Source organism: Halomonas profundus (assembly GCF_020865425.1).
Taxonomy (GTDB): Bacteria; Pseudomonadota; Gammaproteobacteria; order Pseudomonadales; family Halomonadaceae; genus Vreelandella; species Vreelandella titanicae.
This window is the reverse complement of record NZ_CP086344.1, coordinates 4,129,212-4,186,882: the sequence shown is the minus strand read 5'-3', so window position 1 is coordinate 4,186,882 and position 57,671 is coordinate 4,129,212. Positions and strand designations below refer to the sequence as shown.

Sequence of the window (57,671 nt, the reverse complement as noted above, 5' to 3'; positions counted from 1 at the left end):
GCGCGGTGCAGGTTGCGCTGCTCGTCCAGGGCTAAAAATAGCTGAAAATGACGCAACTTTAGTCGCACGTCTAAAAACCAGTTTTCGCCGAGAATGCCCATGGCATAAGCCTCGTGTTGTTATTGATACTTAGAAGTATATCGATAGTGAGGCATTTGTATATTGGTTGGTTATGCCAGACATGGCTACTGTAGTGTCTGTATCGGTCATGATGAACTGTGGTAACTCACTGAGTTTTCTGACCAAGCCTAACAACAATAATTTAGCAACAAAGTATGCCTCCAGGAGGAAGCTCATGCCTCTCATGTACAGCCAACGATTAAGAAATGGTTCACCTCTTCTGCTCGGTGCAATTGCCGCGGTGCTGTTGGCAAACACTGCACAAGCCCAGAGCAGTTCTGAAGCCAACGCGAGCAGCAGCGTCGGCAGTGGTATCCAAACGTCGGTGTTTGGTCATCTACCCGATGGTCGCCAGGTGGATGTCTATCAACTTACCAACGCCAATGGTATCGAGCTGCGGGTGACCAATTACGGTGGCATCATTCTGTCGCTGAAAACCCCTGATATGGACGGTAAGTTTGACGATATAGCGCTGGGCTTTGACTCTTTGGAAGCCTACCTCTCCGATGAGTACCGTCAGGCCAATCCTTACTTCGGTGCCATTATTGGTCGTTACGGCAACCGTATTGCGGGTGGGCAATTCTCCCTCGATGGAGAAACCTATTCATTGGCTACCAACGATGGCAGCAACCACCTGCATGGCGGCGACCAGGGATTCGATAAAGTGCTATGGCAGGCCGAACCATTCGAGAGTGACGCAGGCAATGGATTGGTACTGCGCTATACCAGTGAGGATGGCGAAGAGGGCTACCCCGGTAAGTTGGAGAGCGAAGTTACCTATACGCTGACCGATAATGACGAGCTGATGGTGGATTATCGGGCGGTAACCGATAAAGCCACCCCGATTAACCTAACCCAGCACAGCTACTTCAACCTAAAGGGTGAGGGTAGCGACACCATTCTCGATCATCAGCTGATGATCAATGCCCCTGAGTTTACCCCGGTCAATGACACCTTGATTCCAACCGGTGAGATCCGCTCGGTGGAGGGCACGCCATTTGACTTCACCCAGGCGACGCCCATTGGCGAACGGATCGAGCAGGAGAACGAGCAGCTTGCCTTTGGTGGCGGTTATGACCACAACTTTGTGCTTGCCCGCGATAACGCTGCATCAGATGAGCTGGTCTTGGCTGCCAAAGTATGGGAGCCCCAAAGCGGACGCCTGGTGGAAATCACCACCACCGAACCCGCGATCCAATTCTATTCCGGCAACTTCCTTAACGGCGACCTGACCGGCAAGCAGGGCCAGGCCTACGGGCACCGCTCCGGCTTTGCGCTGGAAACTCAGCACTACCCTGACTCTCCCAATCAAGAGGCGTTTCCCAGCACGATCCTAGAGCCGGGCGAGACTTATCGCTCACGCACGGTCTATCGCTTTTCCGCGCAGCAAGACCTGGGCTCGTAATCTCGATTCATCATTACTATTACCAACCGTCAGTGGTTAGTAATCAAAAATATCAATAAAAACAACTCTCAAAATAGCAGGAGTACAACAATGAAATTGACGACAACATTTACCCGTTTAGCACTTGGTAGCGCGATTATGCTGGCCTCACTAGGGTCAGTACAGGCCCAGGAAGACGAGGTGAAGATTGGCTTTATCGTTAAAAAGCCGGAGCAGGCGTGGTTCATTAACGAACAGGAGGCGGCTACTGAAGTAGGCGAAGAGCTCGGCTTCGAAGTGGTACGCCTTGGCGGCGAAGATGGCCAAGAGGTGCTTAGCGCTATTGATAACCTCTACTCCCAAGGCGCTGAAGGGTTCGTAATCTGCCCGCCAGACGTACGCTTGGGGCCAGCGATTATGAACCGTGCTAACCAGTACGGCATGAAAGTAGTCACTGTGGATGACCAGTTTGTTAACTCAAGCGGTGAGCCCATGGAGGGCGTGCCGCACCTGGGTATGTCGGGCACCAAAATTGGGCGTCAGGTGGGCGAAGCCATTAATGCCGAAATGGAAGCGCGCGGCTGGAACCCCGAAGAGGTAGCCGCGCTGCGGATCACCAACAATGAACTACCGACCGCCGTTGAGCGTACCGACGGCGCCACCGAGGCGCTGATAGCCGCGGGATTCCCAGAAGATAATATTTTCGACGCGCCTCAGCAGAGCACCGACACCAGTGGGGCTTTCTCTGCCGCCTCTCCGGTGCTTTCCCAGCGCGGCGATTATGAGCACTGGGTGATCTATGCCCTTAACGAAGAGAGCGTGCTGGGTGGTGTTAGGGCTACCGAGCAGTATGGCTTAGCGCCTGAAGATGTGATCGGCGTGGGTATCAATGGCTCCGGCGCCGCCTTTGCGGAATTCTCCCGGGATAACCCCACCGGTTTCCACGGTACGGTAGCGGTGAGCTCCACCATGCACGGCCGTCAGACTGCTGAAGATCTCTACCGCTGGATTAGCGAGGATCAAGAACCACCGGCCAATACCGAAACCTCCGGCACGCTAATGACGCGGGAAAACTGGCAGGAAGTGCGCGCCGCGCTTGGTCTGTAACGGTAAGTCTCTGCGGGAGTAATGAAGCATGTCTGATGCTTATCTACGGTTCGACGCGATTAGTGTCGTTTTCCCTGGCGTGCGCGCGCTGGATGGGGTGAGTTTCTCCGCCCACGCCGGTCAAGTGCATGCCTTAATGGGCGAGAACGGCGCGGGTAAATCCACCTTGCTCAAGGTGCTAAGCGGCGTTAACCGGGTGGCCGAAGGGGCACTGTGGATCGATGGCCAGCGCTATGTATTCAACAATGCCCGAGAGGCGCTGCGGGAAGGCATTGCGATTATTTACCAGGAGTTGACGCTCTCACCCAATATGTCGGTGGCCGAAAACCTGCTGCTGGGTCAACTGCCCACGCGGCAGGGGTTTGTTGACCGTCGCCGGTTGAAGGAAAAAGCGTTGGCGATACTGGCTGATCTTGGCGAGGGGGAGATCCACCCCTCGACCAAGGTGCGCGAGCTCTCCATCGGCCAGCAGCAGATGATCGAGATTGGCCGTGCGCTGCTGCGAGACGCCAAGGTTATCGCGTTCGATGAGCCCACCAGTAGTCTCTCTATTCAGGAGATTCGCCAGCTAAAACGTATCGTCCAACGACTGCGTGATGAAGGGCGGGTGGTGCTCTACGTGACGCATCGCATGGAGGAGGTGTTTGAGATGTGCGATGCGGTCACCATCTTCCGCGATGGCCAGCATATACGCACCCATGAGGATATGTCGGCGCTCAATCACGACCTGTTAGTGAGTGAAATGGTGGGCCGGGATATCGACGATGTTTATGGCTATCGACCCCGCGAGCATGGCGATTTGATCCTAAACGTCGAGAACATACAGGGGCGCGGTCTCAATGCGCCGGTGAGCTTTTCCGTCAAGCGCGGTGAAGTGTTCGGGTTGTTCGGCCTGGTGGGCGCCGGGCGTAGTGAACTACTGCGGCTGGTCTGTGGGGTCGAGTCTCCCAAGGCTGGCAGCGTGCAGTTCAACGGCGAATCGCGACGTTTCAAAAGCCCGCAAGATGCCATTCGCGCTGGTATCGCCATGTGCCCGGAGGATCGTAAGTCCCAGGGTATCTTTCCGGTGGCGAGTGTGGCCGACAACCTCAATATCAGCTGTCGGCGCTTTTTCAAACGCTGGGGTATGTTCCGCCACCCCGGTCGTGAACGGCGCAATGCCGAGTCGTATATCCAGCAACTCAGCGTCAAGACACCGGGCCCACGTACGCCGATCGGCAAACTTTCCGGCGGTAACCAGCAGAAGGTGATTCTGGCCCGCTGGCTCGCCGAGGAGATCGATCTATTTGTGATGGACGAGCCAACCCGCGGCATCGACGTCGGCGCGCGGCGGGATATTTACTCGCTGCTCTACGACCTGGCCGAACAGGGCAAAAGCGTGGTGGTGATCTCCAGTGACCTGGCGGAAGTCAGCTCGATTTGCGACCGCATCGCCGTGATGCGCGATGGTGAGCTGGTGGAAGTAGTGCCGCGGGAATCGGCTACGCCGGAACGTCTGTTGGGCTTGGCGCTACCCGCCTAAGTGTCAGCTTTTTTAAGGTTTCCAAGATATTTCGTTCTTAGAGAACAAATTCAGGACAAACATCATGACAACGAACAACGCAACCCAAGGTGAGACGACACCTGCCCGCCCAGCGGGGCGCCAGGGGCTGATCAAACCGCTGCGCACGCTGCTGGATACCTCGGGATTGATCGCGATTTTTCTGCTCCTGTTTATCGCTCTAGCGGTACTCATCCCTGATTTTCTGACCGGCCGCAACATGGTCGGGCTACTGCTTTCGATCACCCTGATCGGCAGTTTGGCCACCACCATGATGCTGGTGCTGGCCCTGGGGGAGGTGGATCTCTCGGTGGCCTCTACGGTGGCCTTTGCGGGTGTGGTCGCGGCGGTGGTGACTTCCAGTACCGGTAGCGTCTTTATCGGCGTCATCGGGGGCATTGTCGCCGGGGGCGCGGTGGGCGCCTTTAATGGCCTGGTGATTGCCAAGTTCGGTATTAACTCTTTGATAGCCACTCTGGCAGCGATGGAGTTTGTGCGTGGTCTGGCCTACATCACCTCCGGCGGCGACGCGGTGATGATCACCGTGCCGGGCTTCTTTGACCTGGGCAGCGCCTCGTTCCTCGGCCTAACCCTGCCGGTCTGGACCATGCTGGCCTGTTTCGTGATCTTTGGCGTGGTGCTCAACATGACCGCTTTCGGGCGCAATGTGCTGGCCACCGGGGGGAACTCGGAAGCCGCCGCGCTTGCCGGGGTTAATGTTCGCCGCCTCAAGATTATTGTTTTCGGCCTTCAGGGTGTAGTGGCAGGTGTCGTAGGTGTACTGCTAGCTTCACGCATGGGGCTGGGCGACCCCAATACCTCCATGGGCCTGGAACTGGCGGTGATTTCCGCCTGTGTGCTGGGCGGCGTGGCGCTATCCGGCGGCGTTGCCACCATTACCGGTGTGGTGGTCGGTGTGCTGATCATGGGCTGCGTCCAGAACGCCATGGGGCTGCTCAACGTTCCCACTTTTTACCAATACCTGGTGCGTGGCGCGATTCTGCTGCTGGCGGTGATGTTTGACCGCTGGAAACAGACCCGTCGTCAGCGGGCCTGACGCTTAAACCGTTACCCCTTTATTAGTTGGTCACTTTTTTCCGGTTTGTACGGAGGCTTTGTTATGTCTGATCGTCAGCGCCCATTACGCTCTGCCCAGTGGTTCGGCACCGCCGATAAAAACGGCTTTATGTACCGCAGTTGGATGAAAAACCAGGGCATTCCCGACCATGAGTTTCAGGGCAAGCCGATCATCGGTATCTGCAACACCTGGTCGGAGCTCACTCCTTGCAATGCGCACTTTCGTAAGTTGGCGGAGCACGTGAAGCAGGGCGTGCTGGAGGCGGGGGGCTACCCGGTGGAGTTCCCGGTGTTCTCCAACGGCGAATCCAACCTGCGCCCCACGGCGATGTTTACCCGCAACCTGGCCAGCATGGACGTGGAGGAAGCGATTCGCGGCAACCCCATCGATGCGGTGGTGCTGCTGGTGGGCTGCGACAAAACTACCCCGGCGCTACTGATGGGTGCGGCGAGCTGCGATATTCCCACCATCGTGGTCACCGGCGGACCAATGCTCAACGGCAAGCACAAGGGCAAGGACATTGGTTCCGGCACCGTGGTCTGGAAGCTCTCCGAGCAGGTCAAGGCGGGTGAGATTTCGCTGCACGACTTTATGGCCGCGGAAGCCGGCATGTCCCGCTCCGCCGGTACCTGCAACACCATGGGCACCGCCTCCACCATGGCCTGCATGGCCGAGTCGCTGGGCACCTCGCTGCCGCACAATGCAGCGATTCCGGCGGTGGACTCCCGCCGCTACGTGCTGGCGCACCTTTCGGGTAACCGGATTGTCGAGATGGTCAACGAAGACCTGCGGCTCTCCAAGATCCTTACCAAGGAAGCTTTCGACAACGCCATCCGTACCAACGCCGCCATTGGCGGCTCCACCAATGCGGTGATTCACCTCAAGGCGATTGCCGGACGGATTGGTGTGGATCTGACCCTGGACGACTGGAGCCGAGTGGGGCGCGGCACGCCCACGGTGGTCGATCTACAGCCCTCGGGGCGGTTCTTGATGGAGGAGTTCTACTACGCCGGTGGCCTGCCCGCGGTGCTTAGACGCCTGGGTGAGGCCGACCGGCTGCCCTTCAAAGACGCCTTGACCGTCAACGGCAAAACCCTGTGGGAAAACGTCCAGGACGCCCCGCTGTACAACGACGAAGTGATTCGCCCGCTGGATAATCCGCTCACCGCGGATGGCGGCATCTGCGTGGTGCGCGGCAACCTCGCCCCTAATGGCGCGGTGTTAAAGCCCTCGGCAGCCACGGCCGAACTCATGCAGCACCGAGGTCGTGCGGTGGTGTTCGAGGACTTCGACGACTACAAGGCGCGCATCAACGACCCGGACTTGGACGTGGAAGCCAACGACATACTGGTCATGAAGCACTGCGGCCCACGTGGTTATCACGGCATGGCGGAGGTGGGCAATATGGGCCTGCCGCCCAAGATCCTCGCCCAGGGCATTACCGACATGGTGCGCATCTCCGACGCCCGCATGAGCGGCACCGCCTACGGCACCGTGGTACTGCACGTAGCGCCCGAAGCCGCTGCCGGTGGCCCGCTAGCGGCGGTACGCAACGGTGACTGGATCGAGCTCGACTGCGCAAGCGGCCGGCTGCATCTGGAACTCAGCGATGAAGAACTGGCCTCGCGCCTGGCCGAAAGTGACCCCACTGCCGCCTCAACGCTGATTGCCAGCCAGGGCGGCTACCGCCAGCTGTATATCGAGCGGGTGCTCCAGGCGGACGAAGGCTGCGACTTCGACTTCCTGGTCGGCTGTCGGGGTTCTGATGTGCCGCGGCACTCGCATTGATGGTCATTCGAAGATCCTGAGGTAGCGCCAAAAGGGTCGCGAGCTAAAGCTACCTCCCTCGGGGGCAATTATCAGCCTGGCAGAGATAGCTCCACGCAGAGTGACGAAGAGCTTAAAAAAGAGGACGCGCAATGACCGCCAGGTTGACCGACAAGCATATTCTGGTAACCGGTGCTGCCACCGGCATCGGCCGCGCCATTGCCGAGGCCTGCGTCCGCGAGGGTGCCACGGTCGCCTTGCTGGATAGAGACGGTGATAACGTCGAGAGGCTGGCAGCGCAACTGCGCAGCGAAGGACACAATGCTCAGGCGTTGGTGGCAGATATTGCTGATTGCGCAATGGTGGACGCCGCCGTGGCGAAGGCACGGGAGATTAACGGGCCCTTGACCACCTTGGTTAATAACGCCGGAATGAATGTCTTCCATGATCCACTCGCCATGCCGGATGACGTCTGGCAACTTTGCCTAGCGGTCGATCTGGAAGGTGCCTGGTTCTGTAGCCGGGCGGTGTTGCCGGACATGTTGGCGCAGGGCGACGGTGCCATTATCAACATCGCCTCCACCCACAGCTTCTCGATTATTCCCAGTTGTTTTCCCTACTCGGTAGCCAAGCACGGCTTGATTGGCTTAACCCGATCGCTCGGCATTGAATACGCACCGCGGGGCGTGCGGGTCAATGCCATCGCGCCGGGCTATATTGCCACCTCGGCGGTAGAGGCGCATTGGCAGTCCTTCGATGACCCCGTCACGGCTAAGGCACGCATCGAAGCCTTGCTGCCACCAGGGCGGTTAGGGCAACCCGAGGAAGTCGCCATGACGGTGGTCTTCCTGGCTTCAGATGAGGCCCCCTTTATCAACGCCAGTTGCCTGACTATCGACGGAGGCCGCAGCGTGGTTTATCACGACTGACAGTTGTTATGGTCGTTGAGTGCTTGCAAGGAATATCTGGATATTAGTGGCGTGAATAGAGTTTAGGCTGTATCCACGGGTTTAAACGTTAGTGCTTAGTTTTCCTTCAGCGAGCTCAATCTCTTGAGTAGATTGTCTTGGAAGAAATATTCCTTTTATACAATCTGGATTAATGATGGCAAGTTGAATATGGTTTTCAGAAAAAACTTGGCTCCATCGTATAGTGGATCGCCTTCGATAAACGCGGCTCTAACAGAGTCAAAGGGTTCACCCTGTTCCTTGGCTAATGCACATGCATAACGGATTACAGCACAGTCAAGCTCACGGGTTTTAAAATCAAAATCTGTTTTTCCAAACGATCTATTCTCAGGCAGTGGTGTACCTTCTGCCTCTAAATCGTCTTTTAGCTGCTGATAAGCTTCTTTAAGAAAATCATTATATTTTTGGTCAAGCAAATCCAGACAGTTGCCGAGCTCAATTACTGCGCCCAGTACAAAGGGATCTTTAACATTAGAAGCAGCCCGCTGGCTATCTTGAAGGGCATACTGATGCGCTCTTTCAAGATTATTTTCCCAAAAGTAAACGCCATTGCCCAGCCAATCATACTTATTATTACTGTGTTTGAATTCAGATTTTTGGTTCAGGATACTGATGGCAATATCTTTATCTAACCCATGAAAACCATAGACAATTGTCGGTTTTGATGAATACATTAGGTCTTAACGTGTGCCGTATGGTTGCCTTTAGACTTAGATGGACTGAAAAAACGCTTATCAAGACGTCCTTGTGAATCAAGGATGTGCGCATCTTTAAGCAATTTCATTCTTTGCTCATGAGTGCGGTTCTGCCCAGCTGCCTTAACTTTTTGTGTCAATTGATGAATAGACATAAAATACTCCCTTGTACATTTTCATGCTAATCGACCTTTTGGCTACAGGCAAGTAGCTGATCCAGACTTAGCCTGGCTATCTAACAGCGTCTCGCCATCGGTGGCATTTAGCGCCATGGCGATGCCGCCCATACAGGTCATGTCGCGATCCCAGGCGCAGCTTTCGATGCGGGTGGTGCCCATCAGTTCGGCCACTAGGGCTTCGTCGATGGCACTATGCATAGCGGCCTGCATGGCGTCAAAGCCGCGTACGCCGGAACCGGTAATCAGCACTAAATCGGGGTTGAAAAGCGCCAGCACATTGGCGATACCAACCCCCAGTGCACGGCCTGCCTCTGCATAGATGCGCTGAGCCAAGGGGTCGCCTTGCAGCGCTAGTTGGGTTAGCGCCTGCATCTGCTGCTCGGAGGGGTGTGCGCTGTCGCCGGCGGGAAGTTCTAGATGCTCGGCGGCTGCGCGATAGAGCGCGTAATCGCTAGTGTAAGCTTCAATGCACCCCCGTCGCCCGCAGGCGCACAGTGCGCCATCGGGTTGGTATTTGCTGTGCCCAAACTCCGCCGCTGAGCCATTGGCTCCCAGAAAGGGCACGCCGTTAATCAATACCGACATGCCGATACCGTAGCCCAGCATAATCACCACCAAATTAGGGCAGTCTGCATAGGCGGGCTGTGCCGCCAGTACGCTGGCGATGCAGTTGGCATCGTTTTCCAGCAGCACGCTGCAGTGAAAACGCTCTGCTAATCGTGTCGATATCGGTGCGTTACGAAAGCTTAAAGCGGGGGACCAGATAATCGTACCGCTTTGCGACGAGACTACCCCCTGCACTGCCAAACAGATCCCCGCCAAGCGTTGAAATCCCTTTAGCTGTTGCGCGCAAACAGTGCTGATCTTCTCTTCCAGCAGCGCTTCCAGGTCGTCGGCACTCAACGTCAGGGTGGGCACCGCATGGTGCTCGCTATGGCGTACCTGACCCGAAAAATCGCCCACTACCAGCTGGATCTCATTGATCGATAGCTTGATGCACACCACGCAGGCGGCATTAGGGGCGAGCTCAATCAAGGTTTTTGGTCGACCACGACCGGTGGGACGGGGCGTTTCGGGCGGCCGTTCCGTGATCAACCCCTGCTGGAGTAGTTCGGCGCTGATCGAGGTGACGGTGGCAGAGCTAATGCCATTGAGTGCACCCAGGTCGATGCGTGCCACCGATCCTTGGTCACGCAGAGTGCGTATCACCGCCAGGGTGTTGTCGAGGCGGCTAGTGTCAGTCGACGGAAGGGCCATAGGGTCGCCGTTATAGTTCGTGTTGAAAAAAGCGCTACTGCACATTGCTAAGCGCTCTCATCGTGGGGTGTGAACGCAATTGCCAAAATACGACCTAAGTTGCATATGCAAATATTTATTTTAGAACCTAAAGTAAATCAAGCATCAATCTAAATCAATCGATGTTGATAAGCCCCCAACACAAAAACAACAGACTTCATCAGGTGGCCTCATGCTGTTATCAGCGCGCAAACTCTGCCGCTCGTTTGGCGAAAACCAAGTTTTATTCGACGTTGATCTTGATCTGCGGGCGGGCGAGGTGCACGCCCTGCTGGGTGAGAACGGCGCCGGTAAATCAACCCTGGTAAAAATCCTGGCCGGTTACCTTCGGCCCACCTCGGGTGAGGTGGTGGTGGACGGCAGCCAACGACACTACCGCTCCAGCGGTGAGGCAGAGGCCGATGGCGTGGTAATGATTCACCAGGAGTTGGCACTGGCGGAGCAGCTTAGCGTGGAGGAGAACATCTTCTTGGGCCGCGAACTGCGCCGCGGAGTGTTTCTGGATCGACGAGCCATGCGGGAACGCAGCCGGACGGCACTGTTGGAACTCGAAACCGACGTTGATCCACGCGCTCGAGTGAAAGACCTCAGCACCTCTGATCAGCAGATGGTGGAAATCGCCAAGGCGATCACCCGCGATGTGCGCGTGCTGATTATGGACGAACCCACCGCCACCCTGACGGAAAATGAAGTAAAGGTGTTATTCGCACTCATCGACCGTTTGCGCCAGCGGGGCGTGGCGATTCTGTACATCTCCCATAAGCTGCGTGAAATCGAGCAGATTGCCGACCGGGTGACGGTGCTGCGCGATGGTCATTTGGTGGACAGCGGCTCCATGGCCGGGCGCAGCAAAGAGGAATTGGCTCGGCTGATGGTGGGGCGTGAAATCACGGACATGTACCCACCGCGCACGCGGCTTCCTGACGATGCGCCGGTGGTGCTGGAAGCGCGGGATATGGTGGTGCCCGGCGCCGTTAAACAGGCCAGCTTTACCCTGCGCCGGGGGGAAGTGTTGGGGTTTGGGGGCATCGTGGGCGCTGGCCGGACCGCGCTGCTTGAAGCGGTGCTGGGTCTGCGCGGTAAAAGCGCTGGTCAGGTGCTGCGCAATGGCCAGCCAGTAGTGCTGCGCCACCTGCGCGATGCGGTGCACCAGCGTATTGCCTACCTCACCGAAGATCGCAAGGGCAAAGGCCTGGTGCTCAATATGGACTTGCGCTCCAACGTTACGCTGCTCAATTTACGCGCTCACTGCCACCCGCTTATCGACCGCCGCCGCGAAGAGCAGGCCTTTCAGCAGGCTATCCAGCGTTTTGATATCCGCCTGCGCACGGCGGCGCGCACCGCGGCCGAGCTCTCCGGCGGTAACCAGCAGAAGCTGCTGCTCGCCAAGGTGATGTCCATCGACCCTGAGATCGTAATTATCAACGAGCCGACCCGGGGCATCGACGTGGGCACCAAGCACCAGATTTATCACTTTATCCACGAATTAACCGAGGCGGGCTGCTCGGTGATATTGATCTCCTCAGAAATGGGCGAGCTGATCGGCCTCTCCCACCGGGTGGCAGTCATGTGCGCCGGTGTACTCACCGGGGTGCTGGAAGGCGAGCAAATTAACGAACACGAAATCATGCAGTACGCATCGGGCATCAAGGGAGTCGGGGTCGATGAGCAGCGTTATGGCTAATAATAAAACAACTGACAAAGCAGCTAACAAAATGACCAAGCAGAATGGCTTCGCCATAGACCTGAAAACCTGGGGACCTTTTGTGGCACTGGTGGCGCTGGCGCTATTGGGCGTGTTGATCAACCCGGCGTTTCTGGGGCTGGATAATCTATCGAACATGCTCACCCGCAGTGCCTTTATCGGCATTATCGCCATTGGCGCCACCTTCGTGATTACGGCGGGTGGGCTGGATCTTTCGGTAGGGTCGATGGCCGCCTTTATTGCCGGGGTGATGATCATTCTGATGAACAGCCTCGTCGAGCAGTTTGGCGCGGGGCTGACCACCATCTTGTTTGGCGTAGGCGCCTCGCTGCTGCTGGGGCTGTGCGCAGGCTTTATCAACGGCATGGTGACCACCAAAGGCAAGATCGAGGCGTTTATCGTCACCCTTGGCACCATGGGGATTTACCGCTCACTGGTAACGTACCTCGCCGATGGTGGCACCCTCACCCTGGACTGGGCGGTGCGCGATATCTACCGGCCGGTGTATTACGGCAGCTTCCTTGGCATCACCATTCCGGTCTGGGTGTTTCTGGCGGTCGCGATCGTTGGCTACATCCTGCTCAACTACACCCGATTCGGGCGCTACTGCTTTGCTATTGGCTCCAATGAAAGAGTCGCCGAATACAGCGCTATCCATGTCGACCGCGTCAAAACCATGACCTACATGCTGCAGGGCGTGTGCGTGGCCTTGGCGACGATTATCTATGTGCCCCGGCTGGGCTCGGCGTCTGGTGCTACCGGGGTGCTTTGGGAGCTGGAGGCGATTGCCGCGGTGATCATCGGCGGCACCATGCTCAAGGGTGGGCATGGGCGCATATGGGGCACGGTGGTGGGCGCCATCATGCTCACCATGATCGGCAATATTCTCAATTTGACCGATGCTATTTCCAACTATCTCAACGGTACGGTGCAGGGGATCATCATCATTGTAGCGGTCTACCTACAGCGTGCGTCGTGGAGAAAAGCAACGCCTTAAGGCACTGAAAAAATGTAAAAACCAGAAAAATGTTCGCAACATCAACCCTTAGCAGCTCGCAACACAGTAAGTAAAGACAGCAAGTACCAAAAGCAAAACAATTACAAACACGAAAGGAGCATCACTATGCGAACCATCAAGACAGCAGTGAAGGCCTGCGTCACTACTGCAGCACTCACTTCAGCAATAGGGCTCTCCGGCGCCGCAGTTGCCCAGGAGTACACCATCGGTGTCTCCATTCCCGCCGCCACCCATGGTTGGACGGGGGGCGTTAACTACCATGCCGAAGAGGCTAAAAAACGCCTTGAGGAGCTCTATCCTGACATTGAGATCACCATCTCGACGGCAGGCACGGCCGGCGAGCAGGCCAATGATCTAGAAGACCTGGTGTCGCTGCGCAATATCGACGCGCTGGTGGTGTTGCCGTTTGAATCTGGGCCACTGACCGATCCGGTGCGCCGGGTTAAAGAGTCCGGGGTGTTCGTGACCGTGGTAGATCGTGGTCTGACGGAAGAAGGGATTCAGGATCTCTATGTGGCGGGCAACAACCATGAGTTAGGCCGTGTTTCCGGCGAGTACATACGCGAGCGCCTTGATGGCGAAGGCGACATTGTGGTGCTACGCGGTATTCCCACGGTGATCGACGATGAGCGGGTGCAAGGCTTCCAAGAGGCGATCGAAGGCTCCGAGGTCAATATCCTCGATATGCAGCACGCCAACTGGAACCGCGACGATGGGTTTGAAGTGATGCAGGACTATCTATCGCGCTTCGACAATATCGACGCCGTCTGGGCTCAGGATGACGATATTGCGCTAGGGGTCATTGAAGCAGTGCGCCAAGCGGATCGTGAAGACGAGCTGTTTATCGTCGGCGGGGCGGGCATGAAGGACATTATCAAGCGGGTCATGGACGGTGACGAACTGGTGCCGGTAGACGTGTTGTACCCACCTGCCATGATCGCCACCGCCATGGATCTGACCGTACAGCACTTTGTCTCCAATGGGCCGGTATTGGGTGAGTACATTCTAGGCTCGCCGCTGATTACCCAGGAGAACGCCGAGCAGTACTACTTCCCCGATTCACCGTTCTGATCACGGATTGATTGCGTAGTGATTAATAGGCGCGGGTAACAAGTATCACTCCTTCCCGCGCCCACCCAAGCACCTAATCCAAATGATATTGAGAGAGTCCTATGAAAACAATCAAAGGGCCAGCGCTCTTTCTCGCCCAGTTCGCCGGTGACGAAGCCCCCTTTAATAGCCTCGACAGCATTGCTGCCTGGGCGGCGGGGTTGGGTTATCAGGGCGTACAGATTCCCAGTTGGGATGCCCGCCTGTTCGATTTAAAGCGCGCTGCCGAGAGCCCCACTTACTGTGATGAGGTTATAGGCACTCTGGCCCAGCACGGCTTAGCACTCACCGAACTCTCCACCCATTTGCAGGGCCAGTTGGTGGCGGTGCACCCGGCTTATGATGAGATGTTCGATGGTTTTGCAGTGCCGGAAGTACGTGGCAATCCCAAGGCGCGCCAGGCCTGGGCGGCTGATCAGCTCAAACTGGCCGCCAAGGCATCGCAAAACCTCGGCCTCACCGACCACGGTACCTTTTCCGGGTCGCTGGCGTGGCCGTTCATTTACCCCTGGCCCCAACGCCCGGCGGGCTTGGTCGAGACGGCGTTCGACGAGCTGGCGAATCGCTGGCGGCCGATTCTGGATGCCTTTGATGAAGCGGGCGTGAACCTCTGCTACGAGATTCATCCCGGCGAAGACCTGCACGACGGCATCACCTTTGAGATGTTCCTTGAGCGGGTCGGTAACCACCCGCGCTGCCATATCCTTTACGACCCTAGCCACCTGATCCTGCAGCAGCTCGACTACCGCGGCTTTCTGGACGTCTATCGCGACCATATTCAGATGTTTCACGTTAAAGACGCCGAGTTTAACCCCAGCCCCAAGCAGGGCGTTTACTCCGGCTATCAGTCGTGGACAGAGCGCGCGGGCCGCTTCCGCTCCCTGGGCGATGGCCAAATCGACTTCAAGTCGATCTTCTCCTGGATGGCGGCTAACGACTACCACGGCTGGGCGGTGCTGGAGTGGGAGTGCTGCATGAAGCACCCGGAAGTCGGTGCCCGTGAAGGCGCGAGCTTTATCCGCGACCACATTATCGAGGTGACAGAGCGCGCGTTTGACGACTTTGCTGACGGCGGCTCCGACGAGGCCGCCAATCGCCGCATTTTGGGTCTTAATTAACCAAAGGGGAGGGCAATACGACATGAGCACTCAACACGACACGCCGCGTCGGCTGCGCCTGGGCATGGTCGGCGGTGGCCTGGGGGCGTTTATCGGCGGGGTGCACCGCATCGCCGCACGATTGGATGACCACTACGAACTGGTTGCCGGGGCTTTTGCCTCTGACCCTGAGCGCAGCCGGGCCGCCGCCGCAGAGTTACACGTCGCCGCTGATCGCGCTTACCCCGACTACCAAACCATGGCCGAAGCGGAGCAGCAGCGGCCGGATGGTATCGATGTGGTCGCCATTGTGACCCCCAATCATGTGCACTTCGATGTGGCGCGCACCTTTTTAGAAGCGGGCTTTCACGTCATCTGCGATAAGCCGATGACGATTACCCTTGAGGAGGCGCAAACCCTCGCCGAACTGGTGGAACGCACGGGGCTGTTCTTCGGCTTGACCCATAACTACTCCGGCTACTCGCTGGTACGCCAGGCGCGAGAGATGGTCGCCAACGGCGAGCTGGGGGAGCTTCGCGTCGTCCAGGTGGAGTACCCGCAAGATTGGCTCTCCACCCGCTTGGAAGAGAGCGGTGTCAAGCAGGCTGAGTGGCGCACCGATCCCAAACGCAGCGGCCCGGCGGGTTGTTTGGGCGATATCGGCACTCACGCCTACCACCTGGCGCGTTATGTCACAGGGTTGCAATTGGAATCACTCGCCGCCGATATGCACACCTTTGTTGACGGCCGAGCGCTGGATGACAACGTACATATGATGCTGCGTTTCAAGGGCGGCGCACGGGGCATGCTGTGGTCAAGCCAGGTCGCGCCGGGCAACGAAAACGGTCTCCAGCTACGTGTTTATGGCAGCAAGGGTGGCCTTGCCTGGCGCCAGGAAACGCCCAATCAACTGGTGCATTCGCCACTGGGAGAGCCGCCACGGATATTGACCCGCAACGGCCCTGGCCTGGGCGCAGCCGCCATGGCGGCTGCACGAATCCCACCGGGGCATCCGGAAGGTTATCTCGAAGCCTTTGCCCAGCTCTATCGCGATTTCGCTGTGCAAATTCATGCCCATCAACGGGGTGAACCCGCTGAGTCGCTGGCGATGCAAACACCGGGGGTAGCCGACGGTGTCGATGGCTTGACCTTTATTACCCGCGCGCTGGCCTCGTCCGCTGCTGGTGGGCAGTGGATGGATATTTAAAACGCGGTTAAAGCACGCCTAAAAGAGAGAGGTGGGAAACAATATGAATCAGCACTCAGCGCGCTATACAAGCCTTGAGCAGCGTGTGGTCTTTATTACCGGCGGTGGCAGCGGCATTGGCGCCGCGCTCACCCGAGCCTTTCATCATCAGGGCGCGCGGGTGGTGTTTGTCGATATCAACGATGCTGCCAGCCAAGCGCTGGTCGATGAACTTCGCGCCGAGACTGGCGAGGCACCTCGTTATCACCACTGCGATATTCGTGATGTGGGCAGCCTACAGCAGGTCATCGCCGAGACCGGCCGGGAGATCGGGCCGATTCATACCCTGGTGAACAATGCCGCCAACGATGATCGCCATGCCTGGCGGGAGGTGGATGTGGCCTATTGGGATGAGCGTATGTCGCTCAATCTGCGGCCGATGTTTTTTGCCGCCCAGGCGGCGGCTGAACAGATGATTGAGGCGGGCGGGGGATCGATTATCAATTTTGGCTCTGTCAGCGTGCAGATGGCGCTAGGGGGACTGCCCGCTTATGTCACCGCCAAAGCGGCGGCCCACGGCCTGACGCGCAGCCTGGCTCGGGAGCTGGGTGAGCATAATATCCGCGTTAATACCCTGGTGCCCGGTTCGGTGATAACCGAGCGCCAGCTCGAAAAGTGGATTAGCCCTGAGGATGAAGTCGCCATTCAGCAGCGCCAGTGCCTCAAGATGCGCCTGGAAGCCGAACATATCGCCCCCGCCGTGCTTTTTTTAGCCAGTTCTGAAAGCCAAGCGATCACCGGCCAGGAGTTGGCGGTGGATGCCGGCTGGGCTTGAGTCCGCTAACGTTGAAGTAATATTAGGAGAACATTATGCAGGTAGCTAACAATGACAACGTGCCCTGTTCACGTCCGCGCCACTTAGTACTCGCCGTTGCGGTTGCTGCTGCCTTGGGTTCAGTCGCCGCGGCGGCTGACACCACGGTAACAGTATTAAGGATTGAGAGCAGCAGCGCTGAAAAGCGCTACTACGATGAAGTGGTCGCCGAGTTTGAGTCGCAACATCCCGATATTAACGTTGAGTTCGAATACCTTGCCAACGAGGCCTACAAAACGCGCCTGCCCACCATGCTGCAGTCCAGCCAGCGCCCGGATATCTATTATACCTGGGGCGGCGAAGGGCTACGTGACCAGGTGGATGCGGGGTTTGTACGCGACTTAACCGAGCCGATGCGCGATGGCTGGCAGGATATCTACCCAGCGTCAGCGGTACGCGCCTTCACCCTGGATGATCGTGTCTATGGTGCGCCGCTCTACGCCACAGTAGTGGGTATCTGGGCGAACACCGCGCTGACAGAGCAGGCAGGGGTCGATGTAGCAGCGATCAAGACCTGGGAGGATTTTGAAAACGCCGTGGTGGCGTTGCGGGAAGAGGGTATAACGCCGCTGGTGGTCGGTGGTCAGGATGGCTGGCCACTGCACTTCTATTGGGGTTCGTTAGTCACCCGCCTGGCCGGGGGGGAGGGCATTGAAGCGGCCAAAAATGGTGAAAACGGCGGCTTTGGAGGCGAATCCTTCGTACGCGCTGGCGAGATGCTGCAGTCCCTTGTTGAGCTTGACCCTTTTCAGTCCGGTTTTATGGCCACTTCCTACGAGCGTGCCAGCGGGATGTTTGGCGATGGCGAGGCAGCCTTCCACGTGATGGGCGACTGGGATTATCTGCCTTCCAAGCAGCGCTCAGTCAGTGGTGAGGGCGTCCCGGATGAGGACTTGCGGTTTGTTCCTTTCCCGACAGTGGCCGGGGGCGAGGGAAACGAACAGAGCTTCGGTGGCATGAATGGTTTTGCTGTCACCCGTGATGCGCCCGATGAAGCAGTCGACTTCCTGCGTTTTCTGCTCAATGCCGACAACCAGCGTAAAGCCGCCGCGACAGGCATCTTTGTGCCGGTTGCTGAGGGCTCAGCGGAAGCCCTTGAAACGCCCTATGCCCGCCGCGTCGCGAAGATACTTGAGCAATCTGATTTCCATCAAGTGTTCCTGGATCAAGCGCTGGGAACGTCCGTAGGCGCGACGATTAACGACATTAGCGGCGATTTGGCGCAAGGCGTTATTACTCCGGAAGAGGCCGCCGCGCAAGTCGAAGAAGCCTGGCAGTTTAGATGATCCGCCCGCTAAAAGAGCACGCGCGTGACCGCCCGTGCTCATCCACGCTCTGCCTCGGAGTTTGCCATGACCACGCTTGACCGAACCGCCGTGCCGCGGAGAGGGAATGCCGACCGGGTAAAGAAAGGCTTGGTAAGCGGTAAATTCACCGCGCTATTAATCCTGCTTCCACCGGCGTTAATCCTGTTTTCGCTCTTTGTCATTCTGCCGCTCGCGGATGCCGTTTATTACAGCGGCTTTTCCTGGAATGGCTATGGCGCGCCCAGTGACTTTGTCGGCGCGCAAAATTATCAGCGTCTGCTGGATCACTCGGTGTTTCATACTGCGCTGTGGAATACCGCCAAGCTTATTCTGGTCTCACTACTGATCCAGATGCCCCTGGCGCTGGGGCTGGCGCTCTTGGTGTACCGTAAAACGCCCACCAATACCCTGTTTAGACTGGTGTTTTTCCTGCCCTATATCCTGGCGGAAGTGGCTGCTGGGCTTATCTGGAGCTTTGTTTTTGACGGCGACTACGGCATTACCAGCTCGCTGCTGCATGCCATGGGCCAGGAGTCGGTGTATGTGCTGGCCGACCATCAGTGGGCGTTCCCCGCGATTATGACGGTGATCGTTTGGAAGTACTTTGGCTTCCATATGATGATCTATATTGCCGCCCTGCAGAGCGTGCCCAAGGATCTAGTCGAGGCCGCCAAGCTGGAAGGGGCCAAACCCAGGCAGGTTGCTCTCTTTGTGCAAATTCCGCTGATTAAGCACGCCCTCGTCGTCAGTGGTTTCTTTGCCATTATCGGCTCGCTTCAGATCTTCGACATTATTATCCCGATGACCAACGGCGGCCCCTCCAACTCGACCCATACCATCGTTACCTACCTGTATAGCTTCGGGCTCTCACGGCTCAATATTGGCTTTGGTAGCGCCACTGCGGTGGTGCTGTTTGTGCTCGCTATCGGGATTGCCTTCTTCTACCAACGCACCACGTCCAAGGGGAGTAAGGCATGAAAAGTATCACGACCCGTAACACCCTGCGCGTGATCATCCTGATTGTGGTGGCCAGCATTGTTATTGGCCCGCTACTGGCGGCATTTTTCGGTGGCTTTAAGGGCAATTCTGAGCTGCGCACCAATCCGCTGTGGCTGCCCGACAGTTGGGATGCGGGCAATTACATCGGCATCCTGCTGGATGGCAACTTCTGGCGCTATTTGGGCAACTCGTTTTTCATCTCGTTAATGACGGTGTTCTTAACCCTGGTGGTGGGGGCCGCCGCGGCTTATGTGTTTTCGCAGATCCGCTTCTTCGGCGCCAAGATGATCCTCTCCTACCTGCTGCTGGGGCTGATGTTTCCCTTCGCGGCGGCCATTTTGCCGCTGTTTATCAAGGTGCGCGATTTGGGCCTGCTGGATACCTATTGGGCGGTGATCCTGCCCCAGACGGCGTTTGGTCTGTCGCTGGCGATTCTGCTCTTCAAGGCCTTCTTCGACCAACTGCCTAAAGAGCTGTTTGAAGCGGCCTACGTCGATGGCTGCAGTTACTTGCGCTTCTTCTGGTCGTTCACGCTGCCGCTCTCGACACCCATTCTGGCCACCGTGGGCGTGTTCGTCTTTGTGCAGAGCTGGAACAACTTCCTGCTGCCGCTGGTGGTGCTCAACGACCGCTCTATCTACACCTGGCCGTTGGGCATGATGCAGTTCCAAGGGGAGTATCTGACTCAGTGGAACATGATTCTGGCCTTCGTGACCTTGACCATCATTCCGGCGGTTATCTTCTTTCTCGCCGCCCAGAAATACATCGTGGCTGGCCTGACTGGCGGCTCTGTTAAAGGATAAAGGAGGATCCCTAATGGACGATGTTATTCACAACCCGATTCTGGCCGGGTTTAACCCCGATCCCTCAATTTGCCGGGTAGGCGATGACTACTATCTCGCTACTTCGACCTTTGAGTGGTATCCCGGTGTTCAGGTTCATCACTCCCGCGATTTGGCTAACTGGACGCTGGCCACACGGCCCTTGAACCGTGCCAGCCAACTAGATATGCGCGGTAATCCAGACTCATGTGGCATCTGGGCGCCATGCTTGAGCTACGCCGACGGCCTGTTTTGGCTGGTATATACCGACATGAAACGTTATGAGGGGAACTTCAAGGATGGACATAATTACGTGGTGACAGCGCCGCGTATCGAGGGGCCCTGGAGCGATCCGATCTACCTGAATTCAAGTGGCTTTGACCCTTCACTGTTTCACGATACCGACGGCCGCAAGTGGTTGATCAACCTGCAGTGGGATTATCGTCAGCGCGAAGGGCGGGATCGTTTCGGCGGAATAGTGCTGCAAGAGTACGATCCTGAGCAACGCCGCTTGGTGGGCGACATCACCAATATTTTCGCCGGTACCGAACTGAAACTCACAGAGGGTTCGCATCTCTACCGGCGCGATGGTTGGTACCACCTCTTGGTGGCCGAGGGTGGCACCGGCTACCAGCATGCGGTGACCATGGCGCGTTCAAAAACGCTGACAGGCCCTTACGAGGTACATTCCAACAATCCACTTTTGACGAGTCAAGATGATCCTGAAAACCCGCTACAGAGGGCTGGCCATGCAGATCTGGTCGACACCCCTGAAGGTGATACTTACTTGGTGCATTTATGCAGCAGACCCCTGCCAGGCACCCGGCTATCACCGATGGGGCGCGAGACCGCTATTCAGCGCGTGGAGTGGGGCGAAGATGGCTGGCTACGGCTCGAAGATGGGGGCAATACCCCGGTGTTAAAGGTCGCCTTGAGCGGGGTAACGCAAAAGCCCCCTGCGCCGGAGGAGCACTACGATTTTGAAACAGACACGCTGCCTGCCGCCTTTCAGTGGCTGCGTACCCCTTATCCTGATCGGCTCTTTTCGCTTACCGAGCGGCCCGGCTACTTGCGCCTGTTTGGCCGTGAGTCGGTGGGTTCCTGGTTTGAGCAGGCACTAGTCGCCCGGCGCCAGGACAACATCCACTGTAGTGCCGAAACGACCCTTAAATTTGAACCTGAAGATATTCAGCAGTTTGCCGGGCTGATTGCCTACTACAACCGCTTCAAATTCCATTACCTGGCGGTGACCCTGAATGACACCGGCAGCAAGGTGCTCAGCGTTATCAGTTGCCTGGATGACTGGCCTAACGGGAATCTGGATATCGCTGATACGAGCGTGCACCTTGCCCCTGATGCCACAATTCGACTCGGGCTGGATATCCATGCCCGGGAACTGCGCTTTCGCTATGCCCAAGGGAACCAGCCCTGGCAACCGATTGGGCTCGCGTTAGATGCTGGGCTGCTTTCCGACGAAGGCAGCGGTCGCGCCCACGGCTACTTCACCGGCAACTTCTTAGGCATGGCCGCCCACGACATTAGCGGCCGCGGCACCCCCGCCGATTTCCAGGCGTTTTGCTATCGCCGCGCCCCTCTTTCAGAGACGAGATAAGCTCATGGCTGAAGTAACTCTACGCGACATCGAAAAGACGTTTCATGGTAAAACCACGGTAATCCCTGATTTAAATCTGCATATCGAAGATGGCTCTTTCACCGTGCTGGTTGGGCCTTCTGGCTGCGGAAAATCCACCTTACTGCGCATGATTGCGGGCTTGGAGACCGTGACCCAGGGCTCGATCACTATCGGCGGGGAAGACGTTACCACTGCTGAGCCGAGCGACCGGGATATTGCCATGGTCTTTCAGTCCTACGCGCTGTATCCGCACATGACGGTTGCGCGCAATATCGACTTCGGCATGCGGTTGGCAAAAGTGCCCAGCAAAGAACGGGAAGCCAAAGTGGCCGAGGCCGCGCGCTTGCTCAATCTTGAGGATCTGCTCGAGCGTAAACCTGCTGAGCTCTCCGGCGGGCAGCGCCAGCGAGTGGCCATTGGCCGTGCCATTGTGCGCAGCCCCGGCGTATTTCTGTTCGACGAGCCGCTCTCTAATCTGGACGCTTCGTTACGTAATCGCATGCGGGTCGAGTTGGCCGAACTGCATCAACGGCTCGATACCACCATGGTGTATGTCACCCATGATCAGGTCGAGGCGATGACCCTGGCCGACTGCATTGTGGTGATGAACGCCGGGAAGATTGAGCAAATGGGCAAGCCCATGGCGCTTTATCAACGCCCCGAAACGCTGTTTGTAGCTGGCTTTATTGGCTCGCCGAAAATGAATTTGATCGAAGGTGCTCTGGCGGCGGCTTACGGTGCCACCACGCTAGGCATACGGCCCGAGCATCTAGAGGTGAGCCGCGAGCAGGGCGAGTGGAAAGGTCGTGTGCGATTCATCGAGAAGCTGGGTGCTGACGCTTTCGCCTATATAGATAGCGAGCAGACCGGCCCGCTCACTGTCCGCCTCTCTGGCGATGTCGATCTTAGCCATGGCGATACGCTTTTTATCACTCCCCAACAGGCTCAGCTACACGCGTTTGATGCCGATGGAAAGCGGTTGCCTGATGGCGCATCGCAGCAGCCTTCAAGCAATCACGAGAGCACCCTATATCACTGACGATTTTCAATTTTTCCAACTACCAATACGCAAAACAACGCTCAATAACAAATCCAAGGAGCTAGATAATGACAACACAAAGAACGTTAAGCCGCTCATCGTATATCTTGGTGATCTGTTGTATTGCCGCCATCGGCGGTTTCCTGTTTGGTTTCGACAGTGGCGTGATCAACGGTACCGTCGATGGCCTGCAGACCACTTTTAACTCCGATAGCGCCGGCACGGGGTTCAATGTCGCCTCCATGCTGCTGGGCTGCGCGATTGGGGCCTTCTTTGCCGGTCGTCTGGCGGATCGCTTTGGCCGCCGCACGCTGCTGATCGTGGCCGCGGTGTTCTTTCTAGTTAGTGCCTGGGGGTCAGGTATTGCCGGTAGCTCGATGGAGTTTGTGGTGTACCGCATTCTCGGTGGCCTTGCCGTCGGCGCCGCCAGCGTGATGACCCCGGCTTATATTAGTGAGGTCGCGCCATCGGCCTATCGTGGGCGTTTGGCTACAATCCAGCAGATAGCGATCATCTCTGGTTTGTTTTTTGCCTTTCTGAGCAACTATGTCTTGGCTTATGTCTCGGGTTCTGCAACCACCGAGCTATGGTTTGGTTTTGCAACCTGGCGCTGGATGTTCTGGATTGAGCTGATACCGGCTGCCGTTTTCCTGGTGGCATTGCTGTTTATTCCTGAAAGCCCGCGCTACCTGATCAGCACCGGTAAGCAGGGCGAAGCCCGCCGTGTGCTTGGGTTAGTAATGCCTGAGCGTGATGTCAGCAGCAAAATTGATGAAATTAATACCACTCTGGATCAAGATCACAAGCCACGGTTGAAAGATGTGATCAACCGTTCCACGGGCAAGATACATGGCATCGTCTGGGTGGGTATTGGCTTGGCGGTTTTCCAGCAGTTGGTGGGCATTAACGTCGTTTTCTACTATGGCGCAGTGCTATGGCAGTCAGTGGGTTTCTCCGAAGGCGATGCGCTGCTGATCAACGTGATTTCGGGCGCTGTGAGTATTGGCGCTTGCCTACTGGCGATTGCGCTGATCGACAAAATTGGCCGCAAACCGCTGCTTTGGGGTGGTTCGGTTGGCATGGCGGGGACACTGGCGTGCCTCTCCTATGCGTTTTCTACAGCGACGATGGTGGATGGCAGCCTACAGTTATCGAGTGATATGGGCGTATTTGCGCTGCTGTGCGCCAACCTTTATGTGCTGTTTTTTAACGCCTCGTGGGGGCCGGTGATGTGGGTCATGCTGGGTGAAATGTTCCCCAATCAAATGCGCGGCTCGGGGCTGGCGATTGCCGGTCTTTTCCAATGGCTAGCCAACTTCGGTATCACCATGACCTTCCCTATCATGCTGGCGTCTATCGGGCTGTTTGGCGCTTATGGGTTTTATGCGATCAGTGCCGTTGCCTCTGTCTTCTTTGTTATCTACTTCGTCAAAGAGACGCGCGGGAAAGAGCTCGAAGAAATGGCTTACGAGTAAGTCACTTTCACTTTGTTGCCCCGATTGCATGATTAACCGGGGATCATGTGTCTATTTTAAACAGTATAAGGCTAGTTTTTATTAATAAAATCAAAGGGTTGGTGTGTGTTTAAAACATATAAGCAATTGTTTAACAATGCTTTTTGTTAACGATTGGCACAGGCTGGCACGGGCACTGCAATGCAGTAGGTAAGAGTGGAACAGGTAGGACGACCTGACGCTCTTACCCATTAAACCCAGTGCGATGCTCGCACCGATGTTTAAGTAGCAACGTTTGATAGGAGCAGTATCATGATGAAGACGGAATCTCTCAAGAAACTTGGCATCCTAGGTGTATCATTTGGCCTGATGGCCAGCCCACTTGCGTTTGCTCAAGTGGACAGCAGTGACGAGTACGAAGAACCGACCCCGCAAGAAGAAACGACGCAGGATGATCAAGGTACCTACAACAGCTACGACACTGAGCAAGATAAAGGTTCGGATGTAGGCACTGAGTATGAAGAGGAAGAGCAAGAATTCACTTACGAAGAAGAGGAAGAGGAGCAAGAAGTACCCGCCACCGATGAAGAGGAGGATGATTCCGGCTGGTAATTGCAATCTTTAAGGAATAACTTTTCTCGGGCTCAAGGATGAGTCGACGGATGCCCCGCCAACTGCGGGGCATCTTTGTATGTGGCCGTTAACAGTATCAACCAAAGCGCACGATATAATTTCGCGCTAAGGTGTTAAGCATCGGCGCGCTTAACAATTTGAGAACGCTACCCACAAGGATGTCTCGATGCCCCTGAACTGGTCGCCCTTAAAATGGACAGACAAGCCCCAACTGCCCAAGGCCGAGGGCCGCATAGCGGCGATTGACCTAGCCCGTGGTATAGCCATCGGCTTGATGATTATTAGCCATTCAGTCAGTGGGTTAGTCGGCATTCGCAATGTACCCGATTGGGGGATGGTGCCGGTTCATTTTCTGACTAAATTCTCCTCTTCGCTGTTTATTGTGGTGTTTGGCATTGCCCTGGCGGTGGCGTTTCTTTCCCACACTCAAAGCGATGACTGGCCTAAGCGCCGGTTAAAGCTATGGCTGCGCGCTGTAGAAGTGTGGTTCTGGTACAAAGCGCTCCTTGTCATTGAGATGTTGCCGTTCTACTCGCCCAGCGAGATCGTCGATGCGTTGCTCTATGGCCGATTTGCCATTTGGGTCGAAATCTTAGGCTTCTACGCCATAGCGCTGCTTTGGGTACCGTTGATTCTGCCGCTCTGGGCGCGGGCGCCGCTCTGGAGTCGGCTTGCCACCATTGGCGCATTAACAGCACTGACTATTTGGCTGCAAAGCCTTACGTTTGGCGGCAACGATATTCTGAAGGCGCTGCTGGTAGATCATGAAGACCATTACACCTGGGGGCAGATCAGTCGCGCGCCGTTGATTTTGGTGGGCCTACTCATCGGCGAAGCGTTGCTGCGCTGCTACTTCGACTCCGCCAAACGGCGCCGCTTAGTACTCACTCTGTTGAGCCTGGGTACGATGATGGTGGCGGGGTTTTATGCGTTGGCGTTTATCAGTGGCGATGTGCATGCGGCGATGCTGGCGGTGGCCAATAATGTCGGCAAACACCCGCCAGGGCTTGAGTTTATGCTGTTTAGCTTGGGTGGTGCACTAGTGCTGTTAGCCCTCGCTTTAGCCGGTGGCGCCAAAGCCGCGAAGGCACTTTTGCCGCTGACGATGGTCGGTTCAGATGCCCTTAAAGCGTTTATTTTCCATATTGTGATGATCTTTTTAGTGCTGCGCTTTTTGTGGGAAGGCGAGGGAATGTACACCTATCCACAGGCGCTTGGCGTAGGCGGGCTGTTAATACTTGGCGCTGCGGGGTGGATTTGGTTGACCCGTTGGATGGCTAACCACCGCTAAAAGCGATTAATAACTGCTGGAGTTATGATTTGCGACACTGGATACAACGTGGGCTGGTGGCAGTAGCGCTGATTATAGCGCTCCCTGCTCATGCAGATGAGTACGATACAAGTTGGTACGATGCTCATTGGTACTATGAAGTCGATAAAAAGAGCGCCTGGCAGGGCGATTTAACCGCGCGCTTGAAGGCTATCGAAGACATCTTTGAGGGACGGCTGGGTGTTTATGTACAAAACCTCGCCAGTGGTGAAGCGTTTTCATGGCGCGCCGATGACTCTTGGTATTTAGCCTCGCTGATTAAAATACCGGTGGCAGCGCAGGTGCTTGCAGAGCGCCAGATGGGTACGCTGACGTTGGATGATCGGTTAACGCTTGCGCGTAGTGACTTTGTCGATGGCGCGGGCCCCACTAATTGGCACGACCCTGGCACGCCTATCTCTATCCGTTACTTGATGGAGCAGATGATTACCGTCAGCGATAACACCGCCACCGATATGCTGATTGACCGCGTGGGGCTGGCGGTAGTTAACGCACGCGCCCGTGCGATGATTGCCGCAAGCGGTGGTAACCCTGATGAGATAGGCCCTATCTCTAAACTGGTCGGCGTACGCCAAGGCGTTTACGGTGAACTCCACCCTGACGCTCGGGAGCTTGGCGGGATGGATTTTATCGCCCTGCGTCAGCACTCGGTGAGTCAGCGCGGGCAGGCGTTAGCCCGCGTGCTAGGCGTTAGTACGGCGTCCTTCACCCAGCCTGATTACGACCATGCGTTTGATGCTTACGAAGCCAGTGGTGAAAACGTGGGCACCCTAAGCGCCTTTGGCGACCTGCTCGCCAGCCTGCACTCTGTTCAACAAGGAAGTGCCATGGATGATTTAAATGACGAGCAGCGGCAAACGTTGTTGGCGCTTATGCAGCGAACCCGTTCCGGCAAACAGCGTCTTAAGGCGGGTATGGGAAGCGGTATAAGCTTCGCTCATAAAACCGGCACTCAGCAGCGGCGTAGCTGCGATGCCGGTATAGCCGAGCGCACTAACGCGGATACGGCAACACAAGGGCCCTGGGTGATTGTCACCTGTACTCGCGGGCCAGAGTCGGTAAGCGATCACGAACACGCCTTGGCCCGTGTGGGCGAAGCATTGCGTTATAGCGGAGCCCTGGGTAAGCCGTGGTAAACTACCGCCCCGAATGACCCCTCAGAACATCATTAGTTAGGAGTAACCTATGACACGCGCCAGCGCCCGCCACATTTTGGTCAGCAGTGAAGAGCAGTGCCTAGCACTGAAAGAAGAAATTCAAAATGGCCGCGACTTTGCTGAAGTCGCTAAAGAGCACTCCAGTTGCCCCTCTAGTCGTCAAGGTGGTGATCTCGGTAGTTTTGGCCCCGGCCAGATGGTACCCGAGTTCGATAAGGTTGTTTTCAACGACGAAGTAGGCCAAGTACACGGCCCAGTGAAAACCCAGTTTGGTTACCATCTACTGGAAATTACCGAACGCACTTAACTTTTCCTAACCAAACGCTCTTAATTGCGCCTAAAAGGCCGTCAAGCGTTGCGGTCATTCGACCGCAACGTGAGGAGTACGCCTTGAACGACCCGATTATTACTATTAACGGCCTGAACAAAACCTACGAGGGTGGCTTTCAGGCGTTAACCCATATCGATTTAACTATCCAGCGCGGCGAGATATTTGCCCTGCTTGGCCCCAATGGGGCAGGTAAAACCACGTTGATTAGCGTGGTCTGCGGCTTGGTTAACCCCACCGCTGGTCATGTGTTGGTAGACGGGTTCGATAATATTACCCACTACCGCCAAGCCCGCGAGCGCATTGGGCTAGTGCCCCAAGAGCTGACCAACGAAGCGTTTGAAACCGTCTGGAACACCGTCAGTTTCAGCCGTGGTCTGTTTGGCAAAGCGCCAAATCCTGCGCATATCGAAAAAGTGCTTAAATCGCTGGCACTTTGGGATAAGCGCAACAACCGCTTGATGACACTCTCGGGTGGCATGAAGCGCCGTGTGCTAATCGCCAAAGCACTTTCCCACGAGCCGCGCATACTGTTTTTGGATGAGCCCACTGCAGGGGTCGACGTTGAACTGCGCCGGGATATGTGGGAAGTGGTGCGCCAGCTACGCGATAACGGCGTGACGATTATTTTGACGACCCACTACATCGAAGAAGCCGAAGAGATGGCCGACCGCATCGGCGTTATCAATCGCGGTGAGCTGGTGCTGGTGGAAGAAAAAGCGGCGTTAATGAGCAAACTGGGCAGCAAACAGCTAACCCTGAACCTGCACAGCCCGCTGGCAGAGATACCTGCAAACCTGCAGCGCTTTGAGCTAAGCCTGGCCGCTGAAGGGCATGAGCTGATCTATACCTACGACGGTAGCCAGGAAGAGGATGGTCACGCGATTTCGGAGCTATTGACCGCACTTGAGCGAGAGGGTGTCACCTTTAAAGATCTGAATACTCGGCAAAGCTCGCTTGAAGATATTTTTGTCGACCTGGTTAACCCAAAGGAGCGTGCATGAACCTTCACCCTGTTCGCGCTATCTACATGGCGGAAATGGCCCGCACGCGCCGCACGTTGCTGCAAAGCATCGTCTCGCCGGTCATCTCCACGTCGCTCTATTTTGTGGTGTTTGGTGCCGCGATCGGCTCACGCATCAGCGAGGTCAACGGCGTTAGTTACGGCGCTTTTATTGTACCGGGTCTGATTATGTTGATGCTGTTGACCCAAAGCGTCTCAAACGCCTCTTTCGGCATCTTCTTTCCGAAATTTTCCGGCAGTATTTACGAGCTGCTGTCGGCGCCTATCTCGCATTTAGAGATTGTGATCGGCTACGTGGGGGCGGCGGCCTCGAAATCGATTCTGCTGGGGGCGATTATTTTGGCGACCTCGGGCTTGTTTGTACCGTTGGAAATCGCCCACCCGTTTTGGATGTTGTTCTTTCTGGTGCTGACGGCTGTCACCTTTAGCCTGCTGGGTTTTATCATCGGCATTTGGGCCGATGGCTTTGACCGCCTGCAGCTGGTGCCGCTGTTAGTGATCACCCCGCTGACCTTTTTGGGCGGCAGCTTCTACTCCATCGATATGCTGCCCCCGTTCTGGCAAACCATTACCCTGGCAAACCCCGTGGTGTATCTGGTGAGCGGCTTTCGCTGGAGCTTTTACGGTATCAGCGATGTAAGCCTTGCCGCGAGTGTGGGCATGATTGCCCTCTTTCTCGCGGCCTGCCTGGTCGCCATTGGCTGGATTTTCCGTACCGGTTACCGCCTCAAACCCTGACTCTTTTTTTAAACCCTGGAAGCTAGTAGACCTTTATGCCACTACTGCAAAGTATTGTGCACCGCCTCGATCCGACGCTTGACGGTGAGCGCCTAACCCTAACCGCTGCGCCTCAATCAGAGCAGGCAGCGCCCAGTGACGATTCGGTGATGGCGAGCCTAGTGGGTGCGCTCAATGACACCTACAACACCAAGCCCAAAGGCTGGGGGCGCTTTGTCGAAGAGGGCGAACAGGCAGGGCCGCTTGCCATGTGGCTGCGCGACTATTTTGCTGGCGATAAAAGCTTTGCTGAGCTTTCTGTTGCACTGGCTGAACGGCTCGCCAAGCAGCTTCAGGAGCAGTTGTCAGTAAGTGGTTACTTAGTGTTCAGCCACCAGCGCCAAGGTGATACTGAAACGCTGCTGATGGCATTGGTGCACCAGCGCGAAGGGATTGGCATTAATGATGACCACCACGCGGTGCCTGCTGCCCAGCTCAACACCAGCCAGCTTACCCTGGCGGCGCGTATCAATCTTACCCAATGGCAGAGCGAGGCACCGAATGCCCAGTATGTCTCGTTCCTCAAAGATCGCGGCGGTAAAAAACTCGCTGAGGGTTTGGTCGCATTGCTGGGTATGGAAGAGGGCGTCGATGCTCCGGCCGAAACCCGCACGCTGCTAAAAGCGTTTAGCGACTACGTCGAGAAAGAGGATTACGACGACGAGGTGAGCCGAGAAAAAACCGACACGCTGGTGGATTACGCCAATGAACAGCTTCGCCGTGGCGAGCCAATGACCTTGGAAGAGCTTTCTGGGCTGGTGGACGAACAGCAGCCGAAAGCCTTTTACGACCATATTCGCAACGCCGATTACGGGCTCTCGCCGGAGATCCCTCCCGATAAGCGCACCTTGAGCCAGTTCCGCCGCTTTACCGGCCGAGCGGGTGGCGTTTCGATTAGCTTTGATTCGCACCTGTTGGGCTCAAGTATCGAGTACGACGCCACTCAGGATCGCCTGATTATCAAGCAAGTGCCCAAGCAGTTAAGAGAGCAGCTTACCAAGAAGGATTGAGGTAAGGGCATCTAGTCAGTAGAGCTCTTTTTTTGTTGATGTGCAGATAGCATGAAGGGGTATCGCGCTAGCTAGGCGCCACTGTGCTAGCATTTGAGTAGTGGAATAGGAGTTTGCATGAGCGAAGCGGATACCTCCCAGCCTGCTGACCACGACAGTCCTTGGAAAATGGCGCTTGATGGGTACTGCCAAGAATTTTTGGATCTGTTGTTCCCAGCCATTCATGAACAAGTGGATTGGTCGAAAGGCTTTAGCTTTCTCGATAAGGAGTTACAGCAGATCACAGCGGATGCCAACAGTGGCAGGCGTTACGCCGACAAGTTGATCAAGGTCTATGCACAGGACGGCAGCGAGACGTGGGTTCTGATCCACGTTGAGGTGCAGGGGGAGCCGGAGGAGGCTTTTGCTGAGCGAATGTACACCTATCAGTATCGGCTACGTGACCGCTACGGGGTGGATGTGGTGAGCTTGGCGGTGCTGGCGGATATCCGCGATAGCTTCCGGCCCGCCACTTTCCGCTATCAGCGGTGGGGATGCGAGCTGACCTTTACCTTCCCCACGGCTAAACTGATGGATTGGGAAGCAAACTGGACTAAGCTAGAAGCAAGCGATAACGTCTTTGCGCTGGTGGTCATGGCCCAGATCTACGCTAAGCGATTGAAGGACGGTGCAACGCGTAAGGATGTCAAGATTGCTCTCATTCGGCTGCTGTATGAACGAGGCTACAGCCGTGAACAGATTGTGCGGTTGTTCAATATCATCGACTGGATGCTCCAACTGCCGAGAGCTCTGGAGTCTGAGTTTGTCCAGGCGGTTTACGCCATACAGGAGGAAAAACACATGCCTTATGTCAACACTGTTGAGCGCTTTGAGCGAGAGAAAGAGCGTCAGGAAGGGCGTCAGGAAGGACGTCATGAAGGAGTGGAAGGTACGTTGCGTAAGCAAATTGCCTTGAAGTTTGGTGAGATGCCCGATTGGGCAGATCGGTGCCTGAGACTGGCTTCAGACGCACAGCTAGACGAGTGGGTGGTACAGATCCTGACGGCAGATAGCTTGGAAACCTTGCTCGGTAAGCGCTAACCTGCTGATCATCCAACACGCCACGCACAAAAGAGGGCAGCCCCAGAGGCTGCCCTATGTGTTTTCATCTAGTGATGGCTCTTTGCTCTGGGATCCTCTGTGGGAATGTCCTAAGCGCTTCTGTACCTCGTACGGAGTAGCGACAAAGTACTTATGAATGCACTTCATGGATTAAGCGCGGTCAGAAGTCGATGATTATCAATGGAGAGTACGAATGCTGAACGCCATTAGTGATTTCTTCCAGCGCTCGCTGGCGCAACCCGAGCAGCGCGAAAATCAAACGCTTACCCTGGAACTGGCCACCGCAGCACTGCTGTGTGAAATCGTCCGCGCCGATTACGACACCACCAATGAAGAGCTTGCCGCGCTGCGCCTTATGCTTACCGAGCGCTACCGGCTAAGCGCAAGCGATGTGGAAGAGCTGATGGCGTTGGCACAAGCAGAAGTGGATGAGGCCGTCGATCATTACCAGTTTGTTAGCCTGATCAAAGAGCACTATAACTACGACCAGCGCTGTGAGCTGGTCGCGCAAATGTGGCAGCTGGCCTGGGCCGATGGCAGCGTTGACCCGCTTGAAGAGCACCGTATTCGTCGCTTGGCGGATTTACTGTATGTTAGCCATAGCGATTTTATCCGTACCAAACTGCACGTAGAGGAGCGCAATAAACCCGATGCATAACCGCAACGAAGACTCGAATTTAATGGATCTAATCAGCTCGATTGAGCGTATGGAGCAGGATGCTTCGCGGGTCAGCGTTGACGATGTTGTTCACGCCGTTGGGCGGCGCTCGTTTGGGCCGCTGCTGCTGGTTGCCGGGCTGATTACGCTCACCCCGATCATTGGCGATATACCCGGCATGCCGACCTTAATGGCCGCATTGGTATTGCTGGTTTCCGTACAGTTACTAGCGGGAAGTGAGGCGTTTTGGCTGCCCCGTTGGTTGCTAAAACGCTCTCTCTCCCGTCAAAAGTTTGATAAAGGCATTCAGCTGATGAAAAAGCCTGCCCGCTGGATAGATGGACTATTGCGGGTGCGATTACCTTGGCTGACGGGCTACATCGGTATCCGGGTAACTGCCTTGATGTGCTTATTGATTGCCTTGGCCATGCCGCCGATGGAGTTTATTCCCTTTTCGGCCAACGGAGCGGGGCTTGCGCTTACCCTGCTGGGGTTAGGCTTGGTTGCCCGTGATGGTATCGTGCTACTGCTGGGGTTCGTGCTGTTCGTCGCCACCTGCGTATTGATCACGATGAGTCTGATATAGCAGCGTTATATAACAACTTTTATATAACAACAGGAGTATGCCATGACTGATCCGGTTTCAACGCCGCCTAAGCCCCCCGAGAGCCAGAGCCACTGGGAGCGACGCATTGAAACAGCGCTGTGGAATTCGCGCTTTTTGGTCATGCTGGCGGTCGTGCCCAGCTTATTGGGTTCATTGATGCTGTTTATCGTCGGTACCGTGGATATTTTCAAGGTAGTCGCCGACGTGATGGGTTACTACCTATTGGGTGGCACCCAGGACATTCACGACAGCCTGGTGCCCGATATCATCATTGCGGTGGACATCTATCTGATTGCCATCGTATTGCTGATTTTCGGCTTAGGTGTTTACCGACTGTTTGTCTCCCGTATTGACCAAGCCGAAGCGAGTAATCTGCGCCACCCGTTTAACGTCGCTTCATTAGACCAACTGAAAGATAAAATCGCCCGGGTGGTGATTCTAGCGGTGATCATTGAGTTTTTCCGCGCCGTGGTGGATATCCGTTTTGCCACGCCCCTGGAAGCCATCTACTTAGCGCTTTCAGTGCTGGCGCTGGCCGCCGCGCTCTACTTGATGAGCCTAGGCCATAAAGGCGAGTAAGCGCACCCGCGACCTGGCTGTGCTACTCGTCATTTTCAGCTAACAAACCTTCTACCAGCCTGTTTAACCGCTGCTGGAACTGCCCGCCCGGCGAGGGTGGGTTAGGGTCTGAGGTGATCACTACAGTCATCTCACGTTCTGGAATAACGTAAAGCGCCTGACCGCCATAGCCACGCCCGTAGTACACGTCTTCGCCTGCCAACTGCGTAATAAACCAACCATAGCCGTATCCGTCGCCAGTCCAGCGCGATGTACCGCGCGGCTGCCATGATTCTTCCACCCAACCCTCCGGCAGAATGCGCTGCTCGCCTCCTGCTTCATTCACTACGACGCCATCATTACGATACAGCTCGCCTACCTCAATGAGTGCTCGTGGCGAGAGCTGCATATCATTGCCGCCAAAGTAGATCCCTTGGGGGTCGCGTAGCCAGGGGCGAATGGTGATATTAAGCGGATCACCCAATAGGCGCTGGGCAAGGGAATGGGTCGTCTCGCCGCTGGCGTGGGTGAGTGCGGCGGAAAGTAGATGGCTGGTGCCGGTGGAATAGAGCATCTGCCCACCCGGCTCATCCACGAATGGGCGCGTCATCGCATCGTTCACCCAGTTGGCGCTGGCCACCCAGGCGCCATAGTTGCTGCCAGAAGTGCGCTCAAGCCCAGCCTGCTGGGCGAGCAGATGCGCCACGGTGATATCCCCAACTTGCGGATCAATACCGCGCGGTAGATGCTCGCCAAACAGCGCCACCATAGGTTGCTCAGCGGATTCAATGATGTCCGTTTCAATCGCTGCACCCGTAATGGCAGCCAGCACCGTTTTGGACAGCGATTTAATATTGGTAGGCGACGCCACCCCCGGCCCACCTTGGTGAAGCTCGTGGATAATCTCACCGTCATAGGCCACTACCACGCTGTGCACGCGGTTTAGCTGGCGGGTTTGCCGGTCTAGCGTCTGGAGTGTGTTTGCAGAAGGTTCATTAGCGGCTGCATAGGCGGTGGGTAACAACGAAGTAACAGCAAACGAAACAAGCAAAGCAGTAGCGCGCATCGCAACACCTTCGGTATAAGTGGCAACGGTTCGAGGTTTAGAAGTAGCAGAGGTTCCACAGCAGATAACCGCTAGAAGTAAGGACAGGTAGTACTTTCTGAGCCTGGAACTATGTGTCTGTGTCTTAAAAGATCACATGTGGTCTTTTATAGCCATTTTTAGTGTATAATGGATTATAAATGAGCCATTATTTAGAGGTTTCCATGGCCCTGACTCACTCTCTACTTGCCCCTGGTGAACTGTCCCAGCAGGTCGGTGCCAATGCACGAGAAGCGCGACTGGCGCAGAACCTTTCCCGTAAAACCTTGGCGCAGATGGCGGGTATTTCTGAGTCCACCATTAAACGATTCGAATCCAGTGGGCAAATAACTCTCGATGGCCTAGTGCTCATTGCCACAGCGCTGGGTGCCACACGCGAAATTGCCGAGCTCTTCAAGCATGAGCACCCTATCTCACTTGAAGAGATCAAGCAGGTAGGGCGTGTCCGGGGGCGAAAATGAAGCGTATCAACACCGTAGAGGTGCTGTTAGCGGGTAATCCTGTGGGGGAACTGGTCGCTAGCCGGCAGGGCATCTACTTTGCCTACCACCCCCATTGGGTGGCGGAAGGCTTCAATTTGTCGCCTCTGAACATGGATTTTACTACCCAACCACAGAAGGCGCCGGATCCACTCCTTTTTGCTGGTCTACCAGGAGCATTTGCTGACTCGCTGCCTGATGGCTGGGGAATGCTGCTCATGGATCGCTATTTCCTTGCCGAGCATGGAAAAGACCGGAGAGATATTTCTCCTCTTGATCGGCTGGCTTATATGGCCGACAGGGGAATGGGGGCATTGGAGTATCGTCCCGTTATTGAGCGTACCGCTGACGAAGATAATATTGACCTAGCCCAACTCTATCAGGCAGCAAACGCTGTTTACGAAGGTGAAACCGTGGCCACTCTTGATGCTCTGCGCCTAGCCGGAGGTTCCCCGGCAGGTGCCCGACCCAAGGTGATCGTTGCATTATCTTCTGATGGTAAGCAGTGCAGTACATCTTTTCAGGAACTTCCTGCGGGTTATCAACATTGGCTAGTGAAATTCCGTGCGCCAACCGAGCATCGCGACACCGGCGCCATCGAATACGCCTACTCGATGTTGGCAGAGCGTGCTGGGGTGAAAATGGCCGCGAGCAAGCTGATTGAGATCAACTCCTCAGCGGAAACCGAGCGATTCTTTTCTACTCAGCGTTTTGATCGTAACGGTAATCGCAAAATCCATATGATGACCGCTAGCGCCATTCTTTATGCCGATTACAGCGCCCCATCGCTGGACTATTCAGATCTACTCAAAGCAACCAACGCTTTCACCCGCCACGCAGAAGACGTTGAACGCATGGCGAGGTTGATGGTGTTCAACGCCCTTACCCACAATCACGATGACCACGCTAAGAACTTCGCTTTTTTGTATGACCAAGGTCGATGGACACTAGCGCCAGCTTATGACCTGACTTATGCCCCTGTCCGGGGCTACGCAGATGAGCATACAACATCTTTCAGTGGGGCAGGCCTGGCTACCCGTAAAAAGCTCAATCAGGTTTGTGCTTCCTTCAGCTACTTAAACCCGGATCTCTATATTGAGCAAACCCTTGATGCTCTTTCCGAATGGTCGTCCCTTTGCCGTGAATTAGAAATCGATGCCAAGCAGCAGAAAATGATTCAGCGAGCATTCGACGAGAACCGCCAGCGTCTCGGATAACGCTATCAATGCGGCCACGCTAATACAGCCACTTTCTAAGAGGGAAATGCAGCGACATTACGCAAAAGCAGAAAAAGCCTGCTAGGCTGGAGGTGTTGGCTAATGGGTAAGCAAGCCTTTGATTTCCCTAAAACGCAATAAGCAAGGAGTGCCCTATGCGTAATATTATCTACATTATTGGCCTTATCGTGGTTGTGCTGTTCATTCTGTCAATGCTCGGCCTGCGCTAAGCTACATAGAACTAGGTCTTATAGGGTCAGGCTTTAAAAACGAGCCTGAAGAACATAAGACCAAGCAAAAAACGCCCAAAGCTTTCGCTTATGGGCGTTTTTTTTGATCAGCTGTTTAGGGCAGCAATGCTTGGTGGCAGAGGGATTAGGCGCAGTCAGCGGCCCCTTGGCCAAACATATCAAACATCAATTCGCGGCCAAGGCAGGTTAATACAAAACGGCCATACTCATTAAAGGTTGCTGCCTCACTGTCTTCCATCACCTGTTGGCAGGTTGCCCAGGTGGGCGCGGCAGAACTAAGTGCCGACAACTCGCGGCGGGCTAAGCCGCGCTGGGGAAGGGTAATGGTTTCGAGCACATGACCATGATCGTAGAGCAGCTCAGCGGCAATCGATAAGCACTGGCGAAGGCTACGTTGAACGTTTGCGGTGGTCGATGTCCCATAAGACGATGGAGTAGAGCGTTCTTTCGTCAGTTCTGGAGGCGTAGGTTCTGAAGTCATAAGTCTCGGAGTCATAGCATGTTCTCCTGCGGTCAGCACCAAGTCGGGCTTGTTGCAGCGCATTATAAATCAAAGTCGATGTTAGACCAAGGTCTATAATTTAGAGAGGATCTCCCACTATTGAACTCATCAATGGTAGGTCAATGTGCTACGCTCGCTACCACGTACTTTAGCGAGTTAATAAGTCATGCATATCAGTGTATTCGGAACCGGTTATGTCGGCCTTGTTGCAGGTGCTTGTTTAGCCGATGTTGGTCATCAAGTCACCTGTATGGATGTTAACGCTGATCGGATTGATCAGCTTAATGGCGGAGAGGTGCCGATCTTCGAGCCAGGGCTAAGCACTATCGTTGCCCATAACGTGGCGGCTGGCCGTTTACGCTTTACTACCGACGCTGCCCAGGCGGTAGCCGATGGCGAACTGCTGTTTATCGCTGTGGGAACGCCGCCCGATGAAGATGGCAGTGCCGACTTGCGCTATGTGCTAGAGGTGGCGCGCACGATCGGCCAGCATATGGATAGCTATAAGCTGGTGATTGATAAATCTACCGTGCCGGTGGGCACCGCGGAAAAAGTCCACGCCGTTATCAGCGATGTGCTCGAACAGCGCGGTGCATCACTCGAATTCGATGTGTGTTCGAACCCTGAGTTTATGAAGGAGGGGGCGGCGATTGAAGACTTTACCCGTGGCGCGCGGATTATCGTTGGCACGGAAAGCGAGCGAGTAAAAGCGCATATGCAAGAGTGCTATGCCCCCTATAACCGCAACCACGAAAAGCTGATGTTTATGAGCGTGCGGGCCGCAGAGCTGACCAAATACGCCGCCAATGCCATGCTCGCCACCAAAATCAGCTTTATGAACGAGATCGCCAATCTTGCCGAACGACTCGAAGTGGACGTTGAAGACGTGCGCCGAGGGATTGGCAGCGACCCACGCATTGGCTACCACTTTATATACCCTGGCTGCGGCTACGGCGGCTCCTGCTTCCCCAAAGATGTCCAGGCGTTAGAGCGCACCGCGCGTCAATTAGGCTATACACCGGAACTGCTCAGCGCCGTCGAGTCAGTGAATTTACGCCAAAAGCAAACCCTGTTCACAAAACTGCAAGATAGTTTAGGCAATCTAAGCGGTAAGACCATTGCAGTATGGGGCTTGGCCTTTAAACCCAACACGGATGATATGCGTGAAGCCCCAAGCCGCACGTTAATGGAAGCACTCTGGCAAGCGGGCGCTAAGGTGCAGGCGTTTGATCCCGAAGCCATTGCGGAATGCCGCCGCATTTACGGGGATCGGGATGACCTGATGCTAGCAGGCGACCGAATTCAGGCAGTGAAAGGTGCCGATGCTTTGGTTATCTGCACCGAGTGGAAAGAGTTTCGCAGTGTCGATTTTGATTGGCTAGCCGACCAGTTGGCTGGAAAAGTCGTCATTGATGGGCGTAATTTGTATACGCCAAGTGCTGCTGAAGAGGCAGGGTTGCGTTACATTGGGGTTGGGCGGAAGAACAGCTAAAAGGGGAATCTATTATTTTGATTTTTCTTATTAATTGGCGATGGCTGTTACGTTTCATTACTTTGAATAACGTCTTGACACGAAAAAAGAAGAAGAATATTTAAGTTATTCTTCACCTAGCCGAGGTTTTAAGGTAATCGTATTAAAAACAGTGCTACGTATTGCTTAATGAAGGAACGCGAATCGTAGCTACATGTATTCAAAAAAGGCATTGGTTTATGGCTGCTATTACATCACTAGGCATCGGTTCTGGTTTGGATCTGAATGGCTTGCTGGAGCAATTAAAAACGGCAGAACAAGCAAAGCTTGAGCCTATTGCGGAACAGCTCCAGTCTGAAGATACGAAAATATCTGCCTATGGTAAGTTGCAAAGCGCGCTTGAGCAGTTTCAAAGCTCAGCCGAAGCACTCAATGATGGGGCGTCATTCGAGAGCCTAACAACCAATGTAGAAGGCAGTGCTGTTGGCGCTGTTAGCAGCAATGAGGCCCAGCCAGGTCAGTACGAAGTACAGGTCGGCCAGTTAGCTACAGCCAGTAGCCTAGTAACAGAGCGTTTGGAAACAGCAGACGAAAGCATAGTGACTGGGGAGCAGTCATTAACCTTTACTCTTGCTGACGGAGCTATGGATCCCATTACCATTGCCGATGGCAGTTCCCTTGAAGATATGCGTGATGCTATCAATCAACAGAGTGATGGCCGCTTAAGCGCCTCTATTATCAACGACGGTGAAGGGTATCGTCTTGCAGTAAATTCGACGGAAACGGGTGCGGACGCGAGTATTGAAAGCACAAACTTTTCAGACATTCTTGCTGGCGATGTACAAACGACTGATGCCCAGGTAGTTCAAGCGGGTCAGGATGCAGAGTTTAACGTCAATGGAATTGACATTGTCAGCCCTACCAATCAAGTGGAAGGCGCTATTCAAGGCATTACCCTGAACTTATCTGAGGCGGGTGCAACAAGCACAGTCAGCGTTGAGCAAGATAGTGAAGCTATCCGCGAGCAGGTCACGGCCTTTGTTGATGACTTCAACACGCTCAAGGACACCATTACCAGCTTGACGGCGTTTGACGAAGAGACTGGGCAGGCGGCGGGGTTGAACGCCGATGCCACGACTCGTGCGGTTGAACGAGAGCTTCGTCAAACAATTAGCAGTGTTGTCGGCGGTGATGGCTTTAGCGTGTTGTCGGATGTAGGAATTTCGCTTCAAGTAGACGGCAAGCTGGAGATTGACGAAGATAAATTAGATAGCATTGTTGCTAATCAGCCAGATCAGCTAGCCAATTTTTTTGCAGGCGATAGCGAAGAGGGTGGCATGGCAGGGCAAATAGCCTCATCGCTTGAAAGCTTGGTTGGAACAGGTGGGCGTCTTGAAAATGCTGTTGATTCATCTGAACGTCGCTATGCTTCGTTAGAAGAACGTTTTACGACCACTGAAAGCCGTATCGAACAAACTGTAGACCGTTATAGAACGCAGTTCCAAGCAATGGACGGTATGGTGGCGCAAATGAATCAGACCAGTGCCTATTTGACCCAGCAGTTTGCCGTGTTGGGACAGCAAAACCAAGGTTAAGCAGATAAACTAGCTAAATTAATAGCTTACAAGATGCCCTGCACTATGTGCTGGGCATTTTTCTTTGCAATGCTTTAAAAACAGCTTAAAAAAGGCATTACCTCTAAAGTTTGTTCCTCCGCAGCCGATAGATTACCTAGACACCTTTCTCTACTTCTTATAAGGAATGAGCCCCATGGCATCGATCACAGCACTCGGTGTAGGTTCTGGATTGGATCTCTCAGGTTTGGTAGAACAGCTTAAAGTTGCCGAACAGCAAAAGCTTGTGCCTATTCTAGAGCAGAAAAGTGCTCAGCAAACCAAGATTTCTGCCTATGGGCGCCTTGAGTCAGCAATGGATAGGGTGCAAACCTCTATTGCTGCGCTGAATGAGGCCTCTACGTTTAAGCAGCAAAAAAGCACCGTGACGGGCGATGGCGTATTGGCGACCGCAGGCGAAACCGCTAATGCCGGGCGCTATGAAGTAACCGTTACCCAATTGGCTCGCGCAGGCAGCGCTGCTTCCAACAGCGTAGCGCTAGACCAAGAGCTAACAGCAGCCGATGCGACGCTAACGCTTAACTTTGGTGCTGGCGGTACCCAAACAAGCTACGACGTGACTATTTCAGCAGGCAGTACGCTGGCGGATGTCCGTGACCAGATCAATGCGGATAAAGAGTCTGGTGTCACTGCTTCTATCGTTAATGATGGCACTGGATACCGCTTAGCGCTGAGCTCAAAGGAGACAGGCCAAGAAGCTTCACTGGAGGGCTTCTCAGGTTTGGCATCGCTGACCATGGATGCAGCCACCCAGCGTTCAGGTCAGGACGCTGAGCTGAACGTTAATGGCATTGCTATCACCAGCAAAACCAATCGCGTTGAAGAGGCAATTCAAGGCGTAACGCTGGATCTCACGGCGGCTTCTGGTGACCCCGTTACGCTGGTAATCGAGCGTGATGACGCGTCGCTGAGAGGGGCCATTGACGAGTTCGTTAAAAACTATAACGAAATGAAATCCACCGTTGGTCGAATGACCGCATACAACGGCGAAGGCGAAACGTCTGGCGAGCTAGTGGGCGACCGCACCGTGCGTACCATTGAAGACCGCCTACGCCGGGATATTACTGACAACCTCGGCACCGGCGATATTTCACGCCTTTCACAACTGGGCATCGCCATTGATGAGAAGGGGCGATTAAAGGTCGATGAGGATAAGTTGGACGATGCAGTAGCCAACAACCCAGAGGGGCTATCTGCCTTCTTTGCGGGCGAAACCGAAGAAGGCGGCTTTGCTGGGCGCTTAAACGCCACGCTTGAAGGTATTACGGCAGAAAACGGCATCATTCAAAGCTCAGTGACTAGTGCTGAGCAGCGGGTTGACAGCCTGGACGAGCGTAAGCTTCGTATGGAGGCTAGTATCGAGCGCAGCACAGAGCGTTATCGTAAGCAGTTTGGGCAATTGGATGGCTTGATCGCCCAAATGAACTCCATGAGCAGCTATCTCTCCCAGCAGTTCAGCATGTTGGGTAATATGCAGAAAAGTAATTAAGAAAGCAGTCGGGATAGTTACAGTGCGTTACATAAAAAAGAGTGATTTTTTCTAAAGAGTTGGGTGGTGCTGCCGTTAATTATAATAACGGCAACGCAAGTGCCGCAAAGCAGGCCTCTAGGCCAGTTAATATCCAAGGAGCACTCACATGTCTGTAATCAACACTAACATTACGGCCCTGATTGGCCAGAACAACCTGTCCAACTCCCAGTCTATGCTGGCTAAAGCGCAAGAGCGTTTGTCCTCTGGTCTGCGCATTAACAGCGCCTCTGATGACGCTGCTGGTCAAGCCATCGCCAACAAAATGACTGCTCAGATCAAAGGCATGGATCAAGCTAGCCGTAACGCTAGCGACGGTATCTCTCTAGTACAGACCATGGAAGGCGGTCTTGATCAAATCAACGACAACCTGCAACGTATTCGTGAGCTAGCGGTACAGGGTGCCAACGATACCAATGCCACAGAAGACCGTGATGCCATCGTTACTGAGATCAACGAGCGTCTGGCTGAGATTGATCGTGTAGCTGGCAGCAACAACTTTAACGGCACTAACCTGCTGAACGTTAGCGGTGGCGGTACTCTAAATATTCAGGTTGGCTCCAATACTGAAGATGAAGACGTTATTACTGTTACTACACTTGACGCTACCGTTGAAGGCCTGGGCTTAAATACAAATGCTGCGGTCACTGCCTCTGAATTTGAAATTACTTCAGGTGGTGCCGCAGGTGTTGTACACGATGAGTTCCAAAGCCTGGTTGATTCTGTTGATACTGCAACTGAGTCACTGGATACCAACCGTGCGACCTTGGGTGCTACGCTGAACCGTTTTGACTCGGTGATCGATAACCTGGCGACGACGTCTACCAACCTTTCTGAAGCTCGTTCGCGTATTGAAGATGCTGACTACGCCGTAGAAGTGTCTAACATGACGCGCGCTAATATTCTCCAGCAGGCCGGTACTTCCATGCTGGCACAGGCTAACCAGACGCCGCAGTCTGTACTGTCTCTGCTGGGCTAATATCTCAGCCAGTAATGCTATAAAGAAAGTATCGACGGGGCCAATAGGCCCCGTTTTTGTATTTAAGCTTGCTAATCTCGATGTTATTGGGGAGGGCTAGCTTTTGTTGAAATGATAAGATCGAGTACCGTTTATGATTAAGCCCCTGTTTCATACAGTTGGATCTCTCCGGTGGCACCAGCATGACCCTACAGCAAAATATAGGTACTGAGTGCGACCGATGCGGTAACGCGAGAAGGGGGCTGCCTGTGCATGTTTAGCACTATGAAAAGTAACTAGATAAGTTACAGCACTTTACATAAAAAAGAGCGATTTTTTCTAAAGAATTGGGTGGGGCTGCCGTTAATTATAATAACGGCAACGCAAGTGCCGCTAAGCAGGCCACAAGGCCAGTTAATATCCAAGGAGCACTCACATGTCTGTAATCAACACTAACATTACGGCCCTGATTGGCCAGAACAACCTGTCCAACTCCCAGTCTATGCTGGCCAAAGCGCAAGAGCGTTTGTCTTCTGGCCTGCGCATTAACAGCGCCTCTGATGACGCTGCTGGTCAAGCCATCGCCAACAAAATGACTGCTCAGATCAAAGGCATGGATCAAGCTAGCCGTAACGCTAGCGACGGTATCTCTCTAGTACAGACCATGGAAGGCGGTCTTGATCAAATCAACGACAACCTGCAACGTATTCGTGAGCTAGCGGTACAGGGTGCCAACGATACCAATGCCACAGAAGACCGTGATGCCATCGTTACTGAGATCAACGAGCGTCTGGCTGAGATTGATCGTGTAGCTGGCAGCAACAACTTTAACGGCACTAACCTGCTGAACGTTAGCGGTGGCGGTACTCTAAATATTCAGGTTGGCTCCAATACTGAAGATGAAGACGTTATTACTGTTACTACACTTGACGCTACCGTTGAAGGCCTGGGCTTAAATACAAATGCTGCGGTCACTGCCTCTGAATTTGAAATTACTTCAGGTGGTGCCGCAGGTGTTGTACACGATGAGTTCCAAAGCCTGGTTGATTCTGTTGATACTGCAACTGAGTCACTGGATACCAACCGTGCGACCTTGGGTGCTACGCTGAACCGTTTTGACTCGGTGATCGATAACCTGGCGACGACGTCTACCAACCTTTCTGAAGCTCGTTCGCGTATTGAAGATGCTGACTACGCCGTAGAAGTGTCTAACATGACGCGCGCTAATATTCTCCAGCAGGCCGGTACTTCCATGCTGGCACAGGCTAACCAGACGCCGCAGTCTGTACTGTCTCTGCTGGGCTAATATCTCAGCCAGTAATGCTATAAAGAAAGTATCGACGGGGCCAATAGGCCCCGTTTTTTGCTTGTTACATTCTTTGAGCTTACTGATAGCGAGAACACCTACTTAAATACAGGCGCATTCGCGCCTTTACTCACAGCGCTAGCGCGGTAAGCTGGGTAAATTGCCATTTTTCTCTGTGAGCCGCTTTCATGGTTAAGACCCCCGCTGCAACCGCAATTCAAAAACGCAAACCCCGCCTGCTTTGGGCTAATCCTTCCTGCTTATTGGATACCTCCAGCGGTGCCAGCATGACCGTGCGGCAAATGTTGCTACAGCTGGTGGCGCGTGGCTATGAAATTCAAGTGTTGGGGGCAACCATTTTTGATAACCCCAAGGGAATGGGACCACTCAAGGAACAATTCCCTGACCTAAACGCTCATCTGCATCAAGTGATCGAAGTCGAGGACGGCCCGCTGAACCATCAATTGGTGGTTAGTTATAGCCACAACCGTAACCATTTTACTTCTCATGAAGAAAGGCTTTGGCATAGCCAGTACCTCTACATGCTTGATTCATTTAAGCCAGATGTTGTGTGTTTCTACGGCGGACTAACTCTGGAAATGCTGATTGCCGATGAAGCGCGCGACCGCGGTATTCCTGTTGCGTTCTACTTGGCCAACGGTAATTATCAGGCATCACGCTGGTGTCGAGATGTGGATTTGATTCTTACCGACAGCCAAGCCACTGCGGATATGTATCGCAAAACGGTGGGTTTTACCGCAAAACCGGTGGGCAAGTTCATCGCCCCGGAAAGCTTCATTGCCGAACAACATGAGCGCAGTCGGCTGCTGTTTGTTAATCCTAGTTGGCAAAAAGGTGCCACCGTGTTTGTGCAACTGGCAGAAAAGCTGGAGCGAGAAAGGCCCGATATTAAGCTTGAAGTGGTAGAAGCCCGGGCCGACTGGCCAGCTGTACTGCGGGAGACCACAAGCAGAATGGGAGAGCAGCGTAGCTCTTTAAGTAATGTCATGGTGACGCCTAACACCAGAGATATGCGTGGCCCTTATAGCCGAGCCCGTGTGGTGGTTGCGCCTAGCTTATGGTGGGAAAGCTCTGGGCGTATGCTGGCTGAAGCGATGCTTAACGGTATTCCGGCGCTCATTACCAACCGCGGCGGTATGCCCGAAATGATCGGCGACGCTGGTATCGCTTTTGATTTCCCGGATGAGTGCTATAAAGAGCCCTATCAACATCTGCTTAGCGACGATGAGCTTCAACCGCTAGTGGATGCAGTCATCAGCCTCTTCGATGACGAAGAGCTGTATCTGGATTATGTGGCTCGCGCCTGGCAGGTAGGCAAAGAGAAACACCACCTTGACCGCGCCACTGATCGTCTAATTAACGCTTTAACGCCCCTTGTAGGGCTACGTGCTGGCAACAAAGATTTCGCCATTACCCAGAAGAAGCGCCACCGCCAGCGCCTAACCTATCGGGCAACCAAGCCTGAATTCAAGGTCGATAACTCTCTGCAACAGTTGGTGGGCGCTAAGTCGGTAGCTAAGCTGGATGATGAGTCACAAGCGCCACGGCTTTGGCTGAATGATGACTTTGCTTGGCAGTTCAAAGGTAAAGTTGTCGTACTCGACAACCGTGCCAGTTTGATTAAAAGTGGTCTTGCTGACCAGATGGCAGCGACGAAAGCATTCGGCATTGTCGCTTTTGACCCTGCTAGCGAAGTAAAGGACGCCAAGCAATTCGAAGGCAGTGAGTATATTCAGTTGTTCCAGCACGCCCTGCTAGGCGATGGAAAAGCGGCTACGCTTCATGCTTGTGTAGCCCCTGAAATGACCAGTATTCTTACGCCACTGTCGGCCGAACAACTCCCTAAACGCCGCCAGCTAGGCGCAAAACCTTTAGCTGAACTGCCTATCAATACCGTGGCGTTAGATAGTATTGAAGGACTAGGTAACCTCGACTGGTTGATTCTCGATGAACTGAGCGATGCCATGAGCGTGCTAGAATATGGCAAAAAATCGCTCATAAATACACTGCTGCTTCAGGCACGTGTTGTCTTCCAGCCTACTCATCAACGCCAACCAAATCTTGCAGAGCTACAGCACTGGGCCTGCCGACATGGTTTTCGTTTCTACCGCTTCCATAACATCAGTCAATATAGCCATTTGCCTGAAGAGTTAAACGCCCGTGTACCTTGTGCCACTGAACAGGAAAGCGCCGACGTGCTATTCCTGCCAAGCCACGAGCGTATGGCTAAACTGAGTGAGAAAGAAAGAATGAAGCTTGCCTTTATTCTAAGTGCAGTTTTTGCAGCGCATGACATGGCTTTTGAGTTGGTTGCAGACGTTAGCCAGGATAGAGCGCTGGAGTTTCTTGAAGCTCAAAAGCTACTTCCTCCTGCCGTTGAAAAAGATAATAATGCACTGTCTCCAAAGATTAATTCAGCTAAAGCTGCTTTTTTGGGGCAGGATGATAACCTTTTTGAATTGCTTAGTTGATCTATTTAGAGGGAACAGGTTTTATGTTTGCTGATGAAAAATTTTCTGTTTTTGATGAAATCGTTTCTATTCTCCCTGATGACTATGCATTAACTTATTCACCACTTATAAGAGAGAGTTTTCATTTCTGTCTTAAAGAAGTTAATCGAAAGGGAGCGGTTGCTTTTAAGGGAGGAGTGACGCTCTCAGGAGTGAGCTCTAACAACTACCCAGAAAAAAAGGATATCAAGAAAATTGGTTATTTTTTTGACGAAGAATTTTTGAAAAATGTCATTAAAGGTTTTGAGAGTAAAGGGGTGAAAGTTGAAAAGCTAGAGCTTCTCCCTGCTCAATTTAAAAGGGTATTAAGTAATAAGCAGAAAGAGGAAATTGATTTTTTTGACTCTATGCTTCAGGAGTATTTTGGCACCAGTATTCGATCAAGCTTAAAAGATAGATTTTATTTAATGAATGGGATGGTGGCTGACTACTATAATTTGTTGAAGAATTCAGGCGTTGATGCCTTGGTTTTTCGAGTTTATTATGGCCTGTATTATTTCCCTATTATTCTCGCTTGTAAAATGCTGGGTATTACAGTTATTGATATCCAACATGGGATTAATGGGTTTAAGCACCCTTGCTATTCAAGGTTTAAGAAAAATGAGATTGGCAGCCCATTACTTCCAGATGTTTTTTGGACATGGAGTGATATGGCAACAAAAATGCTAATAAAAGATAGTCATATTGCTGCAGGAGCTTCCATTATTGAGGGTGGTAATCCTATCTTTTCTACTCATCTTCACGGGAAAGGGAAGAAAATCCTATATACTCATCAACCACAATCGAAAGGAATTCCTGTTCCCATTGAGGAAATTAAGCGTATTGCTCAGATTAAAAAAAGGGAAGTGGTTATCAGGCCCCATCCATTGCACGTAGATGAGGCAAAAGATGTTTTTAATTTACTCAAAAAAGAGGGGGTGAAATCTAAGATTGAAGATCCAAGTAAAATTACAATCAACGACTCTTTGAGTCAATCGAGTGTCCATATAACTTATTCTTCAACATGCGCATTAGATGCATTGAATTTCGGTATTCCTTCAGTTTATTGTCATCATTATATTGGCGATGTTGAAAAAGAATTTTCCACTGGGCTTCTTTTTAAATTGGATGAAATAAATAAGAAAGATCTGTTTCCATCGCCGAGCAAAAGAGTTGATTATAGTTTTGGTAGCGCGGAAAAGTTGGGTGTTGGTATTGAATCACTTTTGAATCAGAAAAAAGAGTTTGTGTCAGATCATAAAGTAGATGTAGGGAAGTGGGGGGAGGTGTTAAAAAATAAAAAAATTGATATGACTGATATTGTTAAGATTAATGATGAGACAGTCGATTATGTTAAAAGCCTCTCTCTTTTGGATATTAAGGAAAGGTGTGATGATATCACTTTTGATAACCTGGATGATGTCGAAAAAGTTAGTGCTTGTTTAGATAGGACAGGTATTGTTATTGTACCTGGTTTTGTGTCGGAAGAAATTTTAAGTGATATAGAAAGAGTGGTTAATGATCTTCATGAAAGGATGCAGTTTTTTTTCTCTTCAGGTAAAAATTTGGAAGAATCTGAAGAAATGCTTATCCAGAAAGGTGTTGCTAAGCTTTCAGGTTATGACCAGTTATCAAACTATGATAAGGCAGTTGCGCAGGTGAGGCTGGGTAAAGTTGGGCAAGATAGAGGTATGATTGATATATTTAACGTTGACCTGGCATACCCTAGCCTTAATAAGTTAAGAAATATTTATGAAGGTTCAAATATACTTCGAGTTGTCTCTGGTGGGGACAAGCGCGCTAGTTGTAAAAATTTAAATTTTTATCTAAATGAGGGTGTTGTCGAAACTCGAGGGTTTCATGCCGATTCTTATTCTCCTCAGTTGAAAGCATTTATATACTTAACTGATTGTAGTTCACTTGATGATGGGCCTTATGCGTATGTAAAAGGAAGTCACAAAGATAGTAAGTATCGTCGTTTCAATATGGGCATCTCAAGTGTTCTGCCGAACAGAACCGAAGCTCCCTTTGTTGAAAAGGAAAACATAATTCCTGTTATGGCTAAAAAAGGGGCACTTGTGATTTCTGATCAAAGCGGATTCCACCGTGGCTTTCCACAGAATAAGGGGCATCGTCGTGCAGTTGCCGTGATGAATATTAGATAAATATATAGGAATTAATTATGTTTAATGATGTAAGTATTCTTGTGACTGGCGGTACAGGCTCCTTCGGTCATACATTTATTCCTATGCTGTTGGCTCGCTATAACCCTAAAAAAGTTATTATTTTATCCCGTGATGAAATGAAACAATGGGAGATGGCTAAGAAGTTTGAAGGGGACTCCCGTGTGCGCTTTTTTATTGGTGACGTGCGGGATCGCGAACGCCTTTATCGTGCACTCGACGGAGTGGACTATGTTGTTCATGCCGCGGCGACGAAGATTGTCCCTACAGCTGAATACAACCCTTTTGAATGCATAAAGACAAATGTTATCGGAGCTATGAACCTTGTAGATGCCTGCATCGATAAAGGCGTAAAAAAGTTGGTTGCACTCTCAACTGATAAAGCCAGTAGTCCAATTAATTTGTATGGCGCAACAAAGTTAACGTCTGATAAGTTATTCGTTGCAGGCAATCACTATGCTGGTCATAGTTCCACTCGTTTTTCTGTGGTTCGTTACGGTAATGTAATGGGATCACGTGGCTCGGTGATTCCATTTTTTATGTCAATTAAAGAAAAAGGCGTGCTGCCGATTACTGACGAGCGCATGACGCGCTTTATGATTTCACTGGAAGAAGGTGTTGAACTGGTTTGGCACGCTTTTGAGGATATGGAAGGTGGGGAAATCTACGTCAAAAAAATTCCGTCAATGAAAGTAACAGATTTGGCGCGAGTTATCGCTCCCGATGCTAAGCAAAAGGTAGTCGGTATTCGCCCTGGGGAAAAGCTACACGAGCAAATGATCAGCTCCGAAGATGCCTATTATACTTACGAATATCCTGAACATTTTAAGATATTGCCACAGATCAATAATTGGGATAAAGACGCCAACCGTATCAAAGACGGTAAGCTTGTGCCGGACGGTTTCGTCTATTCGAGTAATAACAATACTGAATGGATGACAGACTCTGACTTGCGGGCCTGGATTAATCAAAACCGCGAAAAAATGGGAGCTATTTAATGATCCCTTACGGCCGCCAAGAGATTATTCAAGCGGATATCGATGCTGTGGTCTCGGTGCTGGAGTCCGACTTCCTTACCCAAGGGCCGCAAGTACCGTGCTTTGAGCAGTCAGTAGCCGAACATGTAGGTGCAAAGCATGCCTTGGCAGTCAATAGTGCTACCTCAGCACTACATCTTGCTTGCCTAGCGCTAGGGCTTGGTGAAGGTGATTGGCTGTGGACCTCGCCGATCACCTTTGTTGCTTCAGCTAACTGTGGGCTGTACTGCGGTGCAAAGGTAGATTTTGTGGATATAGATCCGCTCACCTATAACCTTTGCCCTAAAGCGCTAGGATCAAAGCTGGAAAAAGCACAAAAAGCAGGGCGCTTACCTAAGGTGGTTGTTGCGGTGCATCTAAGCGGTCAGCCGTGCGATATGCAGGCGATTAACGCGCTCAGTCAGCGTTATGGTTTTTGCCTTATCGAAGATGCTTCCCACGCCATAGGTGGTAAATACCAGGGCGACTATATTGGCAGCGGACGTTACAGCGATATCACTGTATTTAGCTTCCATCCTGTAAAAATCATTACTACCGCCGAAGGTGGCATGGCGGTGACTAACAGTGATGAATTAGCTCATAAGATGGCAATGCTGCGCAGTCACGGCATTACCCGTGACCCTGCGCAAATGACGCGTGAAGCCGATGGCCCTTGGTATTACCAGCAGGTGGAGTTGGGATACAACTATCGCATGACCGAACTGCAGGCTGCGTTGGGCATCAGCCAGATGAACCGAGTGGATGCGTTTGTTGCTCGCAGGCACGAATTATCTATCCGTTATGACGAGCTATTAAAAGACCTACCCGTAACCACACCCTGGCAGCATCCAGATAGCTACTCTGGTCTGCATCTATACGTAATTCGCCTGCAGCTGGGCGCAATTACCAAAACACACCGTCAAGTGTTTGAGTGTCTGAGAGAACAGGGAATCGGTGTTAACCTGCACTACATCCCCATTCATACTCAACCGTATTATCAGGAAATGGGGTTTGAGGAGGAGGCTTTCTCTCAAGCAATGCAGTATTACCGGGAAGCCATCAGCCTACCAATGCACCATGGGCTGGCAGATGAGCAGCAGGATGACGTAGTGCAGGCGCTGGAAACGGCTCTGAATACTGAGGGTTTTTTATGAACCGAGTGGCGATCATCCCTGCACGCGGCGGCAGCAAACGCATACCTCGCAAAAATGTGAAACCATTTTTTGGCAAACCGATGATTGCTTGGTCGATTCAGGCAGCACGGGAAAGCGGAATGTTTGATCGCATCATTGTCTCTACTGATGATGAAGAAATAGCACAGGTGGGAAAGGCCTATGGCGCTGAAATACCATTTTTACGTCCGGCAGAGCTTAGTGATGATCACACAGGTCTGACACCTGTCATGCGCCACGCTATTGAATGGTTGCAAGGGCAAGGGGATTCTCCGAGTATTGTTGCTTGTGCCTACGCTACAGCCCCATTTCTGAGGGCGGTCGATCTGGCTGCCAGTGTTTCACTATTTGAGAAGAATCCGGATACAGATTATGTACTGGCAGTTACTCGTTTCCCATCTCCTGTCCAGCGCGCATTTATAGCGGAGCACCAAGGTTACCTAAAGTTTTTATTTCCTGAATTTTCCACTATGCGAAGTCAGGATTTACATGAAGCCTACCATGACGCGGGTCACTTCTTGATGGGGCGTGCGGATGCCTTCATACAGTATCCAACAAGTATGGCAGGCAATACTTTACCGCACTGGATTCCTCGCCTGCTTTGTCAGGATATAGACACTCCCGAAGATTGGGCACATGCCGAGGAGCTCTTTGCCTTTATGCAGGCGAGGAATGAACCCGTTGATCACTAGTGGCATCACCCTCATAACCGAGGGCTATGCAGAGATCGGTTTCGGACACATTCGCCGTAGCATAACCCTTGCCCGTGAATTGGCCAGTTCAGTGCCGGTTCAGATATGGGTCGTTTCCGAATCCAGTCACTTGGAAGAGGAAATCGCTATCCACTTCAAAGAACTGAATGTGTGTTGTGGACCCCTCCCAGATCAACTTTCAGGAGTGGAAATTGTTGACCTTGAGCCTGATAGTGCGCGCCGCCATCTGAGTCGGACACAGGGAAAAGTCAGCCAGCTGTGCCTTGACTATTTTAATCCTGAACTGCTACCAACAGTTACAGTCAACTTGTTTGATCATAGCGGTGAGATGGAAGCTGCGTATTGTGCCGCAAAGCAAAGCGACTGTTATATGGAGGGGCCTGAATACGCTATTATTCGGCCTTCCATCCAATCCCATCGACCGCCTATCCCTCCAGTTATAGCGGAAGTTAAGCACTTGGTGCTGACTTTCGGAGGTGCAGATCCGGCAGGAAACACGCTGAAGGCGCTACTGCATTTGAAAGAGCTTGTATCTTCAAGCACCGGCATCACAATCATCCTCGGACCATTGACATCTTCAGCCTACGAAAAGCAGGTTCGTGCTCAAGCTCCCCCAAATGTTGCTGTCCTGCGCGCCCCAGACAATTACGATGCTATTGTTGCCACCGCTGATGTTGTACTCAGTAGCGGCGGTGGGACCCTATTGGAAAGCCTGTGTTTGGCGAAACCCACCGTTGTTTTCCCTCAGACAGCTGCCGAGGACAAGCATGCAAGGTTCCATGTACAAGCCAACGCCTGCGTTATGGAATCAGACCTGCATCAGGTTTTAAGCAAGCCAGCGTTGCGAAACGCCCTGGCAGCAAATGCACACCGCCGGGTTGATAGCCATGGGGTCGAACGCATCGCAGAGATGGCCCTGAAACTACTGTCAGAAAGGTAGGTTATCGAATTATGAAAGAACGATTACTGTTCGTTGCGGCAGGCCAAGCACAGGCGTCGGCCATACGAGACGCGCGTTCTGCTGGCCATTATGTGGTGGCTATGGATGGTTCCACTGTTGCGTCAGGTCTAGCTGAGGCAGATCAATATAGAGTGGCTAACATTCTTGATCCGGATAAAATCATAGAGGTATTCAAGGAAACCGGCTCAGAGGCCATTGTCAGTATCTCCTGTGAAGCTGCGATGGAGGCCGTTGCCATCGCGTGTAAAAAATTGGGTATTTCCGGTATCCCGCTAGAAGCAGTGCAGGTATCCCGCAACAAGTTACGTCAACGTGAAATAATTCGCACCGCTGGCCTTTTAACACCCCGCTTTCGGTTGGTTAATACGGTCGATGAGGCCATGCAAGCCTGGGGTGACTTTCAGAATGAGGCTTGCATTGTGAAACCAGTAGATGCCTCCGGGAGCCGGGGCGTTAGTTTTGTTAACTCACAGCAGGCCGTGTCCACTGCAATGGCACTTGCATTTGAGAACTCCCTTTCGGGACAGGCTTTGTTGGAGACATTCATCCCGGGAAGGGAGTACAGCGTTGAAGCTTGGGTTGTGGATACCGAAGTGCATGTGCTGGCAACCTCCGAAAAAGTGCGCACGGATCCACCATACATGTTGGATCGCCAAGTACATTTTCCGGATTTTCTGACAGAAGAGCGCCGCAAAGCGATGATTGATCATGCGGTTAAAGCTATCCAAGCTTGTGGCTTCCGTAACTGCCCGGTGCATCTAGAATGTATCGACTCTGAAAAAGGGCCTATGATTGTCGAGCTCTCAGCCCGTGGAGCTGGGTTCAAGGTTTTCACTGAAATGTTGCCCCGCGTGGCAGGCCTGTCCACAATTAAGGCAAGTATCGAAACCGCGCTTGGCAAGCGTCCCGACCTCACGCTTAGTCCGTCCCTATCGGCTGCCACGCTGGCCTTTATTGATCCTGAGCCGGGGTTATTTAGGGCTGCACATGGTATTGAAACCGCACGGGCTTTACCTGGCGTGGCTGAAATAGAGATCTATGTCACCCCAGGAGAGTCATTGAATACACTGCGCTCGGGCAGTGACCGAGTTGGGCATATTGTAGTGTATGACACGGATCCGGTGACTTGCCGGGAGACGGCTCAAAAGGCGCTCGATTTAATCCGGCTTGAAGTTGAGGCCTTTAGTTGATCTTGTTTACGTTTACCCTAAGGCACTGTTAATCATGAGAGACGAGGATAAAAGCACTATTGTTTCCCGTTATAGGAAGCGCTTAGGTGAGTATGGCCCGGGTATTCAAGCCCTAGCCTCAGGCAGCGTGGAGCGACGAGACATCCGTTTCAGCGTTTTGAGTTCAATAGGTGATCTTAATGGATGTCGGTTACTCGATTTAGGGTGTGGTTTGGGAGACTTTTACGCCTGGTTGCAAAAACAAGGTGTTCAGGTCTCCTATACTGGCTATGACATTACCCCCGAGTTGGTTGACTTTGCCGTAAAGCGTTTTCCGAAAGCGTCGTTTGAAGTACGTGACATCCAGACGCAGGGGATTCCAGAACGTTTTGACTACATCGTATCTTCGCAGACATTCAATAACCGCCTCAGTCACGATGACAATTTCGACGTCATGAAGGATGTACTCCAGATTTGTTACGAGGCCTGTGACGTGGCGGTAGCGATTGACATGATGACGTCCTATGTCGATTTCCGAGAGGATCACCTGTATTACTATCAGCCAGAAGCGATTTTTAGCTATGCAAAGACGCTGACTAAGCGTGTTTCTCTGCGGCATGACTACCCTGCTTTTGAATTCGCTATCCTACTGTACAAGGATTTTTCCGGCTGGAAGACATGATTGAACGCACCCTAAATATTGCTCTGACTTTTGATGCAGAAATGGACGCTTTCGACACGAGTATCGCAGCCCCCGATACTTTGGAGTGGCGGGGCATTGAGCAGGGTATTCCTCTGATTGACAGCATTTTGGCTGAACACCGGGACTCACTGGGTAAGCGCGCCTGTGCCACTTGGTTTGTGCGCTGTGATGATCAGATTGAATGGATGACTGGTAGCAGTGCCCATCTATTGAAGCGTTACCAGAACATCTGGACCCGGCATCAGGAAAAGGGAGACGAAATTGCATTTCATCCGCATCTTTACTGCCAGGAGGCCGGAAGGTGGAGGCAAGATAAAGACCCTATAACGCTGCGTGAGCAAATCTTCAGGTCTATTGAGGCGATGAGAGGCGCTGGATTTCACACAGTTGTTTCGCGCATTGGAGAAGCGTTCTGTTCCAATGCCGTAATGAGTGCTCTTGAAGAAGCTGGTATACGTTATGACTCAACCGCGATGCCGGGACGTGTTCGCGAAGATGGAGAACGTAACCTCAACTGGGCCGCTACACCGACACATACTTATTCTCCCTCAGAGAAAGATTATCGTGTGCCAGGAGAGCATGAAAGACCCCTGAAGGAGATTCCAATGAGTATGTTGGAAACCCTAGCAGACTACGACCAAGCACCTTGCCGGCGTTACCTTGACCTGAGCTTCCATACCCGCGCCCTCCATAGAGGCATTCCAGCGCTGGTGGCGAGTGCGGATACCATAGTCACTGTAACTCATCCTTCGGCGGTGCTTCCCGGGAATGAGCCTCATGGCTTGCTCTCTTTTAGCCAAGAGATATTTGCGGACAACCTCCGCGCCTTGCTTCAAGAGAGTTCTAAGCAAGGCAGGCCGGTTAGATTCATCACTTTGCGTGACATCTCTTTCGATAATTTGTCGTAAGTAAAGCCACTTTTACTCCGAAAGCAGGCTTGCTTTGGTTGGTTGTACGTAAACCAGGAATACTATGATTCAGAGGTAGGTATCACATGAGTGCTGACACCAAAAGCCGCCTTGAACAAGTGCTTGCTGAACGCTTGGAGCGTAAGCATTGCATTTTGACCGGACGGGGAGCCAGCGCTATTCACATTGCGCTTCGCGCTCTGCAACTGAAACCGGGAAAAGTCATCGTGCCTGCTACTGCCTGTGTTAGCCCGGCCAGTGTCCCACTATTCTCAGGGCATCAACCCATTTTTTGCGATATCAGTCTGCAGGACTTCAACATGTGTCCGCATTCGTTACGCCAAGTTTTGAATGACCACCCCGATGCAGTGGCGATTATGCCCGTCCACCTTTATGGCCATCCAGCGCCACTAAACGAAATCCTGGTATTGGCAGAAGAATATAAACTGCCGGTCATCGAAGACGCAGCGCAAGCTTTCGGTGCCAGCTATCAGGGAAAGCCAGTAGGGGCCTGGGGTGATATTTCCGTAGTGAGTTTTGGGCATACCAAGACGCTTGATGTGGGATGGGGAGGGGCTGCATTAACCGATGACAACGAGCTTGCCACACAGTTACGACATGAAGCTGCCCTGTTGCCTACCCAGCCGTTGCATATAAATAGACTGTTTAGTGAATGGCGCCAAGTTTATTACTCTCTTATTGCTTTGACAGAGGTTAACCCAGACTTTAATGCCCTCTTTTTGCCTTTGCCTGACATTTTTCGAGAAATGTATTTATTTGCTTTTGAAGAAGACAAGGCTCAATCAATTTTAGAGGCTTTGCAGCAGTTGGATGATATCGTCTCGGAAAGACAGGCAAATGCCCAGGCCTATCGAACTGCGCTGCAGCATCCTGCTCTGCAGCATCAGGATCTTGATGAGCAATCTGCACCTTGGCGTTACAGCTTTCTCGTTCCTAACGGACTACAAAAGCCTATTACACAAGCCTTGCGTGCGGCGGATATTGATGTGAGCAACTGGTACCCGCCCTTGTATCATTGGTACGCCTCGGGTCGGATGCAAAATCAGGGTTTATTTCCCAATGCCGACCACCTCGGGGCTAATGTTATCAACCTCTGGGTCAACCCTGGTCTTCCCAAATATCGCATTGAACAGACCACCGATATTATTCACGATGTACTCTCCCGACATCTTTGAGATTGTTGACAATGCCTGAACGCCAAAAAGCACATATACTCGACTGCACCATCCGTGATGGCAGCTACGTGGTAGATTTCCAGTTCACCAAAGAAGACACTTATATCGTAGCGAAAGGTCTGGCTACGGCCGGGATCGGGCACATCGAAGTTGGGCATGGTTTGGGTCTGGGGGCCAGCCGCAGCAAAGGTACCGCTGCTGAATCGGATGAAGAATACATTCGTGTAGCCTGCGAGGCAGCCAGAGGAGCAGCGAAAGTAGGCAGCTTTTTTATCCCTGGCATAGGCCATGAGGATGATATCAGGGCTGCTCATGATGCTGGGTTGGGGTTCATCCGCCTTGGCATGGATGTGGATGACTTTGCGAAGCTTGAACCTTACGTTGATCTGGCCAAAACCCTGGGCCTGGAAGTCTGGGGTAACATGATGAAAACCTATCTTGTGACGCCTAAAGAATTTGGCCGGATTGCAGAACAGGTTGGAGACTTCGGTGTCGATGTCATTGCTCTGGTGGACTCCGCCGGTGGTATGACACCGGACGATGTCTCCAACTACACACTAGAAGCCCGAGCAAGAACCCGAACCCCTTTAGCTTTTCATGGCCATGATAACCTCACACTGGCAGTTGCCAATTGTCTACGCTTTATTGAAGCGGGGGGGCTCTACGTAGATGGCAGTTTAGCAGGATTGGGGCGCAGTGGTGGCAATGCCGCCACTGAGCTGCTGGCCGTATTGCTAAGCAGAAATAACGCGCTTGAGCGTCCTGTGGACTGGCAGTATCTAATCGAGTTTGCAGACTCTGTCATGGAACTCTGTGCTCCTGGGCATGTTCGGCCTAGAGCGGCGGAAATTGCCACAGGCCTTAATTATTTTCACTCCGGTTTCAGTGGCGTGGTAGAAGCTGCCCTTCAGGAAACAGGAGCTTCGCTATATAAAACACTGCTTCATCTGCCTAAAAATTCGCGGAAAACGGTCTCATCTCAGGCCGCTTTGTCCGCAGCCCGGAAGTCGCTAGAAAGCCAGTCTCCTAGAATCCCTGCCTCTGGGGCATCGTTTGAGCGTTTGGAGCGTACACAGCCCAAAACGTTAGAAGAGCTTGCCGAACGCCTGCGAGTTGATCGTGGAAAGTT

The 57,671-nt window shown here is 53.2% G+C and carries 53 protein-coding genes (2 of these 53 cut by a window edge); 47 read left to right on the top strand and 6 right to left on the bottom strand.

What is annotated here, in order from left to right:
• Positions 1-101 carry the 5' end (the start) of a LysR substrate-binding domain-containing protein gene (locus LMS44_RS19140; RefSeq protein WP_138799392.1) on the bottom strand. It extends 841 nt beyond the left edge of the window, so only the first 101 of its 942 coding nucleotides appear in the window; it begins with the start codon at positions 99-101; the stop codon falls past the left edge of the window.
• A 194-nt stretch (positions 102-295) separates the two neighbouring features.
• On the opposite strand from LMS44_RS19140, the gene LMS44_RS19135 reads away from it, so the two are divergent.
• From LMS44_RS19135 to LMS44_RS19110, 6 genes are all read left to right on the top strand, one after another.
• A complete protein-coding gene (locus LMS44_RS19135; RefSeq protein ID WP_041159275.1) occupies positions 296-1,525 on the top strand; it encodes an aldose epimerase family protein in 1,230 nt (409 codons plus the stop codon).
• A 90-nt stretch (positions 1,526-1,615) separates the two neighbouring features.
• On the top strand, positions 1,616-2,611 hold the full coding sequence (locus tag LMS44_RS19130) for an arabinose ABC transporter substrate-binding protein (protein ID WP_022521932.1): 996 nt from the start codon (positions 1,616-1,618) through the stop codon (positions 2,609-2,611).
• 28 nt (positions 2,612-2,639) lie between these two features.
• Positions 2,640-4,133, top strand: a complete 1,494-nt coding sequence (gene araG, locus LMS44_RS19125) for an L-arabinose ABC transporter ATP-binding protein AraG (RefSeq protein WP_190374612.1) — start codon at positions 2,640-2,642, stop codon at positions 4,131-4,133.
• Positions 4,134-4,197: 64 nt separating this feature from the next.
• Positions 4,198-5,208, top strand: coding sequence for an L-arabinose ABC transporter permease AraH (araH, locus tag LMS44_RS19120; protein ID WP_088701796.1), 1,011 nt, complete (start codon positions 4,198-4,200; stop codon positions 5,206-5,208).
• A gap of 63 nt (positions 5,209-5,271) precedes the next feature.
• Positions 5,272-7,017 carry an IlvD/Edd family dehydratase gene (locus LMS44_RS19115; RefSeq protein WP_174788318.1) on the top strand — a complete coding sequence of 582 codons (1,746 nt, stop codon included), beginning with the start codon at positions 5,272-5,274 and terminating at the stop codon, positions 7,015-7,017.
• Positions 7,018-7,148: 131 nt separating this feature from the next.
• The gene (locus LMS44_RS19110) at positions 7,149-7,925 is read left to right on the top strand and encodes an SDR family oxidoreductase (RefSeq protein WP_498946112.1); all 777 of its coding nucleotides are present in this window, start codon (positions 7,149-7,151) and stop codon (positions 7,923-7,925) included.
• A 155-nt stretch (positions 7,926-8,080) separates the two neighbouring features.
• On the opposite strand, the gene LMS44_RS19105 is transcribed toward LMS44_RS19110, so the two are convergent.
• The 3 genes from LMS44_RS19105 to LMS44_RS19095 are packed head-to-tail and all read right to left on the bottom strand — an operon-like array spanning position 8,081 to position 10,095.
• On the bottom strand, positions 8,081-8,638 hold the full coding sequence (locus LMS44_RS19105; protein WP_498946110.1) for a hypothetical protein: 558 nt from the start codon (positions 8,636-8,638) through the stop codon (positions 8,081-8,083).
• On the bottom strand, positions 8,638-8,814 hold the full coding sequence (locus LMS44_RS19100; protein WP_022521938.1) for a hypothetical protein: 177 nt from the start codon (positions 8,812-8,814) through the stop codon (positions 8,638-8,640). The genes LMS44_RS19105 and LMS44_RS19100 overlap by 1 nt, the downstream gene beginning before the upstream one ends.
• A 42-nt stretch (positions 8,815-8,856) precedes the next feature.
• Complete coding sequence (locus LMS44_RS19095) at positions 8,857-10,095, bottom strand: ROK family transcriptional regulator (protein WP_278370202.1); 1,239 nt, start codon at positions 10,093-10,095, stop codon at positions 8,857-8,859.
• Between the two features lie 211 nt (positions 10,096-10,306).
• Between LMS44_RS19095 and LMS44_RS19090 the strand changes: the two genes are divergently transcribed.
• The 23 genes from LMS44_RS19090 (at position 10,307) to LMS44_RS18980 (ending at position 33,581) form a co-directional block, all read left to right on the top strand.
• Positions 10,307-11,818: a sugar ABC transporter ATP-binding protein gene (locus LMS44_RS19090; RefSeq protein ID WP_278370200.1), complete on the top strand. Its 1,512-nt coding sequence runs from the start codon at positions 10,307-10,309 to the stop codon at positions 11,816-11,818.
• A gap of 31 nt (positions 11,819-11,849) precedes the next feature.
• Positions 11,850-12,836 carry an ABC transporter permease gene (locus LMS44_RS19085; protein ID WP_342418062.1) on the top strand — a complete coding sequence of 329 codons (987 nt, stop codon included), beginning with the start codon at positions 11,850-11,852 and terminating at the stop codon, positions 12,834-12,836.
• Positions 12,837-12,962: 126 nt separating this feature from the next.
• Positions 12,963-13,928 (top strand): ABC transporter substrate-binding protein, encoded by a 966-nt coding sequence (locus LMS44_RS19080; RefSeq protein ID WP_141440651.1) that lies wholly within the window; start codon positions 12,963-12,965, stop codon positions 13,926-13,928.
• Between the two features lie 101 nt (positions 13,929-14,029).
• A complete protein-coding gene (locus LMS44_RS19075; protein ID WP_141440652.1) occupies positions 14,030-15,085 on the top strand; it encodes a sugar phosphate isomerase/epimerase family protein in 1,056 nt (351 codons plus the stop codon).
• 22 nt (positions 15,086-15,107) lie between these two features.
• Positions 15,108-16,271, top strand: a complete 1,164-nt coding sequence (locus LMS44_RS19070; RefSeq protein ID WP_278370195.1) for a Gfo/Idh/MocA family protein — start codon at positions 15,108-15,110, stop codon at positions 16,269-16,271.
• A 43-nt stretch (positions 16,272-16,314) separates the two neighbouring features.
• Positions 16,315-17,085, top strand: a complete 771-nt coding sequence (locus LMS44_RS19065; protein WP_141440654.1) for an SDR family NAD(P)-dependent oxidoreductase — start codon at positions 16,315-16,317, stop codon at positions 17,083-17,085.
• Between the two features lie 35 nt (positions 17,086-17,120).
• On the top strand, positions 17,121-18,410 hold the full coding sequence (locus tag LMS44_RS19060) for an ABC transporter substrate-binding protein (RefSeq protein ID WP_498946105.1): 1,290 nt from the start codon (positions 17,121-17,123) through the stop codon (positions 18,408-18,410).
• A gap of 66 nt (positions 18,411-18,476) precedes the next feature.
• Complete coding sequence (locus LMS44_RS19055; RefSeq protein WP_278370395.1) at positions 18,477-19,409, top strand: carbohydrate ABC transporter permease; 933 nt, start codon at positions 18,477-18,479, stop codon at positions 19,407-19,409.
• On the top strand, positions 19,406-20,233 hold the full coding sequence (locus LMS44_RS19050; RefSeq protein WP_179916932.1) for a carbohydrate ABC transporter permease: 828 nt from the start codon (positions 19,406-19,408) through the stop codon (positions 20,231-20,233). Before LMS44_RS19055 ends, LMS44_RS19050 begins: the two co-directional genes overlap by 4 nt.
• A 13-nt stretch (positions 20,234-20,246) precedes the next feature.
• Positions 20,247-21,863 carry a glycoside hydrolase family 43 protein gene (locus LMS44_RS19045; protein ID WP_498946103.1) on the top strand — a complete coding sequence of 539 codons (1,617 nt, stop codon included), beginning with the start codon at positions 20,247-20,249 and terminating at the stop codon, positions 21,861-21,863.
• A gap of 4 nt (positions 21,864-21,867) precedes the next feature.
• Positions 21,868-22,923 carry an ABC transporter ATP-binding protein gene (locus tag LMS44_RS19040; protein WP_278369357.1) on the top strand — a complete coding sequence of 352 codons (1,056 nt, stop codon included), beginning with the start codon at positions 21,868-21,870 and terminating at the stop codon, positions 22,921-22,923.
• Positions 22,924-22,991: 68 nt separating this feature from the next.
• On the top strand, positions 22,992-24,398 hold the full coding sequence (locus tag LMS44_RS19035; RefSeq protein ID WP_498946101.1) for a sugar porter family MFS transporter: 1,407 nt from the start codon (positions 22,992-22,994) through the stop codon (positions 24,396-24,398).
• A 291-nt stretch (positions 24,399-24,689) separates the two neighbouring features.
• Positions 24,690-24,989 carry a hypothetical protein gene (locus tag LMS44_RS19030; protein WP_414727629.1) on the top strand — a complete coding sequence of 100 codons (300 nt, stop codon included), beginning with the start codon at positions 24,690-24,692 and terminating at the stop codon, positions 24,987-24,989.
• A gap of 187 nt (positions 24,990-25,176) precedes the next feature.
• Positions 25,177-26,301 (top strand): heparan-alpha-glucosaminide N-acetyltransferase domain-containing protein, encoded by a 1,125-nt coding sequence (locus LMS44_RS19025; RefSeq protein ID WP_230803515.1) that lies wholly within the window; start codon positions 25,177-25,179, stop codon positions 26,299-26,301.
• Between the two features lie 29 nt (positions 26,302-26,330).
• The gene (locus tag LMS44_RS19020) at positions 26,331-27,476 is read left to right on the top strand and encodes a serine hydrolase (protein ID WP_278369355.1); all 1,146 of its coding nucleotides are present in this window, start codon (positions 26,331-26,333) and stop codon (positions 27,474-27,476) included.
• A gap of 49 nt (positions 27,477-27,525) precedes the next feature.
• Positions 27,526-27,804: a peptidylprolyl isomerase gene (locus LMS44_RS19015; RefSeq protein WP_007112840.1), complete on the top strand. Its 279-nt coding sequence runs from the start codon at positions 27,526-27,528 to the stop codon at positions 27,802-27,804.
• Between the two features lie 83 nt (positions 27,805-27,887).
• Positions 27,888-28,829: an ABC transporter ATP-binding protein gene (locus LMS44_RS19010; protein WP_278369354.1), complete on the top strand. Its 942-nt coding sequence runs from the start codon at positions 27,888-27,890 to the stop codon at positions 28,827-28,829.
• Entirely contained in the window at positions 28,826-29,587 is a 762-nt protein-coding gene (locus LMS44_RS19005) for an ABC transporter permease (RefSeq protein ID WP_009287521.1), read from the top strand. The genes LMS44_RS19010 and LMS44_RS19005 overlap by 4 nt, the downstream gene beginning before the upstream one ends.
• 35 nt (positions 29,588-29,622) lie before the next feature.
• The gene (locus LMS44_RS19000) at positions 29,623-30,636 is read left to right on the top strand and encodes a nucleoid-associated protein (protein WP_009287522.1); all 1,014 of its coding nucleotides are present in this window, start codon (positions 29,623-29,625) and stop codon (positions 30,634-30,636) included.
• Between the two features lie 117 nt (positions 30,637-30,753).
• Entirely contained in the window at positions 30,754-31,716 is a 963-nt protein-coding gene (locus LMS44_RS18995; protein WP_498946096.1) for an RpnC/YadD family protein, read from the top strand.
• A gap of 214 nt (positions 31,717-31,930) precedes the next feature.
• Positions 31,931-32,395 (top strand): tellurite resistance TerB family protein, encoded by a 465-nt coding sequence (locus LMS44_RS18990; protein ID WP_190374624.1) that lies wholly within the window; start codon positions 31,931-31,933, stop codon positions 32,393-32,395.
• Positions 32,388-32,981, top strand: coding sequence for an exopolysaccharide biosynthesis protein (locus LMS44_RS18985; protein ID WP_009287523.1), 594 nt, complete (start codon positions 32,388-32,390; stop codon positions 32,979-32,981). The genes LMS44_RS18990 and LMS44_RS18985 overlap by 8 nt, the downstream gene beginning before the upstream one ends.
• Positions 32,982-33,023: 42 nt before the next feature.
• Positions 33,024-33,581: a YqhA family protein gene (locus LMS44_RS18980; RefSeq protein ID WP_138799405.1), complete on the top strand. Its 558-nt coding sequence runs from the start codon at positions 33,024-33,026 to the stop codon at positions 33,579-33,581.
• 22 nt (positions 33,582-33,603) lie between these two features.
• Here LMS44_RS18980 and LMS44_RS18975 read toward each other — a convergent pair whose 3' ends face one another.
• Positions 33,604-34,626: a serine hydrolase domain-containing protein gene (locus LMS44_RS18975; protein WP_474191164.1), complete on the bottom strand. Its 1,023-nt coding sequence runs from the start codon at positions 34,624-34,626 to the stop codon at positions 33,604-33,606.
• Positions 34,627-34,805: 179 nt separating this feature from the next.
• Here LMS44_RS18975 and LMS44_RS18970 point away from each other — a divergent pair, with 179 nt between their 5' ends.
• Complete coding sequence (locus LMS44_RS18970; protein WP_278369351.1) at positions 34,806-35,126, top strand: helix-turn-helix domain-containing protein; 321 nt, start codon at positions 34,806-34,808, stop codon at positions 35,124-35,126.
• Positions 35,123-36,361, top strand: coding sequence for a type II toxin-antitoxin system HipA family toxin (locus tag LMS44_RS18965; protein ID WP_159177350.1), 1,239 nt, complete (start codon positions 35,123-35,125; stop codon positions 36,359-36,361). Before LMS44_RS18970 ends, LMS44_RS18965 begins: the two co-directional genes overlap by 4 nt.
• 375 nt (positions 36,362-36,736) lie before the next feature.
• On the opposite strand, the gene LMS44_RS18960 is transcribed toward LMS44_RS18965, so the two are convergent.
• Positions 36,737-37,108: a hypothetical protein gene (locus LMS44_RS18960; protein WP_233974350.1), complete on the bottom strand. Its 372-nt coding sequence runs from the start codon at positions 37,106-37,108 to the stop codon at positions 36,737-36,739.
• 172 nt (positions 37,109-37,280) lie between these two features.
• Between LMS44_RS18960 and LMS44_RS18955 the strand changes: the two genes are divergently transcribed.
• The 16 genes from LMS44_RS18955 to LMS44_RS18880 form a co-directional block, all read left to right on the top strand.
• The gene (locus LMS44_RS18955) at positions 37,281-38,606 is read left to right on the top strand and encodes a UDP-glucose dehydrogenase family protein (protein ID WP_498946092.1); all 1,326 of its coding nucleotides are present in this window, start codon (positions 37,281-37,283) and stop codon (positions 38,604-38,606) included.
• Positions 38,607-38,824: 218 nt separating this feature from the next.
• Entirely contained in the window at positions 38,825-40,180 is a 1,356-nt protein-coding gene (gene fliD / locus LMS44_RS18950) for a flagellar filament capping protein FliD (RefSeq protein WP_498946090.1), read from the top strand.
• A 175-nt stretch (positions 40,181-40,355) separates the two neighbouring features.
• Positions 40,356-41,708, top strand: coding sequence for a flagellar filament capping protein FliD (gene fliD / locus LMS44_RS18945; protein WP_498946088.1), 1,353 nt, complete (start codon positions 40,356-40,358; stop codon positions 41,706-41,708).
• Between the two features lie 148 nt (positions 41,709-41,856).
• Positions 41,857-42,726 (top strand): flagellin family protein, encoded by an 870-nt coding sequence (locus tag LMS44_RS18940; protein WP_498946086.1) that lies wholly within the window; start codon positions 41,857-41,859, stop codon positions 42,724-42,726.
• A gap of 415 nt (positions 42,727-43,141) precedes the next feature.
• Positions 43,142-44,011 (top strand): flagellin family protein, encoded by an 870-nt coding sequence (locus LMS44_RS18935; protein ID WP_498946086.1) that lies wholly within the window; start codon positions 43,142-43,144, stop codon positions 44,009-44,011.
• A 188-nt stretch (positions 44,012-44,199) separates the two neighbouring features.
• The gene (locus LMS44_RS18930) at positions 44,200-46,503 is read left to right on the top strand and encodes a glycosyltransferase family 4 protein (protein ID WP_498946084.1); all 2,304 of its coding nucleotides are present in this window, start codon (positions 44,200-44,202) and stop codon (positions 46,501-46,503) included.
• 23 nt (positions 46,504-46,526) lie between these two features.
• Positions 46,527-48,686: a hypothetical protein gene (locus LMS44_RS18925; RefSeq protein WP_498946082.1), complete on the top strand. Its 2,160-nt coding sequence runs from the start codon at positions 46,527-46,529 to the stop codon at positions 48,684-48,686.
• Between the two features lie 17 nt (positions 48,687-48,703).
• Positions 48,704-49,702 (top strand): UDP-N-acetylglucosamine 4,6-dehydratase (inverting), encoded by a 999-nt coding sequence (gene pseB / locus LMS44_RS18920; RefSeq protein WP_498946080.1) that lies wholly within the window; start codon positions 48,704-48,706, stop codon positions 49,700-49,702.
• Entirely contained in the window at positions 49,702-50,874 is a 1,173-nt protein-coding gene (gene pseC, locus LMS44_RS18915; protein WP_498946078.1) for a UDP-4-amino-4,6-dideoxy-N-acetyl-beta-L-altrosamine transaminase, read from the top strand. Before pseB ends, pseC begins: the two co-directional genes overlap by 1 nt.
• Entirely contained in the window at positions 50,871-51,584 is a 714-nt protein-coding gene (gene pseF / locus LMS44_RS18910; protein ID WP_498946076.1) for a glycosyltransferase family protein, read from the top strand. Before pseC ends, pseF begins: the two co-directional genes overlap by 4 nt.
• Entirely contained in the window at positions 51,565-52,545 is a 981-nt protein-coding gene (locus LMS44_RS18905; RefSeq protein WP_498946074.1) for a glycosyltransferase, read from the top strand. The genes pseF and LMS44_RS18905 overlap by 20 nt, the downstream gene beginning before the upstream one ends.
• Positions 52,546-52,556: 11 nt before the next feature.
• Positions 52,557-53,756, top strand: a complete 1,200-nt coding sequence (locus LMS44_RS18900; RefSeq protein ID WP_498946072.1) for an ATP-grasp domain-containing protein — start codon at positions 52,557-52,559, stop codon at positions 53,754-53,756.
• A gap of 34 nt (positions 53,757-53,790) precedes the next feature.
• The gene (locus LMS44_RS18895; protein ID WP_498946070.1) at positions 53,791-54,417 is read left to right on the top strand and encodes a class I SAM-dependent methyltransferase; all 627 of its coding nucleotides are present in this window, start codon (positions 53,791-53,793) and stop codon (positions 54,415-54,417) included.
• On the top strand, positions 54,414-55,346 hold the full coding sequence (locus LMS44_RS18890; RefSeq protein WP_498946068.1) for a polysaccharide deacetylase family protein: 933 nt from the start codon (positions 54,414-54,416) through the stop codon (positions 55,344-55,346). Before LMS44_RS18895 ends, LMS44_RS18890 begins: the two co-directional genes overlap by 4 nt.
• An 86-nt stretch (positions 55,347-55,432) precedes the next feature.
• Positions 55,433-56,542, top strand: coding sequence for a PLP-dependent aminotransferase family protein (locus LMS44_RS18885; RefSeq protein ID WP_498946066.1), 1,110 nt, complete (start codon positions 55,433-55,435; stop codon positions 56,540-56,542).
• Positions 56,543-56,553: 11 nt separating this feature from the next.
• A protein-coding gene (locus LMS44_RS18880; protein ID WP_498946064.1) for a beta/alpha barrel domain-containing protein crosses the window boundary here: on the top strand, positions 56,554-57,671 show its 5' portion. It continues 799 nt past the right edge of the window; the window shows 1,118 of its 1,917 coding nt (coding positions 1-1,118); the start codon lies at positions 56,554-56,556; its stop codon lies off the right edge, out of view.

Coding starts and splice junctions, on each gene's coding strand:
- LMS44_RS19060 (WP_498946105.1), top strand. CDS start 17,121: ATGCAGGTAGCTAACAATGACAACGTGCCCTGTTCACGTCCGCGCCAC.
- LMS44_RS18890 (WP_498946068.1), top strand. CDS start 54,414: ATGATTGAACGCACCCTAAATATTGCTCTGACTTTTGATGCAGAAATG.
- LMS44_RS19005 (WP_009287521.1), top strand. CDS start 28,826: ATGAACCTTCACCCTGTTCGCGCTATCTACATGGCGGAAATGGCCCGC.
- LMS44_RS19015 (WP_007112840.1), top strand. CDS start 27,526: ATGACACGCGCCAGCGCCCGCCACATTTTGGTCAGCAGTGAAGAGCAG.
- LMS44_RS18900 (WP_498946072.1), top strand. CDS start 52,557: ATGAAAGAACGATTACTGTTCGTTGCGGCAGGCCAAGCACAGGCGTCG.
- araH (WP_088701796.1), top strand. CDS start 4,198: ATGACAACGAACAACGCAACCCAAGGTGAGACGACACCTGCCCGCCCA.
- LMS44_RS19045 (WP_498946103.1), top strand. CDS start 20,247: ATGGACGATGTTATTCACAACCCGATTCTGGCCGGGTTTAACCCCGAT.
- LMS44_RS18925 (WP_498946082.1), top strand. CDS start 46,527: ATGTTTGCTGATGAAAAATTTTCTGTTTTTGATGAAATCGTTTCTATT.
- LMS44_RS18970 (WP_278369351.1), top strand. CDS start 34,806: ATGAGCCATTATTTAGAGGTTTCCATGGCCCTGACTCACTCTCTACTT.
- LMS44_RS18980 (WP_138799405.1), top strand. CDS start 33,024: ATGACTGATCCGGTTTCAACGCCGCCTAAGCCCCCCGAGAGCCAGAGC.
- LMS44_RS19065 (WP_141440654.1), top strand. CDS start 16,315: ATGAATCAGCACTCAGCGCGCTATACAAGCCTTGAGCAGCGTGTGGTC.
- LMS44_RS18885 (WP_498946066.1), top strand. CDS start 55,433: ATGAGTGCTGACACCAAAAGCCGCCTTGAACAAGTGCTTGCTGAACGC.
- LMS44_RS19110 (WP_498946112.1), top strand. CDS start 7,149: ATGACCGCCAGGTTGACCGACAAGCATATTCTGGTAACCGGTGCTGCC.
- LMS44_RS18965 (WP_159177350.1), top strand. CDS start 35,123: ATGAAGCGTATCAACACCGTAGAGGTGCTGTTAGCGGGTAATCCTGTG.
- LMS44_RS18990 (WP_190374624.1), top strand. CDS start 31,931: ATGCTGAACGCCATTAGTGATTTCTTCCAGCGCTCGCTGGCGCAACCC.
- LMS44_RS18975 (WP_474191164.1), bottom strand. CDS start 34,626: ATGCGCGCTACTGCTTTGCTTGTTTCGTTTGCTGTTACTTCGTTGTTA.
- LMS44_RS18905 (WP_498946074.1), top strand. CDS start 51,565: ATGAACCCGTTGATCACTAGTGGCATCACCCTCATAACCGAGGGCTAT.
- LMS44_RS19070 (WP_278370195.1), top strand. CDS start 15,108: ATGAGCACTCAACACGACACGCCGCGTCGGCTGCGCCTGGGCATGGTC.
- LMS44_RS19025 (WP_230803515.1), top strand. CDS start 25,177: ATGCCCCTGAACTGGTCGCCCTTAAAATGGACAGACAAGCCCCAACTG.
- LMS44_RS19100 (WP_022521938.1), bottom strand. CDS start 8,814: ATGTCTATTCATCAATTGACACAAAAAGTTAAGGCAGCTGGGCAGAAC.
- LMS44_RS19085 (WP_342418062.1), top strand. CDS start 11,850: ATGACCAAGCAGAATGGCTTCGCCATAGACCTGAAAACCTGGGGACCT.
- pseC (WP_498946078.1), top strand. CDS start 49,702: ATGATCCCTTACGGCCGCCAAGAGATTATTCAAGCGGATATCGATGCT.
- LMS44_RS19055 (WP_278370395.1), top strand. CDS start 18,477: ATGACCACGCTTGACCGAACCGCCGTGCCGCGGAGAGGGAATGCCGAC.
- LMS44_RS19030 (WP_414727629.1), top strand. CDS start 24,690: ATGATGAAGACGGAATCTCTCAAGAAACTTGGCATCCTAGGTGTATCA.
- LMS44_RS19130 (WP_022521932.1), top strand. CDS start 1,616: ATGAAATTGACGACAACATTTACCCGTTTAGCACTTGGTAGCGCGATT.
- LMS44_RS19000 (WP_009287522.1), top strand. CDS start 29,623: ATGCCACTACTGCAAAGTATTGTGCACCGCCTCGATCCGACGCTTGAC.
- LMS44_RS18995 (WP_498946096.1), top strand. CDS start 30,754: ATGAGCGAAGCGGATACCTCCCAGCCTGCTGACCACGACAGTCCTTGG.
- pseF (WP_498946076.1), top strand. CDS start 50,871: ATGAACCGAGTGGCGATCATCCCTGCACGCGGCGGCAGCAAACGCATA.
- LMS44_RS19040 (WP_278369357.1), top strand. CDS start 21,868: ATGGCTGAAGTAACTCTACGCGACATCGAAAAGACGTTTCATGGTAAA.
- fliD (WP_498946088.1), top strand. CDS start 40,356: ATGGCATCGATCACAGCACTCGGTGTAGGTTCTGGATTGGATCTCTCA.
- fliD (WP_498946090.1), top strand. CDS start 38,825: ATGGCTGCTATTACATCACTAGGCATCGGTTCTGGTTTGGATCTGAAT.
- LMS44_RS18940 (WP_498946086.1), top strand. CDS start 41,857: ATGTCTGTAATCAACACTAACATTACGGCCCTGATTGGCCAGAACAAC.
- LMS44_RS18895 (WP_498946070.1), top strand. CDS start 53,791: ATGAGAGACGAGGATAAAAGCACTATTGTTTCCCGTTATAGGAAGCGC.
- LMS44_RS19075 (WP_141440652.1), top strand. CDS start 14,030: ATGAAAACAATCAAAGGGCCAGCGCTCTTTCTCGCCCAGTTCGCCGGT.
- LMS44_RS19135 (WP_041159275.1), top strand. CDS start 296: ATGCCTCTCATGTACAGCCAACGATTAAGAAATGGTTCACCTCTTCTG.
- araG (WP_190374612.1), top strand. CDS start 2,640: ATGTCTGATGCTTATCTACGGTTCGACGCGATTAGTGTCGTTTTCCCT.
- LMS44_RS18930 (WP_498946084.1), top strand. CDS start 44,200: ATGGTTAAGACCCCCGCTGCAACCGCAATTCAAAAACGCAAACCCCGC.
- LMS44_RS19090 (WP_278370200.1), top strand. CDS start 10,307: ATGCTGTTATCAGCGCGCAAACTCTGCCGCTCGTTTGGCGAAAACCAA.
- LMS44_RS18985 (WP_009287523.1), top strand. CDS start 32,388: ATGCATAACCGCAACGAAGACTCGAATTTAATGGATCTAATCAGCTCG.
- LMS44_RS18960 (WP_233974350.1), bottom strand. CDS start 37,108: ATGACTCCGAGACTTATGACTTCAGAACCTACGCCTCCAGAACTGACG.
- LMS44_RS19105 (WP_498946110.1), bottom strand. CDS start 8,638: ATGTATTCATCAAAACCGACAATTGTCTATGGTTTTCATGGGTTAGAT.
- LMS44_RS19115 (WP_174788318.1), top strand. CDS start 5,272: ATGTCTGATCGTCAGCGCCCATTACGCTCTGCCCAGTGGTTCGGCACC.
- LMS44_RS19035 (WP_498946101.1), top strand. CDS start 22,992: ATGACAACACAAAGAACGTTAAGCCGCTCATCGTATATCTTGGTGATC.
- pseB (WP_498946080.1), top strand. CDS start 48,704: ATGTTTAATGATGTAAGTATTCTTGTGACTGGCGGTACAGGCTCCTTC.
- LMS44_RS18955 (WP_498946092.1), top strand. CDS start 37,281: ATGCATATCAGTGTATTCGGAACCGGTTATGTCGGCCTTGTTGCAGGT.
- LMS44_RS19095 (WP_278370202.1), bottom strand. CDS start 10,095: ATGGCCCTTCCGTCGACTGACACTAGCCGCCTCGACAACACCCTGGCG.
- LMS44_RS19050 (WP_179916932.1), top strand. CDS start 19,406: ATGAAAAGTATCACGACCCGTAACACCCTGCGCGTGATCATCCTGATT.
- LMS44_RS18935 (WP_498946086.1), top strand. CDS start 43,142: ATGTCTGTAATCAACACTAACATTACGGCCCTGATTGGCCAGAACAAC.
- LMS44_RS19080 (WP_141440651.1), top strand. CDS start 12,963: ATGCGAACCATCAAGACAGCAGTGAAGGCCTGCGTCACTACTGCAGCA.